The 56,204-nt window shown below is 63.0% G+C and carries 53 protein-coding genes, 1 tRNA gene, 1 other RNA gene and 1 pseudogene (2 of these 56 only partly in view); 36 read left to right on the forward strand and 20 right to left on the reverse strand.

The genetic code is table 11. The features are described from left to right. The 3 genes in view from ACYG97_RS27085 to ACYG97_RS27095 are tightly spaced (each overlapping or abutting the next) and all read left to right on the forward strand, a layout consistent with a single transcriptional unit that may run on beyond the window. A protein-coding gene (locus ACYG97_RS27085) for an ABC transporter permease subunit (RefSeq protein WP_050485757.1) crosses the window boundary here: on the forward strand, positions 1-66 show its 3' end. Its footprint begins 819 nt before the window's first position; 66 of the gene's 885 nt are visible here — the last part of the coding sequence; the start codon falls outside the window, past its left edge; its stop codon occupies positions 64-66. Continuing rightward, positions 66-911, forward strand: a complete 846-nt coding sequence (locus ACYG97_RS27090) for an ABC transporter ATP-binding protein (protein ID WP_023732471.1) — start codon at positions 66-68, stop codon at positions 909-911. The genes ACYG97_RS27085 and ACYG97_RS27090 overlap by 1 nt, the downstream gene beginning before the upstream one ends. Beyond that, positions 911-1,741, forward strand: coding sequence for a dipeptide ABC transporter ATP-binding protein (locus ACYG97_RS27095; protein WP_023682050.1), 831 nt, complete (start codon positions 911-913; stop codon positions 1,739-1,741). The genes ACYG97_RS27090 and ACYG97_RS27095 overlap by 1 nt, the downstream gene beginning before the upstream one ends. A 123-nt stretch (positions 1,742-1,864) precedes the next feature. Here ACYG97_RS27095 and ACYG97_RS27100 read toward each other — a convergent pair whose 3' ends face one another. The 6 genes from ACYG97_RS27100 to ACYG97_RS27125 form a co-directional block, all read right to left on the reverse strand. Continuing rightward, a complete protein-coding gene (locus ACYG97_RS27100) occupies positions 1,865-3,661 on the reverse strand; it encodes an ABC transporter ATP-binding protein (RefSeq protein WP_027049321.1) in 1,797 nt (598 codons plus the stop codon). Beyond that, positions 3,661-4,707 (reverse strand): glycosyltransferase family 2 protein, encoded by a 1,047-nt coding sequence (locus ACYG97_RS27105; RefSeq protein WP_023732470.1) that lies wholly within the window; start codon positions 4,705-4,707, stop codon positions 3,661-3,663. Before ACYG97_RS27105 ends, ACYG97_RS27100 begins: the two co-directional genes overlap by 1 nt. Further along, positions 4,704-5,816: a glycosyltransferase family 2 protein gene (locus ACYG97_RS27110; RefSeq protein WP_023682047.1), complete on the reverse strand. Its 1,113-nt coding sequence runs from the start codon at positions 5,814-5,816 to the stop codon at positions 4,704-4,706. The genes ACYG97_RS27105 and ACYG97_RS27110 overlap by 4 nt, the downstream gene beginning before the upstream one ends. Further along, positions 5,813-6,994 carry an acyltransferase family protein gene (locus ACYG97_RS27115; protein WP_023732469.1) on the reverse strand — a complete coding sequence of 394 codons (1,182 nt, stop codon included), beginning with the start codon at positions 6,992-6,994 and terminating at the stop codon, positions 5,813-5,815. Before ACYG97_RS27115 ends, ACYG97_RS27110 begins: the two co-directional genes overlap by 4 nt. Continuing rightward, positions 6,994-7,182 (reverse strand): hypothetical protein, encoded by a 189-nt coding sequence (locus tag ACYG97_RS27120; RefSeq protein ID WP_023732468.1) that lies wholly within the window; start codon positions 7,180-7,182, stop codon positions 6,994-6,996. The genes ACYG97_RS27115 and ACYG97_RS27120 overlap by 1 nt, the downstream gene beginning before the upstream one ends. 492 nt (positions 7,183-7,674) lie before the next feature. Next, positions 7,675-7,750, reverse strand: a tRNA-Thr gene (locus ACYG97_RS27125). A gap of 352 nt (positions 7,751-8,102) precedes the next feature. On the opposite strand from ACYG97_RS27125, the gene ACYG97_RS27130 reads away from it, so the two are divergent. Next, complete coding sequence (locus tag ACYG97_RS27130; protein WP_023732467.1) at positions 8,103-9,344, forward strand: hypothetical protein; 1,242 nt, start codon at positions 8,103-8,105, stop codon at positions 9,342-9,344. A gap of 7 nt (positions 9,345-9,351) precedes the next feature. On the opposite strand, the gene ACYG97_RS27135 is transcribed toward ACYG97_RS27130, so the two are convergent. Continuing rightward, positions 9,352-10,950, reverse strand: coding sequence for a cisplatin damage response ATP-dependent DNA ligase (locus ACYG97_RS27135; protein WP_023732466.1), 1,599 nt, complete (start codon positions 10,948-10,950; stop codon positions 9,352-9,354). Positions 10,951-11,194: 244 nt separating this feature from the next. Further along, positions 11,195-12,205 (reverse strand): ligase-associated DNA damage response exonuclease, encoded by a 1,011-nt coding sequence (locus ACYG97_RS27140; RefSeq protein WP_023732465.1) that lies wholly within the window; start codon positions 12,203-12,205, stop codon positions 11,195-11,197. 105 nt (positions 12,206-12,310) lie between these two features. Between ACYG97_RS27140 and ACYG97_RS27145 the strand changes: the two genes are divergently transcribed. Next, positions 12,311-13,243, forward strand: a complete 933-nt coding sequence (locus tag ACYG97_RS27145) for a class I SAM-dependent DNA methyltransferase (protein ID WP_023732464.1) — start codon at positions 12,311-12,313, stop codon at positions 13,241-13,243. Positions 13,244-13,347: 104 nt separating this feature from the next. Continuing rightward, positions 13,348-13,707, forward strand: coding sequence for a hypothetical protein (locus ACYG97_RS27150; RefSeq protein ID WP_023669505.1), 360 nt, complete (start codon positions 13,348-13,350; stop codon positions 13,705-13,707). A 12-nt stretch (positions 13,708-13,719) separates the two neighbouring features. Here the strand turns inward: ACYG97_RS27150 and ACYG97_RS27155 are convergent, their stop codons facing one another. The 7 genes from ACYG97_RS27155 to ACYG97_RS27185 all read right to left on the reverse strand — a co-directional run bounded on the left by ACYG97_RS27155 (position 13,720) and on the right by ACYG97_RS27185 (position 23,279). Beyond that, entirely contained in the window at positions 13,720-14,661 is a 942-nt protein-coding gene (locus tag ACYG97_RS27155; RefSeq protein WP_023732463.1) for a 2-hydroxyacid dehydrogenase, read from the reverse strand. A gap of 19 nt (positions 14,662-14,680) precedes the next feature. Continuing rightward, on the reverse strand, positions 14,681-16,309 hold the full coding sequence (locus tag ACYG97_RS27160) for an ABC transporter ATP-binding protein (protein WP_023732462.1): 1,629 nt from the start codon (positions 16,307-16,309) through the stop codon (positions 14,681-14,683). Next, positions 16,306-17,445, reverse strand: coding sequence for an ABC transporter permease (locus tag ACYG97_RS27165; RefSeq protein ID WP_023730907.1), 1,140 nt, complete (start codon positions 17,443-17,445; stop codon positions 16,306-16,308). The genes ACYG97_RS27160 and ACYG97_RS27165 overlap by 4 nt, the downstream gene beginning before the upstream one ends. Further along, entirely contained in the window at positions 17,445-18,542 is a 1,098-nt protein-coding gene (locus ACYG97_RS27170) for a microcin C ABC transporter permease YejB (RefSeq protein ID WP_023669509.1), read from the reverse strand. Before ACYG97_RS27170 ends, ACYG97_RS27165 begins: the two co-directional genes overlap by 1 nt. 174 nt (positions 18,543-18,716) lie before the next feature. Next, positions 18,717-20,585: an extracellular solute-binding protein gene (locus ACYG97_RS27175; RefSeq protein WP_023732461.1), complete on the reverse strand. Its 1,869-nt coding sequence runs from the start codon at positions 20,583-20,585 to the stop codon at positions 18,717-18,719. Continuing rightward, complete coding sequence (locus ACYG97_RS27180; protein WP_023732460.1) at positions 20,585-22,462, reverse strand: extracellular solute-binding protein; 1,878 nt, start codon at positions 22,460-22,462, stop codon at positions 20,585-20,587. The genes ACYG97_RS27175 and ACYG97_RS27180 overlap by 1 nt, the downstream gene beginning before the upstream one ends. 151 nt (positions 22,463-22,613) lie before the next feature. Beyond that, positions 22,614-23,279, reverse strand: a complete 666-nt coding sequence (locus ACYG97_RS27185) for a c-type cytochrome (protein WP_023688767.1) — start codon at positions 23,277-23,279, stop codon at positions 22,614-22,616. Between the two features lie 192 nt (positions 23,280-23,471). On the opposite strand from ACYG97_RS27185, the gene ACYG97_RS27190 reads away from it, so the two are divergent. Together ACYG97_RS27190 and ACYG97_RS27195 are read left to right on the forward strand one after the other, a co-directional pair. Continuing rightward, positions 23,472-24,197, forward strand: coding sequence for a 3-deoxy-manno-octulosonate cytidylyltransferase (locus ACYG97_RS27190; RefSeq protein ID WP_023712584.1), 726 nt, complete (start codon positions 23,472-23,474; stop codon positions 24,195-24,197). A 53-nt stretch (positions 24,198-24,250) separates the two neighbouring features. Beyond that, positions 24,251-25,114 (forward strand): prephenate dehydratase, encoded by an 864-nt coding sequence (locus tag ACYG97_RS27195; RefSeq protein ID WP_023682034.1) that lies wholly within the window; start codon positions 24,251-24,253, stop codon positions 25,112-25,114. A 7-nt stretch (positions 25,115-25,121) separates the two neighbouring features. Here the strand turns inward: ACYG97_RS27195 and ACYG97_RS27200 are convergent, their stop codons facing one another. From ACYG97_RS27200 to ACYG97_RS27210, 3 genes are all read right to left on the reverse strand, one after another. After that, a complete protein-coding gene (locus tag ACYG97_RS27200) occupies positions 25,122-25,427 on the reverse strand; it encodes a Dabb family protein (protein WP_023669515.1) in 306 nt (101 codons plus the stop codon). 74 nt (positions 25,428-25,501) lie between these two features. Next, positions 25,502-26,443, reverse strand: coding sequence for an NAD(+) diphosphatase (nudC, locus tag ACYG97_RS27205; RefSeq protein WP_023732459.1), 942 nt, complete (start codon positions 26,441-26,443; stop codon positions 25,502-25,504). Between the two features lie 37 nt (positions 26,444-26,480). After that, complete coding sequence (locus ACYG97_RS27210) at positions 26,481-26,900, reverse strand: HIT domain-containing protein (protein WP_023682032.1); 420 nt, start codon at positions 26,898-26,900, stop codon at positions 26,481-26,483. 156 nt (positions 26,901-27,056) lie between these two features. Between ACYG97_RS27210 and ffs the strand changes: the two genes are divergently transcribed. The 12 genes from ffs (at position 27,057) to ACYG97_RS27270 (ending at position 38,743) form a co-directional block, all read left to right on the forward strand. After that, an RNA gene (gene ffs, locus ACYG97_RS27215) (signal recognition particle sRNA small type) lies at positions 27,057-27,153 on the forward strand. Between the two features lie 204 nt (positions 27,154-27,357). Beyond that, positions 27,358-29,169, forward strand: coding sequence for a DNA polymerase III subunit gamma/tau (locus tag ACYG97_RS27220; protein WP_023732458.1), 1,812 nt, complete (start codon positions 27,358-27,360; stop codon positions 29,167-29,169). Positions 29,170-29,200: 31 nt separating this feature from the next. Next, the gene (locus tag ACYG97_RS27225; protein WP_023730911.1) at positions 29,201-29,524 is read left to right on the forward strand and encodes a YbaB/EbfC family nucleoid-associated protein; all 324 of its coding nucleotides are present in this window, start codon (positions 29,201-29,203) and stop codon (positions 29,522-29,524) included. 218 nt (positions 29,525-29,742) lie between these two features. Next, on the forward strand, positions 29,743-30,711 hold the full coding sequence (locus ACYG97_RS27230; RefSeq protein ID WP_023732457.1) for a cell wall hydrolase: 969 nt from the start codon (positions 29,743-29,745) through the stop codon (positions 30,709-30,711). A 96-nt stretch (positions 30,712-30,807) separates the two neighbouring features. Further along, complete coding sequence (recR, locus tag ACYG97_RS27235; protein ID WP_023696745.1) at positions 30,808-31,413, forward strand: recombination mediator RecR; 606 nt, start codon at positions 30,808-30,810, stop codon at positions 31,411-31,413. A 194-nt stretch (positions 31,414-31,607) separates the two neighbouring features. Next, on the forward strand, positions 31,608-32,885 hold the full coding sequence (locus ACYG97_RS27240) for a lytic murein transglycosylase (protein ID WP_023732456.1): 1,278 nt from the start codon (positions 31,608-31,610) through the stop codon (positions 32,883-32,885). A gap of 264 nt (positions 32,886-33,149) precedes the next feature. After that, a complete protein-coding gene (locus tag ACYG97_RS27245) occupies positions 33,150-34,793 on the forward strand; it encodes an ABC transporter substrate-binding protein (RefSeq protein WP_023725785.1) in 1,644 nt (547 codons plus the stop codon). Between the two features lie 19 nt (positions 34,794-34,812). Then, complete coding sequence (locus tag ACYG97_RS27250; protein ID WP_023732455.1) at positions 34,813-35,880, forward strand: ABC transporter permease; 1,068 nt, start codon at positions 34,813-34,815, stop codon at positions 35,878-35,880. Continuing rightward, on the forward strand, positions 35,877-36,797 hold the full coding sequence (nikC, locus tag ACYG97_RS27255; RefSeq protein WP_023682024.1) for a nickel transporter permease: 921 nt from the start codon (positions 35,877-35,879) through the stop codon (positions 36,795-36,797). Before ACYG97_RS27250 ends, nikC begins: the two co-directional genes overlap by 4 nt. Before the next feature lie 10 nt (positions 36,798-36,807). Continuing rightward, on the forward strand, positions 36,808-37,644 hold the full coding sequence (locus tag ACYG97_RS27260) for an ABC transporter ATP-binding protein (RefSeq protein WP_023682023.1): 837 nt from the start codon (positions 36,808-36,810) through the stop codon (positions 37,642-37,644). Beyond that, positions 37,641-38,390: an ABC transporter ATP-binding protein gene (locus tag ACYG97_RS27265; protein ID WP_023682022.1), complete on the forward strand. Its 750-nt coding sequence runs from the start codon at positions 37,641-37,643 to the stop codon at positions 38,388-38,390. The genes ACYG97_RS27260 and ACYG97_RS27265 overlap by 4 nt, the downstream gene beginning before the upstream one ends. A gap of 14 nt (positions 38,391-38,404) precedes the next feature. Continuing rightward, on the forward strand, positions 38,405-38,743 hold the full coding sequence (locus ACYG97_RS27270) for a hypothetical protein (protein WP_023732454.1): 339 nt from the start codon (positions 38,405-38,407) through the stop codon (positions 38,741-38,743). 10 nt (positions 38,744-38,753) lie between these two features. On the opposite strand, the pseudogene ACYG97_RS27275 reads toward ACYG97_RS27270, so the two are convergent. Then, positions 38,754-39,529, reverse strand: a pseudogene (locus ACYG97_RS27275) (efflux RND transporter permease subunit); the annotation flags it as partial. A 195-nt stretch (positions 39,530-39,724) separates the two neighbouring features. Between ACYG97_RS27275 and ACYG97_RS27280 the strand changes: the two are divergent. Beyond that, the gene (locus tag ACYG97_RS27280) at positions 39,725-41,002 is read left to right on the forward strand and encodes a 4-aminobutyrate--2-oxoglutarate transaminase (RefSeq protein ID WP_023669533.1); all 1,278 of its coding nucleotides are present in this window, start codon (positions 39,725-39,727) and stop codon (positions 41,000-41,002) included. A gap of 121 nt (positions 41,003-41,123) precedes the next feature. On the opposite strand, the gene ACYG97_RS27285 is transcribed toward ACYG97_RS27280, so the two are convergent. Further along, entirely contained in the window at positions 41,124-42,377 is a 1,254-nt protein-coding gene (locus ACYG97_RS27285) for an NAD(P)/FAD-dependent oxidoreductase (RefSeq protein WP_023732451.1), read from the reverse strand. Positions 42,378-42,867: 490 nt separating this feature from the next. On the opposite strand from ACYG97_RS27285, the gene ACYG97_RS27290 reads away from it, so the two are divergent. The 15 genes from ACYG97_RS27290 to lnt form a co-directional block, all read left to right on the forward strand. Beyond that, positions 42,868-44,160, forward strand: a complete 1,293-nt coding sequence (locus tag ACYG97_RS27290; RefSeq protein WP_023692591.1) for an imelysin family protein — start codon at positions 42,868-42,870, stop codon at positions 44,158-44,160. A gap of 59 nt (positions 44,161-44,219) precedes the next feature. Beyond that, the gene (locus ACYG97_RS27295) at positions 44,220-44,531 is read left to right on the forward strand and encodes a (2Fe-2S)-binding protein (RefSeq protein WP_023669536.1); all 312 of its coding nucleotides are present in this window, start codon (positions 44,220-44,222) and stop codon (positions 44,529-44,531) included. After that, positions 44,497-44,982, forward strand: coding sequence for a bacterioferritin (gene bfr, locus ACYG97_RS27300; RefSeq protein ID WP_023669537.1), 486 nt, complete (start codon positions 44,497-44,499; stop codon positions 44,980-44,982). The genes ACYG97_RS27295 and bfr overlap by 35 nt, the downstream gene beginning before the upstream one ends. A gap of 12 nt (positions 44,983-44,994) precedes the next feature. Then, positions 44,995-46,584: a di-heme oxidoreductase family protein gene (locus ACYG97_RS27305; protein WP_023732450.1), complete on the forward strand. Its 1,590-nt coding sequence runs from the start codon at positions 44,995-44,997 to the stop codon at positions 46,582-46,584. Continuing rightward, positions 46,584-47,663, forward strand: a complete 1,080-nt coding sequence (locus tag ACYG97_RS27310) for an imelysin family protein (protein WP_023732449.1) — start codon at positions 46,584-46,586, stop codon at positions 47,661-47,663. Before ACYG97_RS27305 ends, ACYG97_RS27310 begins: the two co-directional genes overlap by 1 nt. Before the next feature lie 3 nt (positions 47,664-47,666). After that, positions 47,667-48,782 (forward strand): DUF1513 domain-containing protein, encoded by a 1,116-nt coding sequence (locus ACYG97_RS27315; RefSeq protein ID WP_031242503.1) that lies wholly within the window; start codon positions 47,667-47,669, stop codon positions 48,780-48,782. Positions 48,783-48,889: 107 nt separating this feature from the next. Further along, a complete protein-coding gene (tsaB, locus tag ACYG97_RS27320) occupies positions 48,890-49,567 on the forward strand; it encodes a tRNA (adenosine(37)-N6)-threonylcarbamoyltransferase complex dimerization subunit type 1 TsaB (RefSeq protein ID WP_023732447.1) in 678 nt (225 codons plus the stop codon). Beyond that, positions 49,567-50,061 (forward strand): GNAT family N-acetyltransferase, encoded by a 495-nt coding sequence (locus tag ACYG97_RS27325; RefSeq protein ID WP_023732446.1) that lies wholly within the window; start codon positions 49,567-49,569, stop codon positions 50,059-50,061. The genes tsaB and ACYG97_RS27325 overlap by 1 nt, the downstream gene beginning before the upstream one ends. Positions 50,062-50,089: 28 nt before the next feature. Beyond that, a complete protein-coding gene (olsA, locus tag ACYG97_RS27330; RefSeq protein ID WP_023699454.1) occupies positions 50,090-50,890 on the forward strand; it encodes a lyso-ornithine lipid O-acyltransferase in 801 nt (266 codons plus the stop codon). Between the two features lie 76 nt (positions 50,891-50,966). Continuing rightward, the gene (miaB, locus tag ACYG97_RS27335; RefSeq protein ID WP_023732445.1) at positions 50,967-52,376 is read left to right on the forward strand and encodes a tRNA (N6-isopentenyl adenosine(37)-C2)-methylthiotransferase MiaB; all 1,410 of its coding nucleotides are present in this window, start codon (positions 50,967-50,969) and stop codon (positions 52,374-52,376) included. Positions 52,377-52,459: 83 nt separating this feature from the next. Next, positions 52,460-53,452: a PhoH family protein gene (locus ACYG97_RS27340; RefSeq protein ID WP_027049340.1), complete on the forward strand. Its 993-nt coding sequence runs from the start codon at positions 52,460-52,462 to the stop codon at positions 53,450-53,452. A 17-nt stretch (positions 53,453-53,469) separates the two neighbouring features. After that, positions 53,470-53,976, forward strand: coding sequence for an rRNA maturation RNase YbeY (gene ybeY, locus ACYG97_RS27345; protein WP_023732444.1), 507 nt, complete (start codon positions 53,470-53,472; stop codon positions 53,974-53,976). A 28-nt stretch (positions 53,977-54,004) separates the two neighbouring features. Further along, on the forward strand, positions 54,005-55,099 hold the full coding sequence (locus ACYG97_RS27350; RefSeq protein WP_023732443.1) for a hemolysin family protein: 1,095 nt from the start codon (positions 54,005-54,007) through the stop codon (positions 55,097-55,099). Between the two features lie 20 nt (positions 55,100-55,119). After that, positions 55,120-55,590, forward strand: a complete 471-nt coding sequence (locus tag ACYG97_RS27355) for a VOC family protein (protein ID WP_023732442.1) — start codon at positions 55,120-55,122, stop codon at positions 55,588-55,590. 77 nt (positions 55,591-55,667) lie between these two features. Continuing rightward, positions 55,668-56,204: the start of an apolipoprotein N-acyltransferase gene (gene lnt / locus ACYG97_RS27360; protein WP_023732441.1), read on the forward strand. 1,056 nt of this gene lie beyond the right edge of the window; only the first 537 of its 1,593 coding nucleotides appear in the window; the start codon lies at positions 55,668-55,670; its stop codon lies beyond the right edge, outside the window.

The following is a 56,204-nucleotide window of genomic DNA, read 5'->3' on the forward strand; positions in this document are numbered from 1 at the left end:
CTTGCCATCAACCTGATCGGCGACGGTCTGCGCGATGCGCTCGATCCGAAGCTGAGGAGGTCGTAATGGCGCTGCTCGACATCCGCAATCTCGTCGTCGAGTTCCAGACCGCATCCGGCCCGTTCCGCGCGGTCGATGGCGTCTCGCTCCATGTGAACGAACGTGAAGTGCTGGCCATCGTCGGCGAATCCGGCTCCGGCAAGTCGGTGTCGATGTTGGCTGTGATGGGGCTGTTGCCGTGGACGGCGACGGTCACTGCCGACGAGATGAGCTTCAACGGCCGCGATCTCCTGAAGATGAGCCCGGCCGACCGGCGAAAGATCGTCGGCAAGGACATGTCGATAATCTTCCAGGAGCCGATGGCCAGTCTCAATCCGTGCTTCACCGTCGGCTTTCAGATCGAGGAGGTGCTGCGCTTCCATATGGGCATGGACAAGGCCCAGCGTCGCGAGCGCGCCATCGAATTGCTGACGCAGGTCGGCATTGCCGAGCCGGCCGAACGGCTGAACTCGTTTCCGCACCAGATGTCGGGCGGCCAGTGCCAGCGCGTGATGATCGCCATCGCCATCGCCTGCAATCCGAAGCTTCTGATCGCCGACGAGCCGACCACCGCGCTCGACGTCACCATCCAGAAGCAGATCCTCGACCTCCTCGTGTCGCTGCAGGTCAAATACGGCATGGGCCTGATCATGATCACCCACAATATGGGCGTGGTCGCCGAGACGGCCGACCGCGTCATCGTCCAGTACAAGGGCCGCAAGATGGAAGAGGCCGACGTGCTGTCGCTGTTTGAATCGCCGAAGAGCAATTACACCCGCGCACTTTTGTCGGCGCTGCCGGATAATGCCGTCGGCGACCGGCTGCCGACCGTCTCGGACATGCTGTTCGAACCAGCTGCCGGGGGCTTCTGATGAGCATCAAGGTCGTCGAAGGCAAGGACATCGTGCGCGACTATCACGTCGGCGGCGGCCTGTTTCGCGGCGCGCGCACCGTGCATGCGGTCAAGGGCGTCTCGTTCAGCGTCGACAAGGGCAAGACGCTGGCCATCGTCGGTGAATCGGGCTGCGGCAAGTCAACGCTGGCGCGTATCATCACGCTGATCGATCCGGCAACGTCGGGCGAACTGTTCATCGACGGCAACAAGGTCGACATCGCAAGGAACGGCCTGACCAGGGAGATGCGCCGCAAGGTGCAGATCGTCTTCCAGAACCCTTACGGATCGCTCAATCCGCGCCAAAAGATCGGAGATGTGCTTGGCGAGCCGCTGCTCATCAACACCGACAAGCCGGCCGAAGAGCGGCGCGACCTCGCCATGAGGATGCTGAAGAAAGTCGGCCTCGGAACCGAGCACTACAATCGCTATCCTCACATGTTCTCGGGCGGCCAGCGCCAGCGCATCGCCATTGCCCGCGCGCTGATGCTGAACCCGAGCCTGCTGGTGCTTGACGAACCGGTCTCCGCGCTTGATCTTTCGGTGCAGGCGCAGGTGCTCAACCTGCTCGCCGACCTGCAGGACGAATTCCAGCTGACCTATGTCTTCATCAGCCACGATCTGTCGGTCGTGCGCTACATCGCCGACGATGTGATGGTGATGTATTTCGGCGAAGCCGTCGAATACGGCTCGCGCGAGGAGGTCTTCGCCGACCCCAAGCACAACTACACCAGAACGCTGTTCGCCGCGACGCCGCGCGCCGACGTCGCCTCGATCAAGGCGCGGTTGGCGAAGAAGAAGGCCGCCTGACCTCTCACCGAGAATTGTTTTTGAACAATCGGAAATGCGTCGCGGCGGTGGTTTGCCGGCAGGATTGATCGCGATCTGCGAGCTGCCGGGCGCAAGCCGCGTCGCAGGTTGGGGTGCGCCCCATCACTCACCCGCTCCGTGCTGGTAAAGCTCGTCCATGCTGAGCATTGCCAGGGTTGCGAAGGGGGCCTGTTTTTTCACCCGACCGCGGCTCAAGATCACCACGTCGTCGCAGAACGATATGGTGCTGTAATGATGACTGATGACAATGGTGGTGCGGCGGCCGGCCCGCGATTTCAGCGTCTCGACAATAGCGGCTTCTGACAACCCATCCACCGCACTGGTGGCTTCGTCGAGGATGAGAATATCGGGATCGCGCACCAGCGCCCGCGCCAGGGCGATCCTTTGCCTTTGTCCGGCTGACAGGTTGATGCCCCGGTATCCGACCAGCGTCGCGTAACCCTGCGGCAGGTGCTCGATGAATTGATGTGCCTCGGCCAGCCTTGCGGCGCGCATGGCGTCGCTGGCCGAGGCCGTGTCGTAGCCGTAGATAATGTTTTCAAAAATGGTGCCATCGACCAGTTCCAGCTCCTGACTGGCCAGGGCAATGTTCCGCCGCCACTGGCTTGGGTCGACTTCATCGAGCGGTGCCCCATCGACGAGGATCCTGCCGCTGTCGGGTTTGACGAAGCGGCACAGGAGATTGACGATCGTCGTCTTGCCGGCGCCCGAGCGGCCGATCAGCGCAGTCGAGCGGCCGCTGCGGATGTCGAACACCGCCTTATGCAGCACCGCCTCGCGCGCGTCGGGGCCTGACAGGGGACCGGAATAGGCGAAGCTCACATCATCGAAGCTGATCCCTTGGCGCAAGCCGTCGAACGGCAGGCTGCCCTGCGGCGCCTCGGGCTTGTCGGAAGGATCGAGCAGCCATTGTACCTCCTCCAGCGAGCCGCTCATCCCTTGCAACTGACTCCAGGACATCTGCAAGGCGCGCATATGCGGCTGCAGTCGGTAGAGCAGGATGAGGAAGGCGACGGTCAGCGGGAAGCTTACATTCGCCAGCCAGGCTCCGATCACCACCGCCAGGAACAGCATTGCGTGCAATACCTCGGTCAGTGGCGGCAAGACGCCCTGGCGGATTGAAAGCACGAAAGCCGCCCGCCGCACCCCGTCGGACGCTTTGGCGAAGACCGCCTTTTCGCGGTTCTCCTGCCCGAAGATGCGAATCAGGCGCCCGGCATGCACCAGATGCAGCATCTGCGACGCCAGTGCGCTGTTGCGCGAGACGACGCTGCGGCTCGGCGCCTTCAGATTGGACGACAAAACCCCGTGCGCCAGCTGGACAAGCGCCAGCCCTAGAGTCACCAGCAGCGTCATCTGCCAAGAGAGGAGCAGGAGGAAGGCGAGCAGGATGACGGCGGCCGAGGCACTGACGATCGCGCCGAGCAGGGCCTGGATAGCGTCGGATGCTCGCCAGGATTCGTTGGAGATGATGTTGAGCAGCCGCCCGGGGCTTTGCTGCAGGAAAAAGGGGTAGCCGACCCTGAGCAACTGCTCCGACAGTGCGCTACGGATCGAATAACCTGCCTTGCCGTAGATGTAGCTGGTCAGCAGAGTGTTGGCGAAGGCAAAGACATTTTTCAGTACGATCGAACCGAGGATCGCGGCCGAAATGGCGATCAGCCGCTGGCGCTCGCCGAGGTCCGCTCCAACCTGCTGGAGGAGGGCGGAGAAACCGGCCATGCCTGATGTTTCGCCACGTCCCATAATGATGCCGAGCAGCGGAATGATGAGACCGATGCCGAGGCCTTCCAGCGCGGCGCCTGCAAGCCCGAGCCCCACCACGACGGGAACGAGCCGCAACAGCCTGCCACCAAGTGCGCGGCGCAGCATTGGCAGGGCTGACGGAATCAGTGACATTATCGCGCTCTGGCCTCCGCATTGGCTTCGCTGGCTTCTCGGTCGTGGCGCAGCGGCAGCCGTTTTGGCCATCCCATCATGACGAGCAGCGCAAATCTGGCGGCACCTGCCAGATTCATAACGACAATAGGCCAGTGCGACAGATCGAGGTCGCGGTCAAAGCGAGGACGGCCCGCCAGTTCCCTGAACGCGGCCCGCGCGGACCAATAGACATGGCGAAGCAGCCAAGGGGCGTGGCGGACATGTTTCAGGCACAGCGCACCATTACCGAGGCTATAGTCGCGGTGCAGCCTGTCGATCGATTTGCGGTCTCGCCGGCCGTGATGATGCAAGACCGTCATGTCGGGCACATACTCGACCGGCATGCCGAGCAGCATCGCCCGCACGAGATAATCAGTATCTTCAGCCGAGCGTAGCGGGCCGCCAGCGCCGAAGCGTTCGTCGAACGACCCGATGCGGGCCGCGACGTCGCGGTGCATGGTCATGTTGCAGCCGAGCACGAAGCCGCCGGGGTGGACCGCCGGGGTCAGCCGCTCGCTTGCCTCGTAGAGCTTTATGGTGAAGGGCAGGTCCCGGGCATCACCGAGCTCGACCCGGCCGCCGCGGATCAGCCACTTCTCGCCACTCCGGTAGTGCCGCTCCAGGTCGCGGAGATAGTCGCGGTCGAGCTTGCAGTCGTCGTCGACGAAGACCAGCACGCGGCCTCGCGCTCGCGCCAATCCGGCATTGCGGGCAGCGGCTAATCCGGGGCGAGTCTCCGAGACGGCTGTGACTGGGATGTCGGAAGTTTCGGCGATAGCGGCCAGCCGCTTTGACGTGCCGTCCCGTGAACCATTATCGACCACCACCAACTCTGCCGCGAAGGTGGCGTGCACCCGGCATGCCGCCTGGATCGAGGCTATGCAAGCCTCCAGCACAGCGGCGCGGTCGCGCGTGCAGACGATGAAACTGACCTCGAGCGACGGCCGCTCCGATCGGGGAGATGTCGGGACAGGCGCACTCGCAAACTGGTGATCGCGCAGGAGCGGGTGGGGCCTGTCGGTCATACCAGTCCCCGCTGATAACGCGCAAGCACCGCTTCGGCCGGCGTGGTTTTGAAGAAGTAGGCCACCGCGTCCGCCCGCTTTCCGGCCCTTATCGAGAGCAGGCTCAGCCAAGGCGCCCAGACGCCGGGACGCAGCGCATATTGTTCGCGGCGCCGGATGAAATTCCATCTCGCCGTCCGCGTGAGCAATTCGTGGGTCAGCGGCGGTTCTCCTTCGTCGCCGACGAGTTGGTAGAGGAAATAGAACAGGTTCAGCGCGCCTGCCTCGAAGCTTGGCCGTGTGTCGGTCGGCAGCTCGGAAATCCGCTCTTCAAGCGCACGGATGAAATCGGCTGCGCGCGAAACCGTGTCGAAAGAGACGGCCTCGCCGATGTCGCGCAGATCCGCTGTGGTTTCCGCAAGCCCCTCACGCTCGAGATTTTCGGCCACGATCCGCAAATGCGTCCTGCGCATTTCCTTGGCATGCCGCATGGTCACGCTTCCCGCATGGATGCGATAGACGAGCAGGCTATCGGGCAATATGGTCGCCGGGAAACGGCCGGCAAGCCGTCTGAAGAGATCGAAATCCTCGGCATGCCTATATTTTGGATCGTAATAGAGATCGTTGTTCCCAATAACCTTCCTGTTATAGATCACCGTCGGATGTAAGAATATCGTAAAGAACATCGACAATATGTCGAGCCGGCCGAGCCGGAACACCGGGTCTAGCCTGCCTTTGGCGATACGGCCGTGAAGCAAGGTATCGACGCAGGCGCCGCAGAAGCCGAGATCGGGCCGCCGCTCGAACAGTGCGACCTGGCGCGAGAGGCGCCGGGGATAGGCGACATCGTCCGCATCCATTCGCGCAACAAGCTCGCCCTGGGCCAGTCGTAGCCCTTCATTGAGGGTGGCGACGAGGCCGCGGTTCTCACGCGAGATGACAGAAACGCGATTGTCTGCCCGGCGGTATCGTTCGAGAATCTCGAGCGAGTTGTCAGTCGATCCGTCATCGATAGCGATGACCTCCAGGCGATCGTAGTCTTGCCGCAGAATGCTCTCCAGCGCAGCGGTGAGATAAGGCCCGGCATTGTAGACCGGCAGCAGGACGGAGACGAGCGGCGCGGTGGTCATCTCTGTGCATCCGTTCGCCGGAGTTCGAGTGCGGCGCGGCCATCGGGGGATCCGCCGGGATAGGCGTCCGCCGCCCTGCCGAGCCAGCCGGCATCGCCAGAGCGTGCCTGGGAGCGGCGGCGCGCTACATAGGGGAAGCGGCGCTTGAGGCCGTTGAGCGGCTTTTCGAAAGCCGTCCACGAGATCGAAGCGACGGCGATCGTGGCGGCGCTCGCGACCAGGAAACGCCCTGGCCCCTGCTCCGAGACATTGAGCGGGATCCAGGGCTGTGACTTGACGGCGAGCGACAGAAGGATCGGATGGTAAAGATAGACGCCGTAGCTGATGCGGCCCAGTGACAGCAGCGGTGGCAGTTCGAAAACCCTGCCGAGGACGCCGCCAAGGCCGGCTGAACAGGCGGCCACAACGGCCACCAGCGGCACTAGGGGCAGGATCTGCAGCAACGCCCAGCGGGCCCATTCCAGCATAGGATCGGCCGGCGCAGGGATAAGCCACTCAATCGCCAGGAAGACAGCCGCAAGGGCTGGCCAGCCTAGCCGCATCCATTGCGGCAGGCCGGCGCCTCTGGTCCGCCGGCAGGCAAGCAAAGCACCAAACGCCAGCGCGTCCATCGATGCTGGCGGCAGCAGGTCGCGCGCTAGCGCCGGGGTGGCGGTGATCGGCCAGTAGAAGCGATAGGCCAGCGACAACAGGATGACGCCGATAGTGATCGCTTCCACCCGCCGGCGGGGTGCGAGAAGCACGACCAGCGGCCAGGCGATATAGAACTGCTCCTCGATGCTCAGGCTCCAGAAATGGCAGAGTAGCCAGGGCGTCCATTCGTTGCGCAGCGCGTACCAAAAATTCGACAGGTAAAGCGCATGCCAGACGAGCGATCCACTGGACTGCTCCAGATCGGTCAGCCAGACGAACCCAAGCACGGCGAAATAGGGCGGGAATATGCGCAGCGCGCGCCTGATGTAGAAGGAACTCAATGCAGGGCCGGCTTTGAATTCGGCCGCGGCGCGCGCTTCGAGCAGCAGTCGTGTGATCAGGAAGCCGCTCAGCACAAAAAAAAGCCGCACCCCGATGTGGCCCCAAAAGGAGGACCCGTTGGGTGCAAGGAAATGGGAATAGAGAACCATCGTGACAGCGATGGCGCGCACAGCGTCCAACTGATTGTCACGCGCGACCGCCATCAGTCATTTCCGCCGGTCTGAAATCTCCGATGAAGCCAGCGGCCCTGCATTCCGGGCCTCAGGTCGAGGCCTGCCAGCGTCGAGAGTGCGCCGACAACATCAAACCCGCGCCTTTTGCGCGGGGCAGCCTCGAAATCGGTGCTGGCCAGCGAAAAATTCAAGCTGATCAACTTGGCGGAATCCTCCACGGCGCACTTCCCGGTACCAGATCCCCCAAGAAATGGTGCAACCGGGCAATGGTGCAGTGCAACACAAAATATCTATCGAGCCGTAATATTTGTGTGAGTTAGTGCTAAAAATGGGTATGATTTGCGAGTGCGTTGCGTCACCGAGGGTTTTTCACGTCCGCAATGCTGTACGAGAAGTGGTACCATGTCAGAAAAGACACGGTTTAATTACACAACTATAATCCGGAGTGTCTGATATAGGTCAAAATTGACGAAGATTATTCTAAGGTAGTGGTTTTGTATCTTATAAATTATGCTTGTAGTGTCGGGTTCTCTAGGTTGTCGATCTTGCGCGATGCAGCATAGTCGATGGTCAAGCGTCTGACGACGCAATCCTGTGGCGGCGGCCATATGGCGCATGTCGACGAGGCAGACAGGAAGTGCCGGTGTTGGCGTAGGGAGTGACGTGCATTAGCCTTGCACCTGCCGTCACGCTTGCGTCGGATGGAGAACTGGTGCCGCTTAGGTGACTCGAACACCTGACCCCATCATTACGAATGATGTGCTCTACCAACTGAGCTAAAGCGGCCCGGGAAGCGCGAGGTTCCAGGATCGGCTGGGTGATAGACTCAACCGGCCGCTAATTCAAGATGGGCAACCGCGATTTCGAGCCGGCATCCGGCAATTCGTCCCGGCATTTTCCATTGGCGCGCAATGAGCCACCGCCTCATTTGCTTTTTCGGCTACGCGGAGACGTCGCGGTGGACTGCGCACAAACTGCCCGGCAAGGCGGCAAAACCGACTGATTTTATTGCCAAAACGCATCGAAATGGGCCTTGAACAGGCCTGTAAGGCAGAATGCGGGCGCTCGCCCGTTGATTGATTGGTCTCCTGCGGCTAACGATCATGGCAATGTAAGCGAACGGACAGGGGAAATTCGCTTGGACGCGATCGAAAAAGCGATCCGCAACGCCTTCGAGAAAGGCAACGCCGAGGACCGGGCATTTCGCGAGAGGGTCTATCGGTCGGCTTTCGCGGCGCTCGACCGCGTGCTCCAGGCCAATCCCGGCGTGACGGTGGAAGCCGCCATCAAGCGCCGCAAGGGGGTCCAGGAAAAGATCGCCGAGATCGAATCCGAATTCCTGCCCGCGGTCCCCGATGTCGCCGCGCCGACGCAGAGCGCCGCGCCGACGCAGAGCGCTGCGCAGACACAAGATACCGCGCTGACGCAACGCGTTGCGCAGCCGCAAGACGCCGTACAGGGCGCCGCCGAAGCGCCCGCGGTCGATGCCCCGACAGGTGTCGCGGCCGGACCGTCGCCTGCGATCGTCGTTGATGAACCGGTTCAGCCCGAGGCATCCGACGCGCCGCGTTCGCGCGTGCTGCCGGTCGTCCCCGACATCATGCCTGACGCCACGCTGCCCGGCGCCCCGGCGATCGATATGGCCGATTCCGCGCCGGCCGAGGCCGCGGCGGAAGTGGCGCCTGACCGTGATGAAAGGCGGATAAGGGGCCGCCGCCTGCCGCTGACGGCGATCTTCTTTGGCGTGACGTTGCTCGCCGCCGCCGGCATCGGCCTCTATTTCGCCGTGCAGACCGGGGTCTTCAAGACGCCGGCGCAGCTCGACACGGCGCCGCCCGAAGCGCCGCCGACCGTCGACGATGACGACTTCACGCCGCCTGCCGATACAACTGAGCCGCAGCAGCCTGGCGCGCCGCAGCAGCCTGGTGTCGCCGAACAGACGCGCGACTGGATCAACGTGTTTACACCCACCGATCCAACGCATGTGGCGACCCCGTCCGACGCCAAGGCCGATGTCGTGCAGGACGACACCGGCTCCTTCCTGCGCATCCGCTCCGGTGCTTCCGGCTCGGCCATCAGCTTCGATGTCGGGCAGGGCGTGCTGGAGAAGCTTGCCGGCAAACATGCCGTGTTCGACATCGTCGCCCGCGCCGAGGACGGCAAGGACACGCAGATCTCCGTCGACTGCAATTTCGGCGATCTCGGCGACTGCGGCCGCAAGCGCTATGCGGTCGGCCAGCAGCGTAACGAATATCTGTTCGACGTGAAATTCCCCGACAAGCCCCCGGGCGCGGCCGGCAGCATCGCCATCAACTCCGACTTCGACAAGCAGGGCAAGGCGGTCGACATCTACGAGATCCGCGTTTCGATCGAACCGTAAGCGCCGCCTAGCGATCAAGCAGCGCCTGCAGCGTCTCGATGCGGTCGGCTTCGGCGGTCGGCTTGTCCCAGCGCAGCCGTGAGATGCGGGGAAATCGCATCGCAACGCCGGATTTGTGGCGGGTCGAACGGTTGAGACCTTCGAACGCCACCTCCAGCACCAGGCCTTGGCTGCGGTCGGCGCGCACCGAGCGCACCGGGCCGAAACGCTCGACCGTATTGTCGCGGACAAATTTGTCGATCTGCTTCAACTCCTCGTCGGTGAAGCCGAAATAGGCCTTGCCGACCGGCACCAGTTCCTCCGCGCCTTCCGGCCCCGACCAGACGCCGAACGTATAGTCGGAATAAAAGCTCGACCGCTTGCCATGGCCGCGCTGCGCATACATCAGCACAGCATCGACCGTGTGCGGATCGCGCTTCCACTTGAACCACGGCCCTTTCGGCCGTCCCGCGAGATAGGGCGAATCCCAGCGCTTCAGCATCACGCCTTCGATGATCGGGTGCGGCGGCGCGCGGCGCAGTTCCTCCAGCGTTTGCCAATCCGGGAATTCGACGAATGGCGACAGATCGAAACGGTGCGGGTCCAGCGTTGTGATGAAGGCCTCAAGACGGGCCCGCCGCTCGCGGAAAGGTAGCGCGCGCAAATCTTCGCCGTTGATCTGCAGCGCATCGTAGCAGCGCATGAAGGCCGGGTATTGCTGCTGTATCTTCGGGGCCACGCTCTTGCGATTGAGCCGCTGTTGCAGGTCCGAAAACGTGCCGGTCGCCGCGGGCTCGCCGACCAGCAATTCGCCGTCGAGCGCGGCGGAAAAATTCATCGCCTGGGCGAGATCGGGGAATGCGCCGGACACATCGTCGCCGGTGCGCGAATAGAGCCGGCGCACGCCGCCCTCGCACACCGCCTGAACGCGGATGCCGTCCCATTTCCATTCCGCGGCATAGTCGGCCGGATCGAGCTTTTCGAGGTCGCCGTCGCCGACCGGGTTCGACAGCATCACCGGATTGAACAGGGCAAGTGCGGTCCGCTTCGGCTTCTCGGCCTTGCCTTCCAGCCACGCGAACAGCGAGATATAGGGCGGCGTCAGCCCGTGCCACAGCTCCTCGATCTCGGCGACATCGACCTTGCCGAAATCGGCCAGCGCCTGTTTGGCCAGCCGCGCCGAAACGCCGATGCGCAAGCCGCCGGTGACCAGCTTGATGATGGCAAAGCGCGCTGAAATGCCGGCGCTGTCGAGCAGCCCGGCCAGCACCTTGGGTCCGTCCGAGCGGCTCGCCGCCTGCAGCTTCGCCACGACGTCGCCAAGCGTCGGCTCCCGGTTGGGGATATGTCCCGGCGTTTGCGGCCAGACCAGCGACACGGTTTCAGCGAGGTCGCCGACATAGTCGTAGGAATAGCCGAACAGCACCGGATCCATGCGCTCGGTGACCAGCGTGCGCAGCATCGCCGGCTTGACCGCCGCAATGTTGAGGTCGCCGGTGATAGCCGCCAGCGCCAGCCCGCGGTCGGGGTCCTCGACGCTACGGAAATAATCGACGAGCAGCGTCAGCTTGCCATTGCGCGACGGCGTCAGCACCAAGCGGTCGAGGAGTTCGGCAAAGCGGTTCATGGATGCAAGGACCGCGTTGACGGCAGAGGTTTGCGTTCTGGCGCACCCCCCTCTGTCCTGCTGGACATCTCCCCTGCAAGGGGGGAGATTGGCAGCCTTGATCTTGCCGCCCATCTTGCGAGGTTGGCGATTGGCGAAAGCGGAGGTGACATCTGATCTCCCCCCTTGCGGGGGAGATGGCCGGCAGGCCAGAGGGGGGTGGTAAGGATCGCCGCGCCGGCGATTTCTGGATCAAAAATCACCATCAATCGCCCTCGTCCTCATATCCCACCAGGTGCAGTGGCCTGGCGGCGATGCCTTCCAGCTCGCACCAGCGCACCAGCGCTTCCTCGCGGCCATGCGTCACCCAGATTTCGCCGGCGCCCGTCTCCTTGACGGTGGCGGTCAGTTCATCCCAGTCGGCATGGTCGGAAATGATCAGCGGCAGTTCGACGCCGCCTTGCTTGGCGCGCTGGCGGATGCGCATCCAGCCCGAGGCGAAGCACGAGATCGGGTCGGGAAAGCGCCGCGCCCAGCGGTCGGCGAAGGCCGATGGAGGGCCGACAACGATGGCCCCGGTGAAATCCTGCTTGCCGCCGCTGTCGACGGTTGCCGGCTCCAGCGTGCCGAGGTCGATGCCCTGGCTCTGGTAATATTCGCTGAGCTTGGCCAGCGCGCCGTGGATATAGATCGGTCTGTCATAACCGGCATCGCGCAGCAGCCGCATCACCCGCTGTGCCTTGCCCAGCGCATAGGCGCCGACCAGATGCGATCGCTCGGGAAACTGCGCCGCCGATTTGAGCAGCCGGGCGATCTCCTCCGTGTCGGGCGGATGGTGAAACACCGGCAGGCCGAAGGTCGCCTCGGTGATGAACACATCGCATTGGACCGGTTCGAACGGTGCGCAGGTCGCGTCCTTCTGGCGCTTGTAGTCGCCGGAGGCGACGATGCGCCTGCCCTTGTTCTCGACCGCGATCTGCGCCGAGCCCAGCACATGGCCGGCCGGATGGAAGGTGACGCTGACATCGTTCAGCGCCATCGCTTCGCCAAGCACGGCCGCTTGCGTTGTCCCGGCAAAATCCTCGCCATAACGCAACCCCATAATGTCGAGCGTCTGCTGCGTCGCCAGCACCGAACGATGGCCGGATCGGGCATGGTCGGAATGGCCATGCGTGATCAACGCCCGGTTGACTGGCCGCACCGGGTCGATGAAGAAATCGCCGCATGGGCAATAAAGGCCTTCAGGCCGGGGATGGAGCAGGTCGCTGGCGCGCATCCAGTCAAGATAGTGGCTAATTCCAGCGCGGGAAGCCTGTTGCAAGAGACTGCTGACTCGGCCTACAGCCAGCCACCGGCCGCATCAGCCGGCGGGGCCATCGCCATGCAACCGCTGAAAATCTCGTCCGGCGACCTGACCGCCGACCGTCGCGCCGACTATGCCGAGATGCTTTTCGGCTCGGGCGAGCACGCGGCAGCGGCGGAGCTGCTGCTCGGCGCGCTGGAACTGGCGCCGCAATGGGCGGCGGGCTGGTTCCGTCTTGGCGAGATGCAGGAGACGGCCGAGCGGCTCGACGTGGCGGCTCAAGCATGGGCGACGGCGCTGAAACTCGACCCGGCGGATCGCCTTGGCGCTGCGCTGAAGCTGCAACTCATCGGCAAGGCGCCGGCTGCCGCGGCGCCACCCAGCGCCTTCGTCGAAACGCTGTTCGACCACTATGCCGAAACTTTCGAAGATTCGCTGGTCGGCAAGCTCGGCTACCGGCTGCCGGAGTTTCTCGATCGCGCCATTCGAGCGGCAAGGGCGGGCCGCTTTTCGCTGGCGCTCGACCTTGGTTGCGGCACCGGTCTGATGGGCGAGAAACTGCGGCCGGTCGCCGAACGGCTGGAGGGCTACGACATCTCCGCCGCCATGCTGAAAAAGGCCCGCGCCAAAGGCGTCTACGATCTGCTCGCCAAGGCCGATCTGCAGGATTTCGCCTATGCCGGACCGAAAGCCGATCTGGTGGTGGCGGCCGACGTGTTCATCTACGTCGGCGCGCTCGATCGCGTGATGAAGACCGTCGCGGGCATTCTGGCCACCAATGGCCTGTTTGCCTTTTCCGTCGAAAAGCCAGCCAAGGGCGGGGCGGGCGGCGACGCCGGTTTCGCGCTGCAGCCGTCTCGTCGCTACGCCCATTCTCAAGCCTATGTCGAGCGGGTGCTTGCCGCAAACGGCCTGTCGGTGCTGTCGATGCAGCCGACCGTCATCCGCTGGGATCGCCGCCAGCCGGTCGACGGGCTTGCCGCGCTGGCGGTGCCCTCGTCCAAGGGTTGATGTCTCGTCTTGTTCGAAAACGTGAATAGGATTTTTGCGGCTGGCGCGGCATCAGGTAGGATACAAGCCGGGAAAAGCCCTCGGCAGGCATTGAGGAGGAACACATGCGCTGGAACATGATGGTCTTGGTGTCTTGCCTGGCAATGACCGGCTGCATGGGCAGTTCGATGTCGGAGCGGCAGGACCAGGACGTGCAATCGTCGCTGCAATATGACAACGTGCCTTGCGACCAGTTGCTGGCGCAGCGCAACGAACTGGCGCAGCAATACCATCTGTCGACGGACGCCAAGCCGAGCTTCTCCAATCCGGCGATGGGCTTCGGCCCGTTCACGCCGGATATGCGCTCCAAAAGCAAGCGCGATACTGATCTGGCAAGTGGCAAGATCGACGCCATGAACCGCTCGATCGTCCGCCGCGACTGCGGCAAGCCCAACAAACAGAAGAAGTTCACCCTGCCGAGCTGAACCTGAACTTCCTCAGTACCCCGCCTTGCGGTCGACCACGTTATCAAGCTTTTCGCCGCGCTCGAAGGCATCCATCTGCCGCAACATGCTCGGCGCCAGGTGGACAGGGTCGGAGGTCGCCGCCGCGTGCGGCGTCACGAACACTTTCGGGTGACTCCATAGCGGACTGGTCTTCGGCAGCGGCTCGACCTCGAACACGTCGAGGCTCGCCTCCTTCAGCGTGCCGTCGTCCAGCGCGCGCAATATGTCGGCGTCCTTCTGCAGCCGGCCGCGCCCGGCATTGATCAGCACCGAGCCGCCGAGGCCGTTGCGCTTGCGTAATTCCTTCAGCACGCCGTAATTGATGATGCCGTGCGTATCCGGCGTCAGCGGCAACAGCACCACCAGTATGTCGGTGGCGTTGAGGAAGGGGATCAGCCCGGCCTCTCCGGCGTAGGTCGCAACGCCTTTCATGGCCTTGTCGCTGCGCGACCAGCCATTGACGGCAAAGCCGAGCGACAACAGCACCGATGCCGCCGCGCGGCCGAGATTGCCGAGCCCCATAATGCCGACCGAGATGTCACCGGCCGGCCGCTGCGGCGGTTCGTGCCAGGTCTTCTTCGGCTGCTGCGCACGATAGAGCATGCCCTGGCGGTGATGGTCGAGCACGCGCCAGACGACATATTCGGTCATGTACTGCGTCAGGTTGTCAGCGACCACTTTGACGATCGGCACATCGGGCAGGCCGGGATCGGCGAAGATATGGTCGACGCCGGCGCCGATCGAGAAGATTGCGCGTAGATTCGGCAGCCATTTCAAGAGGTTCGGCTTCTGCTTCCACACCACCGCATAGGTGATCGACGGGTCAGAGGCGCCGTCCGGCTCCAGCACCACTTCGCGCTCGGCCGACAGCAGCTCGCGCCAGCGCTGCGGATGAAAGCCGGTGACGGCAAGCAGGATTTTGCCTTTTTCCATTTGCGGATTGTATTCCCTGTTATTCGCTGACGATACCGACTGGCGCCGTCTCGATCTTGAACGCGGCCGAGATCAGCGCCTTCGTATAGTCGGTCTGCGGGCGCTCGAAAATCTGTTCGGAAGGGCCGGCTTCGACGATCTTGCCATTGCGCATGACGATGACGTCATTGGCAAGGGCGCGAATGACTTTCAGATCGTGGCTGATGAACAGATAGGCAAGGTCGTGCCTGGCCTGCAGATTGCGCAAGAGGTCGACCACTTGCGCCTGCACGCTCATGTCGAGCGCCGAGGTCGGTTCGTCCAGCATGACGAAGCGCGGATTGAGCACCATGGCGCGCGCAATGGCGACGCGCTGGCGCTGGCCGCCGGAGAATTCATGCGGATAGCGGTTCCTGGTCACCGGATCGAGCCCGACCTCCTTCAGCACGGCGACGACCTTGTCGTCGCGTTGGTCGGGCGACAGCTTCGGCTCATGGATCTTCAAGCCTTCCTCGATGATCTCCGAGACCGACATGCGCGGGCTGAGCGAGCCGAACGGGTCCTGGAAAACGATCTGCAACTCGCGGCGCAGCGGCCGCATGGCGTTGAAGGAAAGCTGGTTGATGTCGCTGCCATTGAACTGGATGGTGCCGGTCGATGAGATCATCCGCGCCAGCGCCAGCCCGAGCGTCGTCTTGCCGGAGCCGGATTCGCCGACGACGCCGAGGGTCTGGCCGGCGCGCACGGTGACGTCGATGCCGTCCACCGCCTTCACATTGTCGACGGTGGTGCGAAAGAAACCCTTTTTGATCGGGAACCAAACCTTGATGTCCTTGCCGGTCATAACCGGCTTGGCGGCGTCGTTGGCGGCCGGCGGCTTGCCTTTCGGCTCGGCGGCGAGCAGGTGCTTGGTATAAGCGTGCTGCGGGTTGGCGAAGATGTCCTTGGTCGGCCCGGTCTCGACGATCTTGCCTTTGGTCATCACGCAGACGCGGTCGGCGATCTTTCTGACAATGCCGAGATCATGGGTGATGAACAGCATCGACATGCCCTTACGGCTCTTCAACTCCGCCAGCAATTCGAGGATCTGCGCCTGCACGGTGACGTCGAGCGCCGTTGTCGGTTCGTCGGCGATCAGCAGTTCCGGTTCGTTGGCCAGCGCCATGGCGATCATGACGCGCTGGCGCTGGCCGCCGGACAATTGGTGCGGATAGGCGTCGAGCCGCTTTTCCGGTTCGCGAATGCCCACCTCGTGGAGCAGCGCCAGCGTGCGCGCCTTGGCCTGGCGGTCGCCCATGCCCTGATGCAGCGCCAGGATCTCGACGATCTGCTGCTCGATCGTGTGCAGCGGATTGAGCGAAGTCATCGGCTCCTGGAAGATCATGGTGATCTTGTTGCCGCGCACGCTGCGCAACTGCTTTTCGTTCATCGCCAAAAGGTCGGCGCCCTGGAACAGGACCTTGCCCGAGGGATGGCTGGCCGTCGGGTAGGGCAGCAGCTTCAGCACCGAAAGCGCGGAGACCGACTTGCCGGAGCCCGATTCGCCGACCAGCGCCACCGTCTCGCCCTTGGCGAGGTCGAAGGAGATGTGGTCGACGGCTATCGACTGGTTGCCGCCTTGCGTGAAGGCAACGCTGAGATCGCGGACCGAGAGCAGGGGCTCGCTCATCGGAACGCCTTGCGCGGATCGAACGCATCGCGCGTCGCCTCGCCGATGAACACCAGCAGCGACAGCATCAGCGAGATGACCACGAAGCCGGATATACCAAGCCAGGGAGCGTTGAGATTGCTCTGCGCCTGTTTAAGCAGTTCGCCAAGCGAAGCGGTGCCTGGCGGCAGGCCGAAACCGAGATAGTCGAGCGAGGTCAGCGTCGAGATCGAGGCGCTGACCAGGAAAGGCATGAAGGTCAGCGTCGCGACCATGGCGTTGGGCAGAAGATGGCGCAGCATGATGGTGCGGTTGGACACGCCAAGGGCGCGGGCAGCGTTGACATATTCGAAGTTGCGAGCGCGCAGGAATTCGGCGCGCACCACGCTGACAAGCGACGTCCAGGAGAACAGCAGCATCAGCCCGAGCAGGATGAAGAAGCCCGGCGGCAGGATGGCGGCGACGATCAGCAGCAGATACAGCAGCGGTATCGCCGACCAGATTTCTATGAAGCGTTGAAAGAGAAGGTCGGTCCAGCCGCCGAAATACCCTTGCAGCGCGCCGGCGGCGACGCCGATAACCGACGAACCCGCAGTCAGGATCAACCCGAACAGCACGGAAATCCTGAACCCGTAGATGATGCGCGCCAGCACGTCGCGCGCCTGGTCATCGGTACCCAGCCAGTTCCAGTTGCCGACAATGCAGTCAGGATCGGCAGCGCCTTGCGGATATTGGCTGCATCGCCTCTGCGCGTCGTATTCCCATGACGGTTTTGCGGGAGCGGCGTCGGGGATCGCATTGTTGACGGTGCGGTAGGAATAGCGGATTGGCGGCCAGATCATCCAGCCATTGGCGTTGATCTCGTCGCGGATGACCGGGTCGCGATAGTCGGTGACGGCGTAGAAGCCGCCGAATTTTTCCTCGGGGTAGGCGACCGCCACCGGGAACAGGATCTCGCCTTTGTAGTAGGCGACGATCGGCCTGTCGTTGGCGATCAGTTCGGCAAACAGCGACAGCACGAACAGAGCGAGGAATATCCACAACGACCAGTAGCCGCGCCGGTTGGCCTTGAAGTTCTGCCAGCGCCGCTTGTTGAGCGGCGACAGCCAGGGGCGGGCGATCCTTGTCGGTGTGATCTCGGCTGCAGCCTGCGTCATCAGACGTCTCTCCGCTCGAAATCGATGCGCGGATCGACCCATGTGTAGATCAGGTCGGACAACAGCGTCACGAACAAACCAAGCAGCGAAAATATATAGAGGTTGGCGAACACGACCGGATAGTCGCGCGCCAACACGGACCTGAAACCGAGCAGCCCGAGACCGTCGAGGGAAAAGATGTTCTCGATCAAAAGCGAGCCGGTGAAGAAGGCCGAGATGAAGGCCGCTGGAAAGCCGGCAATGACGATCAGCATTGCGTTGCGGAACACATGTCCGTAAAGCACCCGCCGCTCCGACAGGCCCTTGGCACGGGCCGTCACCACATACTGTTTGCGTATCTCTTCCAGGAAGGAGTTCTTGGTCAGCAGCGTCGTCGTCGCGAAGGCCGACAGCACCAGCGCCGTCAGCGGCAAGGTCATGTGCCAGAAATAATCGACGATCTTGTCGGGCCACGACAATTGGTCCCAATTGTCGGAGACGATGCCGCGCAGTGGGAACCAGTCCCAGAAGGAGCCGCCCGCGAACAGCACCATCAGCAATATGCCGAACAGGAAGGCCGGTATGGCATAGCCGACGATGATCACGCCGCTGGTCCAGACGTCGAAGGCGGAGCCGTCCTTGACCGCTTTGCGGATGCCAAGGGGGATCGAGATCAGATAGGACAACAGCGTGATCCACAGCCCAAGCGAGATCGACACCGGCATCTTCTCCAGGATCAGGTCAAGAACCGAGATGTCACGGAAATAGCTGTCGCCGAAATCGAAGCGGGCATAGTTCCACAGCATCATGCCGAAGCGTTCGAGCGGTGGTTTGTCGAAGCCGAATTGCTTTTCCAGCTTCTTGATGAATTCCGGATCGAGCCCTTGCGCGCCGCGATACTTCGAGCCGACGTCACCGGCCACATCGAAATTGCCGCCGCCTCCTGCATCGCCGCCGCCGCTGCCGAGGCGGTCGCTGCCGCCCTGGTTGGTCAGGCTGGCGATGACCTGCTCGACCGGTCCACCCGGTGCGAATTGAGTGACGACGAAAGCAACCGCCATGATGCCGAACAGGGTCGGTATCATCAGCAGGATACGGCGCAGTATGTAGGCGCCCATCAGCTTTCACCCTCCCCCTTGTGGGGAGGGTCGATCCGCGAAGCGGAGCGGGGTGGGGGTAGTCTCGATCCGGCGTACGCCGTCACACCCCCACCCCGGTTCGCCATTCGCGCTGCGCACGAAGTGCTCACCGACCCTCCCCACGAGGGGGAGGGTAAAGTGCCGCGCAACAGCCTACCCTTTGCCAATTTTTGCCGCCTTGCCCTTGTCGACCCACCACAGCGCTTCGACCGGAAAGTCGAAATCGGGTTTCCGCTCGGGAAAACCGAACATGTCCCAATAGGCGCTTCGATGATTCGCCAAGAACCAACTTGGAATCCAATCCCGCCGTGCACGCAAGACCCGGTCGAGCGCGCGCATGGCAATTGTCAGGCCTTCGCGATCCTTGGCGGCGCCCGCGGCGTCAACCAGGGCGTCGATGGCCGGGCTCGACGTTCCCGGCAGATTGCGAGAGCCCGATACGGTAGCTGCTCGCGAATGGAAAATGGTTTCGAGGTCGTCACGGGTTGGCGTCGCCGGAAACGAGGCCGCGACCGAGACGAGGTCGTAGTCGAACGAATTCTGCCGTAGCTGATATTGCGCGGCATCCACCAGCCGGATCGAGGCATCGATGCCGACCGCCTTCATGTTTTCGACCCAGGGCGAGTAGACCTGTTCGAAGACTTCGTCGTCGACAAGAAAATCTGCGGACAACCGACCACCCTTGTCGTTCACGACGAAATTGCCGGACCGTTTCCAGCCGGCCTCGGCCAGAAGCTTGGCCGCCTTGCCAAGCAACTGCCGGTCGCGGCCGGAGCCGTTCGACGCGTCCTGGATCACGGCTTCGCCAAAAGCCTCGGCGGGAATCTGCTCACGCAGCGGCTCAAGAAGAGCCAATTCTTGTGGCGACGGTCTGCCCTCGGCGCGAAATTCGGATTTCTCGAAGCAGGATTGCGAGCGCTCATAGGAACCGTAGAAGAAATTGCGCCGCGTCCATTCGAAGTCGAAGCAGAGCCCGATCGCCTGCCGCACGCGCGAGTCGCGAAACTGCTCGCGCCGCTGGTTGACGGCGGTGCCCTGCATCGAAGGCACCGTTTCGGCCGGGAATTCGTGCTTCACCACCTTGCCGGCAGTGAAGGCTGGGAAGTCGTAGCCGGTCGCCCAGACGCGCGAGGTGAATTCCTCCCTGTAGAGGATTTCTCCCTTCTTGAACGCTTCGAAGGCAACGCTACGGTCCTGATAGAACTCAACGCGGATCCGCTGAAAATTGTTCTGGCCGCGATTGACCGGCAGGTCGTTGCCCCAATAATCAGCCACACGCTCATATTCGATCCAGGCCCCTGCCGACCAGCGACCGACCTTGTAGGCGGCTGACCCCAACGGCGGGTTCATCTGCGAGGAATCGAACGGGTTGGTCGTGTAGAAAGCCTTCGACAGGACCGGGAACTCGACGACGTTGAGGATGGTGCGGCTTGTCTGCTTGCCGGAAAACCTAAGCTGCAGCGTGTGGGCATCCACGGCAATCGCGTCATCCAGATGCGTTAGCGGCAGGGAATAGTACGGGTGCCCCTTGTCCTTGAGCAGCTTGAAGGTGAAGGCGGCATCCTCTGCCGTCAATGGCGTGCTGTCATGGAAGCGGGCCTGCGGGCGCAGCGAGAAGGTGAAGTCGTTGCGGTCGTCGGAAATCGTCACGCCGTCAGCGATCAGCCCGTAAACGGCGTCAGGTTCGTCGTACGCTCTCACCATCAGTGAATCGAAGCACATCTCCGTGCGCTGGGGCGAATCGCCTTTGGGAACGAACGAATTCAGCGTGTTGAAGGTCAGCGGCGTCTGGTTGGCAAGCCAGTTGCGCGGCAGGAAGTTGAAGACGCCACCTTGCGGCGCATCGACATTGACATAGTCGAAATGAGTGAAGTCCGGCTTGTATTTGAGGTCGCCGAAAGCCGACAGTCCATGCAGTTTCACGCCGGTTGGGCTGGCGGCGAAAGCCTTGCCCGGCAGCAGCGCAGCAACGGCTGCGGCGCCACTGAGGGCCAGGAAATCGCGGCGAGGGAGCCCCGCCATCAATTGCTGCCCTTGTACTTGGCGGCCAGGGCCTTTTCCTTGTCCGCATCGATCCACCAGGAATCGATATCGGCGCCACGGTAGCCGGGCTGCTTTTCCGGGATGCCGAACTTGTTCCAGTAAGCCAGCCACACAACGGCACGATAGTATTGCGGCACCACATAGTAATTCCACAGCAGCACGCGATCGAGCGCATGGGTGGTGGCGACGAGGTCATCGCGATCCATGGCAAAAATGATGCGGTCGACAAGGGCGTTAACGACCGGGTTCTTGATGCCGGAATAATTGCGCGATGCCGGTGTGTCGGCGGCCTTGGAGCTCCAGAAATCGCGCTGCTCGTTGCCGGGCGATTCCGACTGTTGGAGCTGTCCTGTGATGACGTCGTAATCGAAATTTCTGACGCGGTTGGTGTACTGGCTCGGGTCGACGATGCGCAGTGTCGCATCGACGCCGATCTTGCGCAGATTGGCGATCCAGGGGCTGGAAATGACCTGGTCGGTTTCATTCGAGCCTAGGATTTCAAACTTGAATGGCTCGCCGGTCTTGGCGTTGACCATCTTGCCGCCCTTGATCACCCAGCCGGCCTGGGCGAACAGGTCGACCGCCTGCTTCAGATATTTGCGCTCCGCCTGCGGCGAATCGTAGACCGGCAACTTGAATTCCCGGGTGAATACTTCCGGCGGCAGCTTGTCGCGGTACTTCTCCAGGATCTCCAATTCCTTGCCTTGCGGCAAGCCGCTGGAGGCTAGGTCCGTGCCCTGGAAATAACTGTGGGTGCGAGTGTTGAAACCGAAGAACAGCGTGCGGTTCATCGATTCGAAATCGAACGGGTAGGTGAGCGCGGCCCTGACCAGACGATCGGCAAACAACCTATGTCTCTGGTTGAGCATGAAAGCCTGCATCGGCTCGGGCGAGGTGGTCTTGAACTCCTGCTTGATCACATCGCCGGCCTTGATCGCCGCGAAATCATAAAACGTCGCCCAGCGCTTCGAGCTGTTTTCCGGCTTGATATCGTCGAGGCCACCTTTCTTGAACGCCTCCCAGGAGGCGTTGTCGTCAAGAATGTAGGTAAAGTGCTGCGTGTCGAAATTCTCCCGACCGATTTTCACAGCCAGCTTGGCGCCCCAATAGTCGGGGACGCGCTGCCAGACGATTTCCGACCCCGCCTTGAAGCTGGCGATCTTGTATGCAGCCGAGCCCAGCGGCGGCTCCAGCGTCCCCTTGGTGATGTCGCGCTTCTTGCCATTGGCGTCGGTGCCTTCCCACCAATGCTTGGGCAGCACGACAAGGTCGCCGAGGATCTTGGGCAGTTCGCGATTGCCCTTCTGGTCGAAGTGGAACTCGACCTCACGGTCCGAGACAGCGACTGCGTCGGTGACGTTTTCGAAATAGCGGCTGTACATCGGGCTGTTGGCCTTCAGCACCTGGAACGACCAGATCACGTCGTCAGTGGTGATCGGCTGTCCGTCATGCCATTTCGCCCGTGGGTCGAGCCGGTAGGTGGCCGAGGAATAGTCGGTCGGGTACTTGTAGGCATCGGCGATGAGCGGGTGGCTGACGCTGCCTTCGTCAGTCGCCTGATCCATCAGCGTGTCGTAGAGCAGGCCGCCGCCAAATGGCTGCAGGCCGGCTGCCGGCGATCCCTGAACGATATAGGGATTGAAGCTGTCGAACGTGCCGGAGACGACCGAATTGTAGGTACCGCCCTTCGGTGCATCCGGATTCACATAATCGTAGCGCTGGAAATTCTCGCCATATTTGGAGGGGCCGATCAGCGAAGAGGTGGTGTGCCATTCCTGGGGGAAGGCTGCCTGCAGGCCGCCTGCGAGGGCGCCCACAACCAGAAAGGACCTCAGAAGCGTTCGGCCAACCGTCATGCGTTCTCCTCTTCGCGATGCCCGGCGATCCTAAATGATTTGACGCCGGTGAAAACCGCCACGCGGCGGCTTTGTCGCCGCATATGCGATTTTCCTAACAAAAAGCCGGGCTGAACCCGGCTTTTTTGAGATCATGGAGATGACAATTCGGTTATTTGGCGGGCGCCGGTGCCGGCGTCGCAGGGGCTGGAGCTGCACCTTCAGCCGGCTTGGCCGGAGCAGCACCCTCGGCCGGCTTGCCCGGCGCGGTTGCATCAGCGGCGGCACCTGGCGTCGGCAGCGGCTTTGGGCTGTCCGACAGCGTTCGCAGATAGGCGATGACGTTGGCGCGGTCCTCGTCCTTTGGCAGGCCGGCAAAGCCCATCGCCGTGCCCTTCACGAATTTCTTCGGCGAGGTGATGAAGTGGTTGAGGTTGTCATAGGTCCACTTCTCGGCGCCGCCCTTGGAAAACTCCTTCATGCCGGCCGAATAGGCAAAGCCCTCATGCTCGGCGACGGGGCGGTCGACGATGTCCCAGAGATCCGGGCCGACCTTGTTGGGGCCGCCTTTTTCGCCGGAATGGCAGGCCTGGCATTTCTTGAAGACGGCCGCACCTTGCTCGACATTGGCGGTGGCTAAAAGGTCGGCGATCGGCTTGGCCTCTGCCGCGGGGCCGGCGGCGCCGCCTTCGGCAGGCTCCGTCGCCTCGATGGCGAAGCCGGGCTTTTCCGGCGCCGGCGAGGCAAACAGGGCGTCGGACACCAAACCGACCGAGAAGACGACGAAACAGGTTCCAAGCAACCCGGCGAGCAGTTTGTTGACTTCGTTGGAATCCATACGCCCCAGGGCTCCCTTTTCCGGCGGACCTCTCCGTCCACTCCGTCCGTCGGTATCGTGACCCACCCCGTCGAGCCGGCCAAATCGGGCGGAAACTAGGTCTTTTGCTTGGGCGTTGCAACACCTATAAGGGCGCTTCCAGTGAGACCTTTTGCCACTTTCCCCATCCTCTTTCGAACGCGTTGCACCTCGATGTCCACGCTCATCCTGATCCCGGCCCGCATGGCCTCGACGCGCCTGCCGGGCAAGCCGCTGGCCGACATAGCCGGCGCGCCGATGATCGTCCATGTCGCCCGCCGCGCCGCTGAGGCTGGGCTTGGTCGGGTGGTGGTGGCAACCGACACGCGCAACGTGGCCGAAGCGGTGCGCGCGCACGGTTTCGAGGCGGTGATGACGCGCACCGACCATGAATCCGGCTCCGACCGTATCTTCGAGGCGCTGACCGCGCTCGACCCCGATCGCAAGGTCGAAACCATCGTCAATGTGCAGGGCGACCTGCCGACCATCGATCCCAAGATCATTGGTGCGGCGCTGAAACCGTTCGAGGACGCTGCGGTCGACATCGCCACGCTCGGCGTCGAGATCGTCCGCGACGAGGAAAAGGCCAACCCCAACGTCGTCAAGATCGTCGGTTCGCCGTTGTCGGCGACGCGGCTGAAGGCGCTCTATTTCACCCGCGCCACCGCGCCCTGGGGCGAGGGGCCGCTCTATCACCATGTCGGCCTCTACGCCTATCGGCGCTCAGCCCTCGAACGCTTCGTCGCGCTAAAACCGTCGCCGCTGGAACGGCGCGAGCGGCTGGAGCAGTTGCGGGCGGTGGAGGCCGGTATGCGCATCGATGCCGAGATCGTGCAATCGCTGCCGCTCGGCGTCGACACGCCGGAAGACCTCGAACGCGCCAGACAAATTCTTTGCTGAGAAGATAAATTCTTTCCTGACACCGCAGATCCTTTCAAACCTGAGATATCGGCATGCCTGACAAGACCAACAGAATAGCCTTCCAGGGCGAACCGGGCGCCAATTCCGACACCGCCAGCCGCAACATGTTCCCTTCGATGGAGCCGTTGCCGTGCCCCACCTTCGAGGATGCCTTCAACGCGGTCGAGACCAACAAGGCCGACCTCGCCATGATCCCGATCGAAAACACCATCGCCGGCCGCGTCGCCGACATCCATCATCTGTTGCCGGAATCGAAACTCCACATCGTCGGCGAATATTTCCTGCCGATCCATTTCCAACTGATGGTGCTGCCAGGCGTCAAACGCGAAGAGATCAAGACCGTGCACAGCCATATCCATGCGCTGGGACAGTGCCGCAAATACATCCGCAAGAATGGTTGGAAGCCGGTGATTGCCGGCGACACGGCGGGTTCGGCGAAGCTGGTTTCCGAGCTCAAGGACCGCACCATGGCCTCGCTGGCGCCTGCGCTCGCCGCAGAACTCTATGGCCTCGACATCATCGAGAAGAATGTCGAGGACACGGACTCGAATGTCACCCGCTTCGTCGTCCTGACCAAAGACAAGCGATTGGCCGAACGGCCCTCGGCCGACACCAAGATGATGACGACCTTCATGTTCCGTGTCCGCAACGTGCCGGCTGCGCTCTACAAGGCAATGGGCGGTTTCGCCACCAACGGCGTCAACATGACGAAGCTGGAGAGCTATCAACTGGGCGCTTTCACCGCGACGCTGTTCTACGCCGATATCGAGGGCCATCCCGACGATCCGCTGGTCAAGCTGGCGCTGGACGAACTGCGCTTCTTCTCGCGCGAAGTGCGCATTCTGGGCGTCTATCCCGCCAGTGAGTCGCGCGAGCAGTGGAAGGTCGCGGACTAAGGTTCCCCTAAACCAGCAGGGTCAGCGGCACGTAGTCGATTTCCATGAAGGTTTCGACTTCCGGGATCCAGCGGTCACGCACGAAGGCGACGTGGTCCGGGTGCTCATTGTATCTGGTGTAGGCGGCCTGATCGACGAACTCCATCGAGAAGCCGAAGTGATAGTCGTTCTTCGGGCTGACTTGCCGCAGCGGCTCGAAATGGGTGACGCCCTTGATTGCGCTGAGGATGCGCTTGGCATCGGAGAGGAACCGCTTTTCCTCCAGCGAGTACTGCGGGTGCTTCAGGGTGAAAACCACGGTGTGACGGATCATTTTTTGCTCCCGTTAAGTATTCCAGGAAAAGTGTGAAGCGGTTTTCCGTCCGGAATTGCGTAAAATAACAACTCTTATTCGCTGTCGACCCAGGCGCGGATCAGATGATGCGCGATCGCGCCTTTCGGCGGCGTGACCAGATTGTCCTTGTGCGTCCTCTCCAGCATGGAACGCACCTCGTCGCGAAAAAACCAGCGGCAATCTTCCAACTCGTTGAGATCGGCCTGGATGTCGTCATTGAGCGGTTCGCCGAAACAGCCGATCATCAGCGAATAGGGGAACGGCCAGGGTTGGCTGGCATGGTACACGACGCGGCCGAGCCGGATGCCGGCTTCCTCCAGCGTTTCGCGGCGCACCGCCGCCTCGATCGTCTCGCCCGGCTCGATGAAGCCGGCAAGCGCCGAGTACATGCCGGGCCCGAAATGTCGGCCGCGGCCGAGCAGGCATTTTTCCCGCGTCGCCGTCAGCATAATCGCCACCGGATCGGTGCGTGGAAAGTGCTCGGTGCCGCAATTTGGGCAATGGCGCTTGTAGCCGCCGGCCCGCATTTGCGATTCATGGCCGCATTTGCTGCAGAAGCGATGGGTGGCATGCCAGGCAAGCAGGGCGGCGCCTTGCGCCAGCGCGCCCGCTGCCGCCTCGTCGATCAGCCCCTGAATATAGACCGAGCGATAATCGATCGCCTTCATGGTCTCCGGTAGCTGTTCGGGATCGAGGCCGACCGGCACGGCAAGTACCGGGCCGCTCTCGGCAAAGCCAAGCAGCACGCCTTGTGCGAGTGATGGCTGCAGCTTCTGGCTCTCAGCCAGATCGAACCAAGGGTCGAAGCTGCCATCGTGCAACTTCAGATACAGCCGTCCGCCATGCATCGGCAAAAGACGTGCCGAGGGATCGGCCAACGCCTTTTCGACGGAATCGTCGGCGCGGTTCTCGGATTGCCGATCAATCGTGTTTCCGGCGAAGCCGACGAACTGGCTCGGTTCGCGCAAGGGCGCGTCAAAAAGGCGAAAGGTCATGGAAGCTCGAACGTCTAGGAATGGACACAGGCGGCGCTTATAGCGCCGCCTTGATCTGTTGCGCAAACTGGCGGATGCCTGAACGCTCATAGGGCTCGCGCATGCCGTGCCCCCACACCGGCCCCGGCCAGCCCGGATCGCCTTCCGAGCGGGCGATGACATGGACATGCAATTGCCGAACGATGTTGCCGAGCGCGCCGGTGTTGATCTTGGTGCAGCCCGTGGTTCTTTTCAGCGCCTGCGCCACCATGTTGGTTTCGAAGGTCAACATCGCCTGGTCGAGCGGCGTCATGTCGTGGATTTCTTCGGCCCCCGGCCGCTGCGGCACCAGGACCAGCCATGGCCAGCGGCTATCGTTCATCACCCTGAGCTCGCACAGGCCGAGCCACATCAGCTGCTCGCTATCCGCCTCCAGCCTGGAGTCGAGCGTGAATCCGGCCTTGAGGCCCGGTAGCATTGGCGTTTCCCTTGCGCTTCTCGCATATTCCCAAACTCATGACGCTAGAGCGGCTGCACGGGGGCTGCAAGCGATTCATTGAGCGGCGGAGTTCAAGGGCATCCGATTCTCAATGCACCCTTGCATTTGATCGCTGAATTGCCGATATGGAACGCGGGAGGTTGGTGGTGGACGATCCACTCGCCAACCGGGTCAGGTCCGGAAGGAAGCAGCCCTAACGAGCCCGGAACGGGTCATTGTTCCAGCCTCCCACCTCATCGGCCCCTCTCGCGACATTGACGACGCATTGCAGCGCGGGCGAGACTATTGGAGCAATTCCAGGGAAAGTGTGAGCGGTTTCCCGTCCGGAATTGCGTTAAAGCAAAGGGTAGAGCGGTTTGCCGTTTCAGAAAACGGTGAAACGATCTAGCAGGAATCGGCTACGCTGAGACGCGGCCTTTTGGAGCTTTACGGGCGAATGAGCGAAGCCGGAAATTCGGACCCCGAACACCTGGAGAAGCAAAAGGCCGTCGCCTATCGCGTGCTGGCGCGCAAATATCGTCCGTCGAATTTCTCCGAACTGATCGGCCAGGAGCCGATGGTCCGCACTTTGACCAACGCTTTCTCCACAGGCCGCATCGCCCAGGCCTGGATGCTGACCGGCGTGCGCGGCGTCGGTAAGACCACGACGGCGCGCATCCTGGCGCGGGCGCTCAACTACAAGACGCCGACGGTCGACCATCCCTCGGTCGACCTCGCCCTCCTGGGCGAGCACTGCCAGGCGATCATGGAAGGCCGCCATGTCGACGTTATCGAGATGGACGCCGCGTCGCATACCGGCATCGACGACATCAGGGACATTATCGAGCGCGTGCGCTATGCCCCGGTGTCGGCGCGCTACAAAGTCTACATCATCGACGAAGTGCACATGCTCTCCACCCAGGCCTTCAACGGCCTGTTGAAGACGCTGGAAGAGCCGCCGCCGCACGTCAAATTCATCTTTGCCACCACCGAAATCCGCAAAGTGCCGATCACCGTGCTGTCGCGCTGCCAGCGTTTCGACCTGAGACGCATCGATGCTGGCGCACTGGTCGCGCACCTCTCCTCGATTGCCGGCAAGGAAGGCATATCGGTCGACGACAACGCGCTGGCGATGATCGCGCGCGCCGCCGAAGGCTCGGCCCGCGATTCGCTCTCCATCCTCGACCAGGCGATCGCCCATGGCGGCGGCGCCGTCAGCGCCGAAGCGGTGCGCGCCATGCTGGGTCTCGCCGACCGCGCCCGCATCGTCGACCTGTTCGAACATGTCATGAAGGGCGATGTGGCGGCCGCCCTTGCCGAATTCCGCAACCAGTACGACACCGGCGCCGATCCGGCTGCCGTGCTGACCGATCTGGCCGAATTCAACCACCTCGTCACCCGGCTGCGCTTCGTGCCGACTGCTGCCGACGACGCTTCCCTGTCCGATGATGAGCGCCGCCGCGGCGCCGACTTCGCCAGCACGCTGTCGGTCAAGGTTCTGTCGCGAACCTGGCAGATGCTCTTGAAAGGCATTCCCGAGGTGCAGTCGTCCAACCGACCGGTCAGCGCCGGCGAGATGGTGCTGATCCGGCTGGCGCATGCCGCCGACCTGCCGACGCTGGACGAGGCGCTGAAATCTCTGGAGAGCGGCGCTCCGGCGTCCGGTGGTGCGTCACGCCCGAATGGTGCGCCGGTAAATGCCGGCAATGGCGGCGGCGCCAGCGCGGTAGCGCAGACCCGGGTGCCGTCCGGGCCAGCCGGTGCGCAAACCATGCGATTGGTCGACGCGCCCCCGGTCGCCTTTGTCGCGCCTCCGCAGCCGGTCGTCGAGCCGCAATCGCCGCCGCTGAAATCGCTGGCCGATATTGTCGCTCTTGCCGACGCGCAGCGTGACATCGCCTTCAAGGTGCTGGTCAAGAGCTGTATTCGCCTGGTGCGCATCGAGCCCGGCCGTATCGACGTCGGCCTGACCGCCGATGCGCCCAAGATGCTGCTCAACGACTTGACGACGAAGCTGCGCGCCTGGACCGGCCGCAACTGGCTGGTGTCATTGTCGAAGGAAGAGGGCGGCCAAACGCTGGCCGAGATGGAATCGACCAGGCGCGAGACTGCTTTCTCCGACGCGAAAAGCGATCCGGCTGTGGCCGCCATCCTGGCGCGCTTTCCCGGCGCCAAGATCATCGACGTGCGCATTCCCGACGCGCCGGAAGTCGACACCGACAAGGCCGAAGCGCCGGTCGAGCCCCCATCCGACGACGACGAAACCTGACCATAGCCACGAATCCGCAAAGGACCCGACCATGAAAGATCTTCTCGGCCTGATGGGCAAGGCGAAGGAAATGCAGGCCAAGTTCCAGGCCATGCAGGACGAGATCGCGACGATTGAAGCAAGCGGGCAGGCCGGCGGCGGCCTGGTCAGCGTCACGCTGACCGGCAAGTTCGAGATGAAGTCGCTGAAGATCGATCCCTCGCTGTTCAAGGAGGACGAGGTCGAGATTCTCGAAGACCTGCTGCTGGCCGCTCACAATGACGCCAAAAATAAGGTCGAGCAGATTATGCAGGAGAAGACCAAGGCGCTGACGGCAGGCTTGCCGATCCCGCCCGGAATGAAATTGCCGTTCTGAGCCGGCTCCAAGCAGTTAATTGATTATGAAGGGAAATCGGCTGCGGAGGCTGTCGTTAAGACTTTCTCCGGCTTTGCTCACGCGGACATATCCGGGCATTTATAAAGTTTTACCTATGCTGCACGAAAGCTAATCCTTTAGCCATCTTTTTGCCTTTAAGAGTCTCATTCTTGCCACATCTCGGGGCGGGCTGGCATCTGGACAATGAGGCATTTTTGTTGATCGCGACGCGATGGAAGACGCCGCTTCTGCTCGGCATCATCTTCTCCCCTATGTTCCTGGCCGGTTGCAGCCAGACCACGTCTTCGCACGGCCTGTCGGTCGCCAGCCTGACCGACGCCATCACGCCCAGCTTCCTTTCGACGCGCGCCTACCGCAACACGCCGAAGGAGAAGGAATGCCTGGAGCGGGCGATGTTCTTCGAGTCCAACCGCTCGAGCCGTGACGGCATGATCGCCGTCGGCACGGTGGTGATGAACCGGCTGCGCTCCGGCAATCATGGCAGCACCATTTGCCAAGTGGTTGGCGAACCGGGCCAGTTCGCGCCCGGCGTGATGACGCGGGCGATGAATTCGAAAGCGATGCCCGATGTCGAGGAGGCCGCCGATGCGGTGCTCAAGGGCGAGCGCAAGGCCAAGCTGAAGAACACGATGTACTTCCACACCGCCGGCCTGAGGTTCCCCTACAAGAACATGCATTACACCATGGTTGCCGGCGGCAACGCCTTCTACGAGAAGCGCGGTCGCAACTGGCAGCCGCTGCCGGATGAATCCACGACCATGGTTGCCTCGGCGCAGCCGCGCGCGCCTGTGCCTGAAGCGCCGTTGCAGGTTGCCTACGCCGAGCCGGTGGTGAAGACCATTGTCCGTCCAGATCCGGCCAAGCAGGCCGCGGCGGTTCGCGCAGCCAAGACGACACGTGCCCCGGCCGAGCAGACCTATGTGACGGCTTCCGCGGCGCCCGCCAAGAGCGCCCGCATCGCCGCCAAGCAGACGGAGGTGGCGATGCAGGAGCCGATGGCCGAGCCCGATGCCTCGCGTTTCGGCGGCACGCTGAACGCCCGCTACATCACCTCGGTTCCATCGGCAACGCAGGAAGCGTCGATGGGCTTCCAGTCAACGCCTGAGAATACCGACGCTATCGGCGCGATGATTATCGACCAGACCCGGCCAGCGTCAGCTTACTGACGCCTAAAACAGTTTCCGAGCCCGCCATGGCAGCATGGCGGGCTCGGTGCGTATGCGCATGTTTCAAAGCGCGCGGAAAAATCCTAGATCAGTGCGATGTCGAAGCGAATCGCCGGTCCCGAGATCGAACGCCTGATCCAACTCCTGGCCAAGGTGCCGGGGCTAGGGCCTCGTTCGGCCAGGCGTGCGGCACTGCACCTCATCAAGAAGAAGGAGCAGCTTTTGTCGCCGCTCGCCGCCGCCATGGCTGAAGCCGCCGACAAGGTGCGCATCTGCACGACCTGCGGCAACGTCGATACCTCCGACCCTTGCATGATCTGCACCGATCCGCGCCGCGATGCCTCGACGCTGATCGTCGTCGAGGATGTCTCCGACCTCTGGGCGCTGGAGCGGGCGGCGGCCATGAATGTGCGCTACCACGTGCTCGGCGGCACGCTGTCGCCGCTCGACGGCATCGGCCCCGACCAGCTCAATGTCCGCTCGCTGGTCGACCGCGTCGCCGGCGGCGAGGTGAAGGAGGTGATCCTCGCCGTCAACGCCACGGTCGAGGGCCAGACGACGGCGCATTATCTCACCGACCAGCTCTCGGGTTTCGAGATCAAGGTCACCAGGCTTGCGCATGGCGTGCCGGTCGGCGGCGAACTCGACTATCTGGATGAGGGGACGCTGGCGGCGGCCTTGCGCTCGCGGACGGCGTTTTGACGCAGTTGGCGGGCAGGATGTGCGACATGAAAGCTTCGCATTCTTCGAGGTTTGCGCCAAACACCCCCCTCTGTCCTGCCGGACATCTCCCCCTCAAGGGGGGAGATCAGCAGCTTCTCGGGCGGCATTCTTCTTTCAACGCTGGTGGTTGGCGAAAACCGAAGCGACAGCCAATCTCCCCCCTTGAGGGGGAGATGTCCGGCAGGACAGAGGGGGGCGCGACAGAACGCGGATCTTTTGGATTGGCGCTCGTTGCGCTTCTCGCATCCCTCGTTGCCCTGCTTTTTGTAGCCCCCGCCTCCGCCGCCAAAATCGACGACCAGTTCCGCGCCTGGCTGAAAACCGATCTCTGGCCGGAAGCCCAGACCAAAGGCATCTCCAAATCCACTTTCGACGCCGCTTTCGACGGCGTGAAGCCGAACCTCAAATTGCCCGACCTCGTCCTGCCCGGCGAGAAACCCAAAACCCCGCAAAAACAGCATCAGGCCGAGTTCGGTTCGCCCGGCGCCTATTTCGCCGAAAAGACGGTGCGCGCCGTCACGTCAGGTGGGCGCACGCGCGAGGCGGCCAACGCCAGGACGCTGGCTGCGATCGAAAAGCGCTACGGTGTCCCGGGCGAGATACTGTTGGCGATCTGGGGCCGCGAGACCGGTTTCGGCGCGGCGAAAATGCCCTACGACGCCTTCGAGGTTCTCGGCACCAAGGCGTTCATGTCGACCAAGAAGGACTTCTTCCGCACCGAGGTACTGGCGGCGCTCGAGATCGTCGAGCATGGGTTGGCGCCGGTCGGCGCCATGAAATCGTCCTGGGCCGGCGCGCTCGGCCAGCCGCAATTCATGCCGACCTCGTTCCTGAAGCACGCCGTCGACTACGACGGTGATGGGCACCCGGACATCTGGAATTCGACGCCGGACGTGCTGGCCTCGATCGCCAACTATCTCGTCCACTATGGCTGGGTGAAGGGGCGTGGCTGGGGTTTCGAGGTGACGGTTCCGGAAAGCGTTTCCTGCTCGCTCGAAGGTCCCGACCAAGGCAAGAAGATCTCAGCCTGGGCGGCGATGGGAATCAGCCGCGTCGGCGGCAAAGCCTTTCCGGCCAACGAACTGAAGGCGGAAGGGTTCCTTTTGATGCCGGCCGGACGCAGCGGTCCGGCCTTCATCGCCACGACAAATTTCTTCGTGCTGAAGCAATACAACACCAGCGACCTCTACGCCCTGTTCATCGGCCATGGCGCTGACCGCATCGCCCATGGCGATGCTGATTTCGTCGGCAGCTGGGGTGCGGTCGGCGGCCTGCATCGTTCCGACATCGCCGCGCTGCAACGGGCGCTGGAGGCCAAGGGCTACGATGTCGGCAGCGCCGACGGTCTGCCCGGCTTCAAGACCCGCCGCTCGATCGGCTCCTGGCAGGAAAAGAACGGCCGCCCCGCCACCTGCTTCCCCGACGCCGATCTGGTCGCTGCCATCAAGTAACACCGAAAAGAGCAGATTTTTCCCCATCGGCGGCTGCAATTGGCTCGCCCATGCTTCGACGCGCACAGCATATTCCGGTCCAGTATGCCGGCTCGCAAAAATGCCCGTTGCCGGTTGGAGGGCTGCCGGATAGGGTGTTGACCAACTGGAAAAAAATCAACACGGTATGGGGTCTAACGGTCGTCCTCCGGCCGCGAAAAAGATTACTGCAGCCCTGAGCCGGGAACTCGGGGTCAACAATCAACAAAACAGGGAACAATCATCATGATGATGGAAAAGTTTGCTCTACGTTCGCGCGTCTGGCTCGCAGGTGCTGCCATGTCCGCTCTGCTCATTGGCGTCGCGCCGGCCTTTGCCGTGACCCCCGCCGACACGCTGGTCGAAGGTTTTGCCATCGACGACATCATCTCCATGGATCCGGGCGAGGCGTTCGAACTGTCGACCGCCGAAGTCACCGGCAACACCTATGATCTGCTGGTCCGCCTCGACCTCAGCGACACCTCCAAGGTCAAGGGCGACCTTGCCGAGAGCTGGACCGTCTCCGACGACGGCCTGGTCTATACGTTCAAGCTCAAGCCCGGCCTAAAGTTCGCTTCGGGCAATCCACTGACGGCCGCCGATGTCGCCTATTCCTTCGAGCGCGCCATCAAGCTGGACAAGCCGCCGGCATTCATCATCAACCAGTTCGGCATCAGCGGCGACAATGTTGCCGACAAGGCCAAGGCCGTCGACGATACCACCTTCCAGTTCACCGTCGACAAGGCCTATGCGCCGAGCTTCGTGTTAAACTGCCTGTCGGCAACGGTCGCTTCGGTCGTCGACGCAAAGCTGGTCAAGGAACATGTCGCCGCGGTGACGCCGAGTGCCGACTACAAATGGGACAACGATTTCGGCAACGCCTTCCTGAAGACCGGTTATGCCGGCTCCGGCGCCTACAAGCTGCGCGAATGGCGGGCCAATGAGGTCGTCGTGCTGGAGCGCAACGACAATTACAATGGCGAGAAGGCCAAGCTCGCCCGCGTCATCTACCGCAACATGAAGGAAAGCTCGGCGCAGCGCCTGGCGCTCGAAGCAGGCGACATCGACGTTGCCCGCAACCTCGAGCCGAACGATCTCGACGCCATCGCCAAGAATGCCGATCTCACCACGACCAGCGCGCCGAAGGGCACGGTCTATTACATCAGTCTCAACCAGAAGAATCCGAACCTCGCCAAGCCCGAGGTTCGCCAGGCGTTCAAATATCTGGTCGACTACGATGCGCTGAGCACGACCATCCTCAAGGGCATTGGCGAGATTCACCAGACCTTCCTGCCCAAGGGCGTGCTGGGCGAACTGGACGAAAATCCGTTCAAGTTCGACGTCGCCAAGGCCAAGGAACTGCTGACCAAGGCCGGCCTGGCCGACGGCTTCAGCGTAACCATGGATGTACGCACGGGACAGCCGACCACCGGCATGGCGGAATCGATCCAGCAGACGCTTGGCCAGGCCGGCATCAAGCTGGAAATTATCCCCGGCGACGGCAAGCAGACGCTGACCAAATATCGCGCCCGCAATCATGACATCTATATCGGCCAGTGGGGCCAGGACTATTTCGATCCGAACTCCAACGCCCAGACCTTTGCCTCAAACCCGGACAATTCGGATGAAGGCAAGACCAAGACGCTGGCCTGGCGCAATGCCTGGGACATCCCGGACCTGACAAAGCAGACCGAAGCAGCCTTGCTGGAGAAGGATGCCGGCAAGCGCGCCGATATGTACAAGAGCCTTGAAAAGACGATCCTCGACACCAGCCCCTTCGTCATCATCCACCAGCAATTGGAAGTGGCAGGCCTGCGCAAAAACCTGAAAGGCTTTGCCCTCGGTCCGAGCTTCGACACCAACTTCGTCGGCCCGGTCTCCAAGGAATAGCGCCGGCGGACGCGCCCTGATGAGCGCGATTGAAAACCAGGCGACGGCGGGGCAGGGAAGCGCCCGCGCCGTCGCTATCTTGTTGGCGATCGGCCGCTTCCTGGTCATCGCCGTCACCACCTATCTCGGCCTGCTCGCGGTGACCTTTTTCATCGGCCGCGTCATCCCGATCGATCCGGTGCTGGCGGTGCTCGGCGACCGCGCACCGGCCAATGTCGTCGAGCGCACCCGCCGCGAGATGGGGCTCGATCTTCCGTTGATCGAGCAATTCTATATCTATCTCAAGCATGCGCTGAACGGTGATTTCGGCACCTCCGTGCTGACCACCAATCCTGTGATGACCGACATCCGCCGTGCCTTTCCGGCAACGATCGAACTGGCGACTTTGGGCACTCTGATAGGCTCGTTGATCGGCGTGCCGCTCGGCGTGCTGGCAGCGGTAAAACGCGGCAGTCTCATCGACCAGATCGTTCGCATTGTCGGCCTGATCGGCTATTCCGTGCCTATCTTCTGGATCGGGCTTTTGGGGCTTGTCCTGTTCTACGCCAAGCTCCAATGGGTGGCTTTTCCCGGCCGCCTCGACATCGTCTACGAGTACACATTCACACCGATCACCGGCTTCTACCTGCTCGACGCCGCGCTGCAGGGCCAGTGGGATGTCTTCTACGACGCTTACCGCCACATCATCCTGCCGGCAGGGCTGCTGGGCTATTTCTCGCTCGCCTATATCAGCCGAATGACGCGCTCCTTCATGCTGAATGAGCTGTCGCAGGAATACATCGTCGCCGCGCGCGCCAAGGGCCTGTCTGAAACGCGAATCATCTGGGGCCATGCGCTGCGCAACGCCGCGGTGCCGATGGTCACGGTGATCGCCCTGTCCTATGCCGGGCTGCTCGAAGGTTCGGTGCTGACCGAGACGGTGTTCTCCTGGCCCGGCATCGGCCTCTACATCACCAATTCGCTGCAGAACGCCGACATGAACGCCGTGCTCGGCGGCACCATCGTCATCGGTTCGGTGTTCATCGGCCTCAATCTCCTGTCCGATGTTCTCTACAAGGTGCTCGATCCGAGGACGAAGACAGGATGAGCGCCGAAGCAATCCAAACGCGCCGCGATTGGCTGCTCAGCGATCGGCCGGCCTCGCGCATGCAGGCAAGGCTCGGCCGCGCCTATGTCGCCTGGCGGCGCTTTTCCGCCAACCGGCTGGCGTTTCTCGGCCTGCTCATCATCATCGCGCTGCTGCTGGTCGCCGCCTTTGCCGATGTGCTGGCGCCCTATTCGCCGACCATCGGCGATCTCAAGAATGCCCGGCTTTTGGCGCCGAGTGCGGCGCATTGGTTCGGCACCGACGATCTCGGCCGCGATATCTATTCGCGCATTCTTTTCGGCTCGCGCTGGACCCTCTACGTCGTCATTCTTGTCGCCGTCATCGCAGCCCCCATCGGCCTTTTGGTCGGCACCGTCGCCGGCTATGCCGGCGGCTGGACCGATGCCATTCTGATGCGCATTACCGACATCTTCCTCGCCTTTCCCAAGCTGATCCTGGCACTGGCCTTTGTCGCCGCCCTTGGTCCCGGGATCGAAAACGCGGTGCTGGCCATCGCCATCACCTCGTGGCCGCCTTACGCGCGAATTGCGCGGGCCGAGACGATGACCGTGCGCAATTCGGATTACATCAAGGCGGTGCAATTGATGGGCGCCTCTCCGTTCCGCATCGTGCTGCGCCACATCATGCCGCTCTGCATCTCTTCGCTCATCATCCGGGTGACGCTCGATATGGCCGGCATCATCCTCACCGCCGCCGGCCTCGGCTTCCTCGGCCTGGGCGCCCAGCCGCCGCTGCCGGAATGGGGCACCATGATCGCGTCCGGCCGCCGCTTCGTGCTCGACCAATGGTGGGTGGCCGGCGCGCCGGGCTTCGCCATCCTCATCGTCAGCCTCGGCTTCAACCTGCTTGGCGACGGCCTGCGCGATGCGCTCGATCCCCGGAGTGGCGACCAATGAGTGGTGACCAATGAGCGGTGCACTTCTCGATGTCGACGACCTGCGCGTCACCTTCCCGACTCGGACCGGCCTCATCCAGGCGGTGCGCGGCGTCACTTTTTCGCTTGGCCGAGAGCGGCTGGGCATTGTCGGTGAAAGCGGCTCCGGCAAGTCGCAGACCGGCCGCGCCATCATGGGCCTGACGCCGCCGCAGGCTCTGGTGTCGGCCAAGAAGCTCGCCCTCGACGGCATCGACCTTCTGGCCATACCGGCCCGTCAGCGCCGGGCGCTGCGCGGCAAACGCATCGCCATGATCCTGCAGGATCCGAAATATTCGCTCGACCCTGTGATGAGCATCGGCCGCCAGATCGTCGAGACGCTGCGCACGCATGAAAAGGTCTCCAAGGCCGAAGCGCGCGAGCGGGCGCTGGCCATGCTGGAAGCTGTGCAGATCCGCGATCCCTCGCGTGTCTTCGACCTGCATCCGCACGAGGTGTCCGGCGGGATGGGCCAGCGCGCCATGATCGCAATGATGCTGATCGCCGGACCGGAACTGATGATCGCCGACGAGCCGACCTCGGCGCTCGACGTCACCGTGCAGCTCGATGTGCTCGGCATCCTCGACCGCTTGGTCAGTGAGCGCGGCATGGGCCTGATCTTCATCTCGCACGACCTGCGGCTGGTCGCCTCCTTCTGCGACCGCGTCATCGTCATGTATGCCGGCAAGGTGGTCGAGCAGCTCAAGGCGTCGGAGCTGCGCGACGCCCAGCATCCCTACACGCGCGGCCTGCTCAACTGCATGCCCAGGATCGGTTACGAACGCCACCCGCTGCCGGTGCTCGACCGCAAGCCGGAGTGGGCGGCATGACGCCAGCCATTTCGATTGAAGGGCTGGAGGTGGTGTTCGACCGTTTTCGCGCGCTGAAAGGCGCGAACCTCGAGGTGAAGTCCGGCGAATCCTTCGGCCTGGTCGGCGAGAGCGGTTCCGGCAAGTCGACGCTGCTCAAAGCCATTGCCGGCCTGGTGCCTGTCGCATCCGGTACTATCACGGTCAATGGCAAGACGCTGGGAGCGCGCCGCGACAAGGCTTTTTATCGCGAAGTGCAGATGGTCTTCCAGGACCCCTATGGTTCGCTGCACCCGCGTCAGACCGTCGACCGCCTGCTACAGGAACCGCTCGCCATTCACGGCTTTGCCGATGGCGAGCAACGCATCCAGCGCGCCCTCGACGAGGTCGGATTAGGCAACGGTTTCCGTTTCCGCTACGCGCACCAGCTCTCCGGCGGTCAGCGTCAGCGCGTGGCGATCGCGCGGGCGCTCATCCTCGAACCGTCGATCCTGCTGCTCGACGAACCAACCTCGGCGCTCGACGCTTCGGTGCAGGCGGAAGTGCTCAACCTGCTGGAAGAGGTTCGCCGTCGGCGCAAGCTGACCTTCCTGATGGTCAGCCACGACCTCGCCATCATCACCCATATGTGCGAGCGCCTAATGGTGATGCAGAACGGCGAAGCGGTGGAAAATCTCACCGCGAGCCAGCTGATCGGGCATCGCGTAGAGAAGGATTATACGCGCAATCTGTTGAGGGCGAGCGAGGGGTTTGTGCGGACCGCTTGAATCTGGGGTTTCCTATGGCGGAATGGACGTTCGAAGACCCACCCAATGTCGCGGTGTTGTCGGACAGAAGCATATTTAAACGTGGTGACTGGATCGCATACGTTGTGCACGAAGGTGATGACGACGATAACCACAACGATGAGGGTGGCAGTTGGCAATTTCATAGCAACGACAAGCAAAATCGAGATGAACCCGAGATAATGCTCGTCAGCCTCCAGAATGTGGTTCAGCGGGATGAGAGCATCCTGGAATTGGCCGATTTGCCAAAAGGCTGGCATGCTTGGCGCAGTTCAAAATTGTCGCCCTGGCAGCGCGCTAAATCACTCCCTGTACCCTCCAACGACAACGAGTGATGCAGGAGGGCTAAGTCGAGCTTTGCGCCAGTTCGCCGTTCTCTGGAACAGATGGTTCGTCCCCCTGCTTAGGCTCCTTGATCCTGAACCACGTCACATAAAGCGCCGGCAGGAACAGCAGCGTGATCGCCGGCGATGATGCCGCCCATCATGGCGTATGCCATCGGGCCCCAGAACACTTCGCGCGCGATCGGGATCAGCGCCAGGCTGGCGGCCGCGGCCGTCAGCGCGATCGGCCGCATGCGGTGCTCGGTCGCTTCGCTACGGCTTCCCAGCGGTCTTGGCCCTCGGCCACCAGATCCTCGATCTGCACTATCAGGATCATCGAGTTGCGGATCAGGATGCCGATCAGCGTCAGGACGCCCAGAATGGCGACGAAGCCGAGCGGTGCGCCGCTCGGCACCAGGGCCGCGACCACGCCGATCAGGCCGAGCGGCGCCACCGCCACGACCAGGAACAGGCGCTGAAAACTTTGCAACTGGATCATCAGGATGGTCGCCATCACGAACAGCATCAGCGGCACCACCGCTGCGATCGGTCCCTGGCTTTTGGCGCTTTCCTCGACCGAGCCGGCTGTTGCAACGGAATAGCCGGGCGGCAGTTTGGCGATGAAGGCGTCGACCGACGGCTTCAATTCGTTGACGACGGTGGCCGGCAGCACGTCGCCAACGAGGCCTGCGCGAACGGTGATCGTCGGGATGCGGTTGCGCCGCCACACCGTCGGCTGTTCGAGGTCGTAGCGGAAGTCGCCACTGCCGCGAGCGGGATCGCTTCGCCGTTCCCGGTGACGGGTGAGCTGTCACGGACTGCCCCGTACGTGTATCGGTCGGCTGGTTAAGACCGGTCTGTCGAAGTGGCCCGCATCGATGACAGGCCCAATCGCCCGGCGGCGGTGCCGACTTGAGGAAAACGTGAAATAAGGTCAGAAGAGGCCTTGGCATTCATCTAACGAGAACGGGCGTCGGCCCGATGAGGGACGAAATGAAGAACGCAGCCATTTCCGAGCGCAAGAACCAGTCGATCTCGCGCGGCGTCGGCATGACGACGCAGATCTATGCCGACCGCGCCGAGAATTCGGAGATCTGGGATGTAGAAGGCCGCCGATACATCGATTTCTCCTCCGGTATCGCCGTCGTCAACACTGGCCACCGCCATCCCAGGGTGATCGAGGCGGTCAAGGCACAGCTCGACCGCTTCACCCATACCTGCCACCAGGTCGTGCCCTATGAGAGCTATGTGCGGCTGGCCGAACGGCTGAACGGCATGCTGCCCGGCAAGTTCGAGAAGAAGACCATCTTCGTCACCACGGGCGCTGAAGCCGTCGAGAACGCCATCAAGATCGCCCGCAACGCCACTGGCCGCCAAGCCGTCATCGCCTTTGCCGGCGGCTTCCACGGCCGCACCTTCATGGGCATGGCGCTGACCGGCAAGGTCGTGCCCTACAAGGTCGGCTTCGGCGCCATGCCGGGCGACGTCTACCACGCGCCCTTCCCGGTGCCGCTGCATGGCGTGTCTACAGCCGATTCGCTGGCCGCACTCGACAAACTGTTCAAGGCCGATGTCGATCCGGCTCGCGTTGCCGCCATCATCATCGAGCCGGTCCAGGGCGAGGGCGGCTTCTACGACGCGCCGCGCGAATTCCTGACGGCGCTGCGCAAGCTCTGCGACCAGCACGGCATGCTGCTGATCGCCGATGAGGTGCAGACCGGCTTTGCCCGCACCGGCAAGATGTTCGCCATGGATCATCATGAGGTCGCGGCCGACATTACCACCATGGCGAAGAGCCTGGCCGGCGGCTTCCCGCTGGCGGCGGTCACCGGCCGCGCCGAGATCATGGATGCGCCCGGTCCTGGCGGGCTCGGCGGCACCTATGGCGGCAGCCCGATCGGTGTCGCCGCAGCACACGCCGTGCTCGACGTAATCGAGGACGAAAAGCTGTGCGACCGCGCCAATACGCTGGGCGCCCGGCTGAAACAGCGGCTGCAGTCGATCCGCGACGATGTGCCCGAGATTGTCGACATCAGGGGTCTCGGCTTCATGAACGCGGTCGAGTTCAACGACGTCAAGAAGGGCCTGCCGTCGGCCGAGATCGCCAATGCGATCCGGCTGAAGGCGCTCGACAAGGGGCTGATCCTGCTGACCTGCGGCGTCTACGGCAACGTCATCCGTTTCCTGGCTCCGATCACCATCCAGGACAATGTCATGAACGAGGCGCTCGACATTCTGGAAAGCTCGATCCGCGAAGTCTGCGCTGCCTAGCGCAAACCCTACCTCCCCCTTGTGGGGAGGTCGGACCGCAGGTCCGGGTGGGGGGCCTCGCGCCGACCCCAACCCCGCTGCTTCGTAGCGACCCTCCCCACAAGGGGGAGGGTAAGTGCGTCTAGCCCGCAGCCCGTGCCGGCTCATCCTGCTGGAACGCTGCCAGTGCAGCCTTCAGCCCGTCAGGTCCCTCAGCAATCGTCTGCGCCATCGGCGAAAACCCGGCCCCGAGCATCTTGCGGCCCAGCATATGGTCGCCCGGCCTGTTGACGGATTCGATGCCGAGCAGCCGGCTTCCAGCATAGTGGTAGATCGAGAACTTGTTCTCAGCGAGGTCGCCCAGCACGACATGGCTGTCGCCGCCCGAGGTCAGCCCGACCATCTGCAGTTTCATGTCGCCGATGTCAGACCAGAACCACGGCACCGCCGCATAGGCGTCCGTATGGCCGGTGATCGTGCGTGCGGCAAGCCGCGCCTGGTCGGTGGCGTTCTGCACCGATTCCAGCCGCACGTCGCCGCCGGTCGACCAGTGGCGGTAGGAAGCGGCGTCGCCGATGGCCAGAATATCAGGCACTGAGGTGCGCATCTGTTGGTCGACGCGGATGCCATTGGCGACAGTCAGTCCGGCAGCCTGCGCAAGTTCGACATTCGGCACGGCGCCGATGCCGACGATGACCATGCGCGCGGGCAGCCTTTCGCCGGTGGAGGTGATGGCGGCGCAGACATGGCCGTTTTCGCCTTCCAACCTGGCAATGGTGGTGCCGGTGAGGATACGCACGCCAATCGCCTCCAGCCGCTGGCGGACATGGCTCGCCACCACCGGCGCTACCGCCCGGCCAAGCAGCCGGTCGACGGCCTCGACCACGATGACGTTGCGGCCGGCGGCCCTCAGCGTTGCCGCGATCTCCAGCCCGATGAAGCCGCCGCCGAGGATGACCACGTCTTCGCTTTGGGCGCTGAGCTGGCGGATCAGCCGCGCATCGGCGATCGAGCGCAGCGACAGCACGCCCGAGAGGTCGGCGCCCGGCAGCGGCAGGAGCCGCGGCCGCGAACCGGTGGCCAGGATGAGCCGGTCGAACGGCAGCACGCCGCCGCCCGCTATGTCCAGCTTGCGGCCTGCCGTATCGATGCTGTCGATTCGGACGCCCGGCCTGAAGTCGATGGCGCTGCCGGTGTAAAAGGCCTCGCCGCGCAAGGGTTGCGGCTTGGCATCGGCGTCCTTGATGAAGGTCTTCGACAGCGGCGGCTTGTGATAGGGCAGATCGGTTTCGTCGCCGATCAGTATGACAGGCCCGTCATAGCCTTCCTCGCGCAGGCTGGCGGCCGCTTGCACGCCCGCATGACCCGCACCGACAATGACGACCCCGTTCTTCATCGCAACCCGAATTCCTGTTTCAAATCTGGAGCATGATGCCGAAAAGTGTGAAGCGGTTTTCGGACGACATCATGCTTTGATTGTGAGCCGTTCCGCCAGATGGCGATTGTCTGCCGCCGTCGCAAGAGCCCCGGTCCGGGTCGCACCCGGAACGGTCGCTTGTCAATCGCGGCGTCTCTCACCTTGGCTGCTGGCTACGATTTAAAGTTGATAGTGCTAGTTTAGAATAATTCTAAACTGTTGTTTCAATTGAATTTTCTAGGGTTCACCAGTTGACTTCCGGCCTCGCCATCGTTTTATGGAGGCTCGCGCGTCAGCGCATCCCTTTGATGTTTGGGCCTTGAACCCGTTCGATTGGAGGCATTTGGTGTCTTTCTCCCGTGAGCCGCAGAGCGGCGCGGCATCTGTGGTGTCCTACGGCATGCCTATGTCCCGGCACCGTTTGGCACGCGCGCCTTTTACCGAATCCCCTTTGAACTGGAGACTGATGATGACAGCGCGATATGGCGGCAGACTGGCTGCGATCGGTGCCACGGCTATGTTGACGGCGGCGGTTTTCATCCTGCCGGCCAAGGCGGCGGAGATCGATGCCAAGGCGGTCATCAAGACCTATTCCGACATCGCGCTGGCCAAGTACGAGGATTCGCTGACCACGGCGCAGGCGCTCGACAAGGCTGTCGACGCGCTGCTTGCCAACCCGTCGGCGGACACGCTGAATGCCGCCCGCGATGCCTGGAAGGCGTCGCGCGTGCCCTACCAGCAGACCGAGGTCTACCGCTTCGGCAACAAGATCGTCGACGACTGGGAAGGCAAGGTGAACTCCTGGCCGCTCGACGAAGGCCTGATCGACTACGTCGCCAAGAGCTACGGCACCGAGTCCGACGCCAACGCGCTCTACACCGCCAATGTCATCGCCAACAAGGACATCGAGATCGACGGCAAGAAGGTCGACGCCTCGAAGCTTTCGCCGGAGTTCCTCGCCGGCACGCTGCAGGAGGCCGGCGGCATCGAGGCCAATGTCGCCACCGGTTATCACGCCATCGAATTCCTGCTCTGGGGCCAGGATTTGCACGGCACCGGCCCGGGCGCCGGCGAGCGTCCGTACACCGACTACGACCTCAAGAACTGCACCGGCGGCAATTGCGATCGCCGGGCCGAGTATCTGAAGTCGGCCAGCGATCTTCTGGTCTCCGACCTGCAGGAGATGGTCGGCAACTGGAAGGAAGACGGCGCCGCCCGCAAGAACCTCGTCGATGGCCAGCCGAACACCGCTATCTCGGTGATCTTCAACGGCATGGGCTCGCTGTCCTACGGCGAACTGGCCGGGGAGCGCATGAAACTCGGCCTGCTGCTGCACGATCCCGAAGAGGAGCACGACTGCTTCTCGGATAATACCTACAACTCGCATCTCTATGACGCCATCGGCATCCGCGCCGCCTATCTCGCCAGCTACACGCGCATCGACGGCACCGTCGTTTCAGGCCCGTCGGTGCACGATATGGTCAAGGCGGCCGATCCGGCGATCGACAAGGAACTGTCCGACAAGCTCGATGTCTCGGTCGCCAAGATGGAGGCGATCAAGGCGCGGGAAGTGGCCGGCGAGGCCTACGACCAGCAGATCGCCGAGGGCAACACCGAAGGCAATGCTACCGTGCAGGCGGCAATCGACGCGCTGGTCGACCAGACCAAGTCGATCGAACGCGCCGTCGGCGCGCTGAACCTGAACAACATAGCCTTCGAGGGGTCCGACAGCCTCGACGCACCGGACAAGGTGTTCAAGTAGCACCCCAACCAACTACCAGCCAAACGGCGCGGAGGGGCGCCGTCAGCCAGAGCCAATCCATGCTGATCTGCCATTGCAACATCATCACCGAAAAGGAGATTGAGCAGACGATCGTCGATCTGCTGGATCAGGACCCCTGGCAACTGATCGTGCCGGCGAAGGTCTATCACACGATGCAAAAGCGCGGTCGCTGTTGCGGCTGCTTCCCAAATGTGGTCGAAACGATCATTCGGGTCACCGAAAATTACCACACCCGTTCGGAGGCGAGCGGCGTGGACATCGTTTCACACCTGGATCGCGTCAGAGGCCTGCGCGTCCAATATGGGAGCAGAATCCATGAAAGGCGAACCGCAGATCATCGAGCGGCTTAACGAGGCTCTGTTCCTGGAGCTTGGCGCCGTCAATCAATACTGGGTGCATTTCCGCCTGCTCGAAGATTGGGGATATGCCAAGCTGGCAAAGAAGGAACGCGCCGAATCGATCGAGGAGATGCACCATGCCGACCGGCTGGTGGCCCGTATCATCTTCCTCGAAGGGCATCCCAATTTGCAGTCCGTGGCGCCGTTGCGCATCGGCCAGAACGTCAAGGAAGTGCTCGAATCCGATCTCGCCGGCGAATATGACGCACGCACCGCCTACAAGCGTTCGCGCGAGATCTGCAACGAAGCCGGCGACTACGTGACGATGAAGCTGTTCGAGGAATTGCTGGCGGATGAGGAAGGTCACATCGACTTCCTCGAGACGCAGCTCGACCTCCTTGCCTCGATCGGCGAGGAAAAATACGGCCAGCTCAACGCCGCATCGGCGGACGAGGCGGAATAGGACCATGCAGGAATGCGGCGCCCCATAGATATTCTGCGCCGCTTGCGGCGGGCCGCCGGCCCGCTGCTCCTCAAAAACCCGCGATATCAGGCCTTTCGCGGGCTTTCGGTTGTAACCCTGGCGGCAATTTTGGCCCCGGCCCTGGCCGGATCGTCGGAACCGGTCGGCCTCGCCACGAGCCGCACCGACCTGACGCCGAAGGACCGGTCCCGCGTCCTTGCCGTTACCAGGCCAACCCAGGATTTCTCCAAGCCCGAATCCTTCGAAACGATGCAAGGCGGCGCCGGCACGTCGCGCAAGCAGGTCAACCGCGACGCCTTCTCGCAACCCTCTGAAAACATCACCTTCGAGGAACAGGGCAATTTCAAGCTCGGCAATGCGCTTTTCCGCAAGAACTGGGTGTCGTCGCCATCCTCGACCCAGGCCTCGGATGGTCTCGGACCGCTGTTCAACGAGCGCGCCTGCCAGAATTGCCATTTGAAGGATGGCCGCGGCCGACCGCCGGCCGCCGACCGCCGCACCACGTCGATGTTCCTGCGGCTGGCGCGCGATGCGAGCACGGCCGAGGAAAAAGCCGAGATTGCCGTGCACAAGGTGCTGAACTTCCCCGATCCGGTCTACGGCGCGCAGTTGCAGGAACTGGCGGTGCCCGGCCTCAAGGGCGAAGGCCGCATGTATGTCGATTATCGCGAGGAAAAGGTCACGCTCGGCGACGGTAGCATCGTTTCGCTGCGCAAGCCGAGCTATTCGCTCGACGGGCTTGGCTACGGCCCGCTTGACCCGCGCACCACGCTGTCGCCACGTCTGACCCCGCCCATGATCGGCCTTGGCCTGATCGAACAGATCGCGCCGGCCGACATCCTTGCCCATGCCGATCCCGACGACCGCGACGGCATTTCCGGCAAGCCCAACATGGTGCGTGACCTCAGCAGCGGGCAACTGACGCTTGGCCGCTTCGGTTGGAAGGCGCAGACCGCATCGATCCGCCAGCAGGCGGCGGACGCCTTTGCCGGCGATATCGGCATTTCGACGCCGGAAGAGCCCAGCCACTGGGGCGATTGCACCGCAGCCGAAGAGGCCTGCTTAGCCATGCCCAATGGCGTGCAGAAGCGGCTCGGCCCGGTCGAGGCGCCACCACCGGTGATGGACCTCGTCACCTTCTATTCACAGAACCTTGCGGTGCCGGCGCGGCGCGATGTCGGCGCACCCGCCGTGCTCGCCGGCAAGAAGCTGTTCTACGAGATGGGCTGCATTGCCTGCCATACGCCGAAATTCGTCACCATGCGCGGGAACAAGGCGCAGGCGTTCCAACTGATCTGGCCCTATTCCGACTTTCTGCTGCACGACATGGGGCCTGGCCTTGCCGACGGCCAGGCGGTGGGCGATGCCACGGGCAGTGAATGGCGCACCCCGCCGCTATGGGGCATCGGCCTGACAAAGACCGTCAACGGCAACGCTTTCTTCCTGCATGACGGGCGTGCGCGCACGCTTACCGAAGCGATCCTGTGGCATGGCGGCGAGGGGCAGAAGGCGCGCGATCGCTTTGCCGCCGCCAATACGGCCGACCGCGATGCTCTCATCAAATTCCTGGAGTCATTCTGATGCTCAAGCGGGTTTTGCCTGTTCTACTCCTCCCATTGGCTCTGTTCGGTGCGTCCCCGGCATCGGCCTCGGTGAAAGCCTCCGATGTCATTCAAAGAGCGATCGACGGATTTGTCCGCCCCGCCTATGCCAGCCTGCATGGCCATGCCGGCACCTTGGCGAAGGCCATGGACGCGCTCTGCCAGGCGCCGTCGCAGGGCAACCTCGATGCCGCGCATGCCGGATTCTCGGCCACGGTCGCAGCCTGGTCGTCGGCTGAAATCATCGGCTTCGGGCCAATCAAGGAGAACAACCGGCTGGAGCGCATGCTCTACTGGCCGGACCGAAAGAGCATCGGCCTGAAGCAGGTGCAGGCGGCGCTGGCCGGCAAGGATCCGACCGCCACCGATCCGGCGCAGCTGGCGGGCAAGAGTGTCGCGATGCAGGGATTAGGGGCGCTTGAGTTCGTGCTTTACGGCGACGGCGCCGAGACGCTCGTCGGCAAGGACGAGCCCTATCGCTGCGCCTATGGCGCGGCAGTCGCCAAGAACATCGAGACCATGGCGGCCGATGTCGACGCGGCCTGGAAAAAACCGGACGGTTTTGCAGCCTCGTGGGCTAATCCCGGACCCGACAATGCGCTTTACCGCGACGGCACCGAAGCGGTGACCGAACTGGTCGGCGTCTTCATCAACGAGCTGGAAATGGTCCGCGACGTGCGCCTCAAAGGTTTTTTCGGCGCCAAGCCGGAGGCTGACAAGCCAAGGCAAGCGATCTACTGGCGGTCGCAAAACACCGGCCTGTCATTAGCCGGCAACCTCTCCGGCATTGATGCGCTGTTCCAGGCCTCGAAGCTCGGCGACGCGCTGCCCGAGGATAGCAGATGGATGGCGGAATCCATCCATATCCAGCTCATCAATGGCGTTGCCACTGCCAAATCCATCCAGGGTCGGATCGACAAGACGCTGGCCGATCCCGCGGAGCGCGGAAAACTCGAACATTTCGCGCTGATCACCTCCAGCCTGTCGGGCTTGATCGGCACCCGGCTAACCGCCGAGTTCGGCCTGACCGCCGGCTTTTCGTCACTGGACGGGGACTGACCAATGGTTGCGACACGCAAGCCGCTGATGGACCGCCGCGATTTTCTCAGAGCTGCCGGCGCCGGCTTCGTCGCGTCAATGGCGCCGCGGGCCTGGGCGGACACGCTTGCCGCCGATGCCGTCTTTGCCACCGCCTTCGTCAAGCGCGACGGCAGCTTTGGCGCCGCTGTGTTGTCCGAAGCCGGAAAAGTATTGCATGCGATCGACCTGCCCGACCGTGGCCACGACGTCACCTTCGATCCGGTCTCGAAGCGCTCCGTGGTCTTCGCCCGGCAACCCGGCACCTTCGCCGTGGTCTTCGACCATGCCGGCCGCGAGCCGCCGCTGACCATCGCCAGCATCACCGGTCGGCATTTCTTCGGCCACGGTGTGTTTTCCACCGACGGCGCGCTGCTTTACGCCACCGAAAACAATTTCGACAATGCCGCCGGCGTCGTCGGGATCTACGACGCACGGGCCAAGTTCAGCCGCATCGGCGAGTTTCCGACCTATGGCATGGGGCCGCATGAGCTCTTGCTGCTCGGAGACGGCCGGTCGATCGCCATCGCCAATGGCGGCATCGAGACCCATCCCGACTATGGCCGCGCCGAGCTCAACATCGCCACCATGAAGCCGTCCTATGTGCTGGTCGATCGCACAACCGGCTATCTCATCGAAAAGCACGAACTGCCGCCGGCTCTGCACCAGCTGTCGATTCGCCACATGGATGCCGACCCCACAGGCACCATCTGGTTCGGCTGCCAGTACCGCGGGCCGGGCACCGAGCGGCCTCCGCTGGTCGGCCGCGCCACGCGCGGCAAGGGGCTGCAGCTGCTCGACATGCGGCAGGACGTGCTATCCGGCTTCCGGAATTACATCGGCTCGGTCGCCGCCAACCCGATTGCCGGCACGGTCGCGGTGTCTTCGCCGGAAGGCAATTCGCTGGCCGTCATCGACGCCGCCAGCGGCAAGATCGTCGCCACCAAGGCGCTGGTCGAGGTCTGCGGCCTGGCGCCCGACGGCCCGGGCTTCATGGCAACCACGGGTGCCGGCGAAATCATCGAAGGCAGCGGCGCGACGCGCTCCGAGCCCGACTATGTCTGGGACAACCACATGCTGCGCATCGCGCCGGCGGCGTAAGCCGTCCGGCCTGCACCGAAGCGAAGCCGCTTAACAATTTACGCGCTGGCTCTTGCGGCGGCGCGCCGTGGCGGGCAGAGGGAGACTGTTTTTCGAACCGGTCGCCCATGAAACTGCTCGCCATCGACTGTGCCGCCAATCTCTGCGCCGCTTGCGTCTATGACGCATCGGGCGACAGAGAGCTCGGCCGCTCGGTACTCGATCTCGGCAAAGGCCACGCCGAACACCTGATGGCTGTCATTGACGAAGCGTTGAAAGCGGACGGCACCGATTATACCGGCCTTGGCGCCGTTGCGGTCTCCATCGGTCCGGGTTCCTTCACCGGCCTGCGGGTGGGCGTCTCGGCGGCGCGCGGCCTGGCGCTGGCGCTGAAGATCCCGGCGATCGGGGTAACGACACTGGAGGCGCTGGCGGCCGAGGCGAGGGCGGCATTTCCCGGCCGCCCGATCCTGGCCGCTCTCGATGCAGGCCGCGAGGAGATCCATGCCGCGTTTTACGATGCGGAAGCGATTTTGCGCTATGGTCCGGCTGTGACCACACTTGCCCAAGCCGCGGGAATGGCGGCGGACAATCGTCCGGTGCTTGCCGGCACGGCCGCCGTGCAGATCGCAGCCGCGGCCGGTCGCGATTTCGATATCGGCCCGACGGCTGCCACCGCCGACATTGCCGTCTACGCCCGGCTCGCCGCTGCAAAAGGTGAGGGCGACAGGCCGAAGCCACTCTATCTGCGCGGCGCCGATGCCAAGGCGCAGGCCGGGTTCATCCTGTTGAGACAGGAAAAGTGATGCGCATCCCTTTCCTCCAGCCGCGCCGCAGGGACTATGCGCTCGAGCCGCTGACCATCGCCGACAGCCCGGCAGCGTCGGTGCTGCATCGCGAGGATTTCGTCCGGTCCTGGACCGATGGCGAGTTCGCCGCGTTGCTCGAACAGGAAACCGTGTTCGGCTATGCCGCGCGCGAAATCGGCCAGGGCGCCAAGCCGCCGGTCGGCTTCGTGCTGGCCAGGCTTGCAGCCGGCGAGGGCGAGATTCTGACCGTGGCGGTGGCGCGCTCGCATCGCCGCCAGGGGCTCGGCTGGCAATTGATGGACGCCGTGCTGCGCGAACTGCATGCGCAGCGCGCCGAGGCGCTGTTCCTTGAGGTCGACGAGACCAATGTCGCTGCCATCGCCCTCTACCGGCGGCTGGGCTTCCGCCAGGTCGGCCACCGCGCCAATTATTACCGCTCGACCGAACATGGTCCTACCGGCGCGCTTGTCATGCGCCGCGATCTTCGCTAGCCAAAGTTTTGGGGCAGGGCCAAGCTGCATGATCGGAAAAATCAGGATTTTCCTGGCGCTGAGCCTCGTTGTCGTCGGTTCGCTGGTCCTTGTGCCTTTGCAGCTGCTGTCGATGAAGACCGGAATCTGGCGCGAGACGGTCATTCTGAAGGTCTGGCACAGCCTCATCGTCCGGACGCTCGGCCTGCGCATCCATGTCAAAGGCGCACTGTCCAGCCAGCGCCCGCTGCTGGTCGCCTCGAACCATATCTCCTGGACCGACATCATGGTGCTGGGCTCCTTTGCCGATGTGACATTCATCGCCCGGGCGGACATGGAGGGATGGCCGCTGATCGGCTGGCTGTCGAAACTGCAGCGTACGGTCTTCATCGAACGCGAGCGCAAGCGGACAGCTGGCGACCAGGCCAGCGAGATCGCCAGCCGCATGGCCAAGGGCGACGCCATGGTGCTGTTTGCCGAGGGCTCTACCGGCGACGGCAACACCATCCTGCCGTTCAAGAGCACCTTGTTCGGCGCCGCCTCGATGGCGATTTCGGAAGGCGCGGCCGAGCAGGTCTTCATCCAGCCGCTGGCGATTGCCTACACGCGGGTGCACGGCGTGCCTCTCGGCCGTCGCCACCGGCCGCTCGCTGCCTGGATCGGCGATCAGGACCTGATGCCGCATCTGAAGGTGCTGATGGCCGAAGGCGCCATTGACGTCGAGGTGCATTTCGGCGAGCCCATCGCCTTTTCCAAGGGCTCGAACCGCAAGGAAACGTCGAGGATGATGGAAAGCAAGGTGCGCGCCATGATGCAGGCCGCGCTCGCCGATCCCCGACCGAGCCGCTAGCGCAGGCCGAGCGCCTACAGGCCGATGCCCGAGAATCGTCTGTTTTTTGTCACGGAAAGGCGTTAGAAGCCGCCGGATGGATTTGAACACGATAGAACGGAACGAAACCGACAGCGCCTCGCAAAGCGCTGCTGCGGCGTCCGCCCCGGCCAAAAAGGTCTTCGTCAAGACCTATGGCTGCCAGATGAATGTCTATGACTCACAGCGCATGACCGATGCGCTGGCCGCCGACGGCTACACCGCGACCGATGTCATCGCCGACGCGGATCTGGTGCTGCTCAACACCTGCCATATCAGGGAGAAGGCGGCGGAAAAGGTCTATTCCGAGCTCGGCCGCATCCGCGACATGAAGGCTGAACGCGCAGCAGTTGGGCGCGAAATGCTGATCGGCGTCGCCGGTTGCGTCGCGCAGGCCGAAGGCGCGGAAATCATCCGCCGTTCGCCTGCTGTCGATCTGGTCATCGGCCCGCAGACCTATCACCGGCTGCCCGATGTGCTGGCCCGGGTGCGTGGCGGCGAGAAGATCGTCGAGACCGAATACGCCATCGAGGACAAGTTCGAGCATCTGCCGCAGCCGAAGCGCGCCGAAATGATCAAGCGCGGCGTCACCGCCTTCCTCACGGTGCAGGAAGGCTGCGACAAATTCTGCACCTTCTGCGTCGTGCCCTATACCAGGGGCTCGGAAGTGTCGCGGCCGGTGGCGCAGATCGTCGCCGAAGCCGAGCGGCTGGCCGATGCCGGTGTGCGCGAGGTGACGCTGCTGGGGCAGAACGTCAATGCATGGCACGGCAAGGGTGAGGATGGCATGGAATGGGGGCTTGGTCGCCTGCTGTTCCGGCTGGCCGAAATTCCTGGCCTGGCGCGGCTGCGCTACACCACCAGCCATCCGCGCGACATGGACGACGAATTGATCGCTGCCCATCGCGATCTCCCGGCTTTGATGCCTTATCTGCACCTGCCGGTGCAATCCGGGTCAGACCGCATCCTCAAGGCGATGAACCGCAGGCACACGGCCAAGGACTATCTGGCGCTGCTCGAGCGCATCCGCGCTGCACGCGGCGACATCGCGCTGTCCGGTGACTTCATCGTCGGCTTCCCCGGTGAAACCGAGGCGGATTTCGAGGCCACGATGGGTCTGGTGCGCCAGGTGAACTACGCCTCGGCCTTCTCGTTCAAATATTCGCCGCGTCCCGGCACGCCGGGCGCCGATATGCCCGATCACGTGCCGGAAGCGGTCAAGGATGAACGTTTGCAACAGCTGCAGGCATTGTTGCTCAAGCAGCAGCAGGATTTCGGCTTGGGCCTGGTCGGCAGCACCATCGACACGCTGATCGAGAAACCCGGCCGTCAGGCCGGCCAGAAGGTCGGCCGCTCGCCCTGGCTGCAGCCGGTTATTGTTGATGAAAAGGCCGGGGAAATCGGTGACATTATCCGGGTGCGAATCACGAAGACGGGCTACAATAGCCTGTTCGCCGAGTTGGTTTGATGGCCTCGGCAGATGAGGAGAGACGGTTGAGCGCTGCTGAAGTGAAGACTCTGCCCCAGAACCAGACATCCGGGGCCTCTGACATGGCGCACATCGTTCTGACTTTCGACAACAACAAGCTTGCCAGCGCCCTGTACGGCCAGTTCGACGAGAACCTGGCCCGGCTCGAGCAGAAGCTCGGCGTCGACATCCGCTCGCGCGGCAACCAGTTGACCATCAAGGGCTCGGCCTCGGCGGCCGAACAGGCGCGCCGCGCACTCGACAATCTCTACGGCATTCTCCAGAAGGGCACCGATATCGGCCAGTCCGACGTCGATGGCGCCGTGCGCATGGCGATTGCCGCCGACGACCAGCTGACGCTGCCGACGCTGGAACGCAAGGGCAAGGTTTCGGCCGCCCAGATCTCCACCCGCAAGAAGACGATCTATGCCCGTTCGCTCAACCAGGACGCCTATATGCGGGCGCTGGAGCGTTCGGAACTTGTCTTCGGCATTGGCCCCGCCGGCACCGGCAAGACCTATCTGGCGGTGGCGCATGCGGCGATGCTGCTCGAGCGCGGCATGGTCGAGCGCATCATCCTGTCACGGCCGGCGGTCGAGGCCGGCGAGCGGCTGGGTTTTCTGCCCGGCGATATGAAGGAAAAGGTCGATCCGTACCTGCGGCCGCTCTATGACGCGCTTTACGACATGATGCCGGCCGACAAGGTCGAGCGCGCCATTGCCGCCGAGGTCATCGAGATCGCGCCGCTGGCCTTCATGCGCGGCCGCACGCTGGCGCATGCCGCCGTCATCCTCGACGAGGCGCAGAACACCACGCCGATGCAGATGAAGATGTTTTTGACCCGCCTCGGCGAGAATTCGCGCATGATCGTCACCGGCGATCCGACGCAGATCGATCTGCCTCCAAGCACCAAGTCGGGCCTCGTCGAAGCCTTGCGTGTCCTTGACGGCGTGGCGGGCGCGGTAACCGTGCGCTTCAACGATGTCGACGTTGTGCGCCACCCGCTGGTGGCCGAAATCGTCAGGGCCTATGACCGCGACGCCAAGCTGGCGCGCGGCCTCGGCGCCGAGAGCTGATGTGACGATGCGGGCTCATGCCTGAAGACATAAGACCTGGCGGCGGGGATAGTTCGGTTCCCGTCGAGATCGATATGTCGGTCGAGGCCGGCGACTGGCCCGATGAGGCGGCGCTGACGCGTCTGGTCGATCGCGCCGTGTCGGCTGCCTTTGCCGAAACCGCTGCTGCCGGTCCTTCCGAACTCAGCATCGTCTTTTCCGACGATGCCCATATCCGTACCCTCAATGCCGGCTGGCGCGGCAAGGACAAGGCGACCAACGTCTTGTCTTTCCCGGGTTTTCCGTTCCCCAGGGGTGGCAAGCTGCCGCCGATGCTGGGTGACATCGTGCTCGCCGCCGAAACGGTGGCGCGCGAAGCAGCCCTGGAAGACAAGCCCTTCGAGAACCATATCACCCATCTCGTCATCCACGGCCTGCTGCATTTGCTGGGCTACGATCACGAGACCGATGCAGAGGCCGAGGAGATGGAAGCCATCGAGCGCTCAGCGCTCGCAAGGCTTGCCATTCCCGATCCCTACACGTAATGACAAAAGACCAATTGACCGGACGACGATGAACGACAAACCAGAAACTGCCGCCCGCCCCGAGGCTGGCAGTGCGACAAAGCCTTCCGATACGGCGGAAGAGGGATCGAGTCCGAGTCCCAGTTCCGGCAGCCCCGCTTCTGGTAGTATTGCCAGCGAGCCATCGCCTGCCGGTCCGTCCCTGTTCGACCGCGTCTTGGGCCTTTTCAGGCAGCGGAACGGCACCAGCCTGCGCGAGGAAATCGCCGGCGCGCTTGCCGAAACGACCAGCGATGCCGGGTCTTTCTCGCCCGGCGAACGCGCCATGCTCAACAACATATTGCGCCTGCGCGAGGTACGCGTCGAGGACGTCATGGTGCCGCGCGCCGATATTGAGGCCGTCGAGATCACCACGACGTTGGGCGATCTGCTCGGTCTGTTCGAGCAGTCCGGCCATTCCCGCATGCCGGTCTATTCCGAGACGCTCGACGATCCGCGCGGCATGGTTCACATCCGCGACGTGCTGGCCCACATCACCAAGGTCGCCCGGGTCAAGAAGGGCAGAACATCCAGGAAGACGCCGGCAACGACGCTTCTCGACCTCGCCCAGGTCGATCTCGGCCGCACCATCGGCGACCTCAATCTGATCCGCCCGGTGCTTTTCGTGCCGCCCTCGATGCTTGCCTCCGACCTGATGGGCCATATGCAGACGACGCGAACCCAGATGGCGCTGGTCATCGACGAATATGGCGGCACCGATGGTCTCGCCTCGCTGGAAGACATCGTCGAGATGGTCGTCGGCGATATCGAGGACGAGCATGACGAGGACGAGCCGCTGATCACCCAGACCGGCGAGGGCGTGTTCGTCGTCGACGGCAAGGCCGAGATCGACGAGGTCGCCAAGATGATCGGCGAGGACTTTACCGCCGGTGAGCATGGTGAATATGTCGACACGATCGGCGGCATGATTTTCAACACGCTCGGCCGCGTGCCCGCGCGTGGTGAGGTTGTGCAAGCCATCCCCGGCTTCGAATTCCACGTGCTCGACGCCGATCCGCGCCGCGTCAAGCGGGTGCGCATCGTCCAGAACCAGAAGGGCGAGCGTCGCCGCCGCGTGACCGCCCCCCGCACCGAGCAGGCCTAGGACAGAACGTCGCCCGGCCGATGACGATCGACGATCCCTTCAAGCCCTCAACCTTTGGCTCGGGTGTGTTCTACAAGGACCCGCGAGCCGCATTGAAATGGCTCGAAACGGCCTTCGGCTTCGAGCCGAGCATGGTGGTCAGCGACGCCGACGGACGGCTGGTCCATGCCGAAATGCGTTTTGGCGACGGCTACATCATCGTCGATTCCGAATGGGCCGATCATATTGCCAGTCCGGTAAGCGTCGGCGGCAAGAACACTCAGTCGGTCTGTGTGCATCTGAAAGACGGCCTGGACGTGCATTGTGAGCGGGCAATGGCGGCTGGAGCCCAAATCGTCGAGGAGCCTGCCGCCCATTTCTACGGCGAACGGCAGTATCGGGCGCGCGACCCCGAAGGCCATGTCTGGACCTTCACCCAGACCGTGCGCACCGTGCCGCGCGAGGAGGCCGAGCACCTGAGCGGGCTCACCATCGAGGGATGGCACCGATAGCGCAGCGATCGGCCGGTTCGCGTTTCAATAAATCTGATAAATCTTGGCTCCTGATTCGCGCGACTTGGGAAGTCTGTATGGAGCGCCTTGCCGGCCGGATAATTCTGCTTTGGGGCTGGCGACGCGCGCTGGTGGCGTTTCTTGCCGGGGCGCTGGCGGTGCTCGCCCAGGCGCCTTACGATTTCTTCGCCGTCTGTTTCGTCTCGTTTCCACTGCTGGTCTGGCTGCTCGACGGCGCCACCGGCGAGGCTTCCGACGGCTGGCTCAGGCGCCTGCGGCCGACTTTTGCCATCGGCTGGTGGTTCGGTTTCGGCTATTTCCTCGCCGGCCTGTGGTGGATCGGCGAGGCGCTTCTGGTCGAGGCCGACAGTTTCGCCTGGGCCTTACCCTTCGCGGTCGTCGGCATTCCTTTGGCGCTGGCATTTTTCTACGGCTTCGCCGCCGTCGTCGCGCGGCTGTTATGGACCAACGATATTGGCCGCGTTGCCGCCCTTGCCTTTGCTTTTGGCCTGACGGAATGGCTGCGCGGCTTCCTGTTCACCGGCTTTCCCTGGAATGCCGTCGGCTATGCGGCGATGCCCGTGCCGCTGTTGATGCAAAGCGTGTCGGTGACC

This window comes from Mesorhizobium sp. W067 (assembly GCF_054719525.1).

Excerpts from the sequence above, each read along its gene's own strand:
- ACYG97_RS27115 (WP_023732469.1), bottom strand. The coding sequence starts at position 6,994 with ATGGCGGTCGCGCGTGACAATCAGTTGGACGCTGTGCGCGCCATCGCT.
- ACYG97_RS27260 (WP_023682023.1), top strand. The coding sequence starts at position 36,808 with ATGAGCGGTGCACTTCTCGATGTCGACGACCTGCGCGTCACCTTCCCG.
- miaB (WP_023732445.1), top strand. The coding sequence starts at position 50,967 with ATGGATTTGAACACGATAGAACGGAACGAAACCGACAGCGCCTCGCAA.
- ACYG97_RS27245 (WP_023725785.1), top strand. The coding sequence starts at position 33,150 with ATGATGATGGAAAAGTTTGCTCTACGTTCGCGCGTCTGGCTCGCAGGT.
- nikC (WP_023682024.1), top strand. The coding sequence starts at position 35,877 with ATGAGCGCCGAAGCAATCCAAACGCGCCGCGATTGGCTGCTCAGCGAT.
- ACYG97_RS27140 (WP_023732465.1), bottom strand. The coding sequence starts at position 12,205 with ATGCGCGCCAGCGACCTGCTCCATCCCCGGCCTGAAGGCCTTTATTGC.
- ACYG97_RS27350 (WP_023732443.1), top strand. The coding sequence starts at position 54,005 with ATGAACGACAAACCAGAAACTGCCGCCCGCCCCGAGGCTGGCAGTGCG.
- recR (WP_023696745.1), top strand. The coding sequence starts at position 30,808 with ATGTCGAAGCGAATCGCCGGTCCCGAGATCGAACGCCTGATCCAACTC.
- ACYG97_RS27185 (WP_023688767.1), bottom strand. The coding sequence starts at position 23,279 with ATGGATTCCAACGAAGTCAACAAACTGCTCGCCGGGTTGCTTGGAACC.
- ACYG97_RS27250 (WP_023732455.1), top strand. The coding sequence starts at position 34,813 with ATGAGCGCGATTGAAAACCAGGCGACGGCGGGGCAGGGAAGCGCCCGC.
- ACYG97_RS27105 (WP_023732470.1), bottom strand. The coding sequence starts at position 4,707 with ATGACCGACAGGCCCCACCCGCTCCTGCGCGATCACCAGTTTGCGAGT.
- ACYG97_RS27325 (WP_023732446.1), top strand. The coding sequence starts at position 49,567 with ATGCGCATCCCTTTCCTCCAGCCGCGCCGCAGGGACTATGCGCTCGAG.
- ACYG97_RS27265 (WP_023682022.1), top strand. The coding sequence starts at position 37,641 with ATGACGCCAGCCATTTCGATTGAAGGGCTGGAGGTGGTGTTCGACCGT.
- tsaB (WP_023732447.1), top strand. The coding sequence starts at position 48,890 with ATGAAACTGCTCGCCATCGACTGTGCCGCCAATCTCTGCGCCGCTTGC.
- nudC (WP_023732459.1), bottom strand. The coding sequence starts at position 26,443 with ATGACCTTTCGCCTTTTTGACGCGCCCTTGCGCGAACCGAGCCAGTTC.
- ACYG97_RS27165 (WP_023730907.1), bottom strand. The coding sequence starts at position 17,445 with ATGACGCAGGCTGCAGCCGAGATCACACCGACAAGGATCGCCCGCCCC.
- ACYG97_RS27180 (WP_023732460.1), bottom strand. The coding sequence starts at position 22,462 with ATGACGGTTGGCCGAACGCTTCTGAGGTCCTTTCTGGTTGTGGGCGCC.
- ACYG97_RS27315 (WP_031242503.1), top strand. The coding sequence starts at position 47,667 with ATGGTTGCGACACGCAAGCCGCTGATGGACCGCCGCGATTTTCTCAGA.
- ACYG97_RS27110 (WP_023682047.1), bottom strand. The coding sequence starts at position 5,816 with ATGACCACCGCGCCGCTCGTCTCCGTCCTGCTGCCGGTCTACAATGCC.
- ACYG97_RS27285 (WP_023732451.1), bottom strand. The coding sequence starts at position 42,377 with ATGAAGAACGGGGTCGTCATTGTCGGTGCGGGTCATGCGGGCGTGCAA.
- ACYG97_RS27200 (WP_023669515.1), bottom strand. The coding sequence starts at position 25,427 with ATGATCCGTCACACCGTGGTTTTCACCCTGAAGCACCCGCAGTACTCG.
- ACYG97_RS27295 (WP_023669536.1), top strand. The coding sequence starts at position 44,220 with ATGCTGATCTGCCATTGCAACATCATCACCGAAAAGGAGATTGAGCAG.
- ACYG97_RS27160 (WP_023732462.1), bottom strand. The coding sequence starts at position 16,309 with ATGAGCGAGCCCCTGCTCTCGGTCCGCGATCTCAGCGTTGCCTTCACG.
- ACYG97_RS27220 (WP_023732458.1), top strand. The coding sequence starts at position 27,358 with ATGAGCGAAGCCGGAAATTCGGACCCCGAACACCTGGAGAAGCAAAAG.
- bfr (WP_023669537.1), top strand. The coding sequence starts at position 44,497 with ATGAAAGGCGAACCGCAGATCATCGAGCGGCTTAACGAGGCTCTGTTC.
- ACYG97_RS27290 (WP_023692591.1), top strand. The coding sequence starts at position 42,868 with ATGACAGCGCGATATGGCGGCAGACTGGCTGCGATCGGTGCCACGGCT.
- ACYG97_RS27240 (WP_023732456.1), top strand. The coding sequence starts at position 31,608 with ATGTCCGGCAGGACAGAGGGGGGCGCGACAGAACGCGGATCTTTTGGA.
- ACYG97_RS27340 (WP_027049340.1), top strand. The coding sequence starts at position 52,460 with ATGGCGCACATCGTTCTGACTTTCGACAACAACAAGCTTGCCAGCGCC.
- ACYG97_RS27145 (WP_023732464.1), top strand. The coding sequence starts at position 12,311 with ATGCAACCGCTGAAAATCTCGTCCGGCGACCTGACCGCCGACCGTCGC.
- olsA (WP_023699454.1), top strand. The coding sequence starts at position 50,090 with ATGATCGGAAAAATCAGGATTTTCCTGGCGCTGAGCCTCGTTGTCGTC.
- ACYG97_RS27305 (WP_023732450.1), top strand. The coding sequence starts at position 44,995 with ATGCGGCGCCCCATAGATATTCTGCGCCGCTTGCGGCGGGCCGCCGGC.
- ACYG97_RS27155 (WP_023732463.1), bottom strand. The coding sequence starts at position 14,661 with ATGGAAAAAGGCAAAATCCTGCTTGCCGTCACCGGCTTTCATCCGCAG.
- ACYG97_RS27135 (WP_023732466.1), bottom strand. The coding sequence starts at position 10,950 with ATGAACCGCTTTGCCGAACTCCTCGACCGCTTGGTGCTGACGCCGTCG.
- ACYG97_RS27095 (WP_023682050.1), top strand. The coding sequence starts at position 911 with ATGAGCATCAAGGTCGTCGAAGGCAAGGACATCGTGCGCGACTATCAC.
- ACYG97_RS27175 (WP_023732461.1), bottom strand. The coding sequence starts at position 20,585 with ATGGCGGGGCTCCCTCGCCGCGATTTCCTGGCCCTCAGTGGCGCCGCA.
- ybeY (WP_023732444.1), top strand. The coding sequence starts at position 53,470 with ATGCCTGAAGACATAAGACCTGGCGGCGGGGATAGTTCGGTTCCCGTC.
- ACYG97_RS27150 (WP_023669505.1), top strand. The coding sequence starts at position 13,348 with ATGCGCTGGAACATGATGGTCTTGGTGTCTTGCCTGGCAATGACCGGC.
- ACYG97_RS27355 (WP_023732442.1), top strand. The coding sequence starts at position 55,120 with ATGACGATCGACGATCCCTTCAAGCCCTCAACCTTTGGCTCGGGTGTG.
- ACYG97_RS27270 (WP_023732454.1), top strand. The coding sequence starts at position 38,405 with ATGGCGGAATGGACGTTCGAAGACCCACCCAATGTCGCGGTGTTGTCG.
- ACYG97_RS27225 (WP_023730911.1), top strand. The coding sequence starts at position 29,201 with ATGAAAGATCTTCTCGGCCTGATGGGCAAGGCGAAGGAAATGCAGGCC.
- ACYG97_RS27195 (WP_023682034.1), top strand. The coding sequence starts at position 24,251 with ATGCCTGACAAGACCAACAGAATAGCCTTCCAGGGCGAACCGGGCGCC.
- ACYG97_RS27310 (WP_023732449.1), top strand. The coding sequence starts at position 46,584 with ATGCTCAAGCGGGTTTTGCCTGTTCTACTCCTCCCATTGGCTCTGTTC.
- ACYG97_RS27170 (WP_023669509.1), bottom strand. The coding sequence starts at position 18,542 with ATGGGCGCCTACATACTGCGCCGTATCCTGCTGATGATACCGACCCTG.
- ACYG97_RS27190 (WP_023712584.1), top strand. The coding sequence starts at position 23,472 with ATGTCCACGCTCATCCTGATCCCGGCCCGCATGGCCTCGACGCGCCTG.
- ACYG97_RS27280 (WP_023669533.1), top strand. The coding sequence starts at position 39,725 with ATGAAGAACGCAGCCATTTCCGAGCGCAAGAACCAGTCGATCTCGCGC.
- ACYG97_RS27100 (WP_027049321.1), bottom strand. The coding sequence starts at position 3,661 with ATGTCACTGATTCCGTCAGCCCTGCCAATGCTGCGCCGCGCACTTGGT.
- ACYG97_RS27210 (WP_023682032.1), bottom strand. The coding sequence starts at position 26,900 with ATGCTACCGGGCCTCAAGGCCGGATTCACGCTCGACTCCAGGCTGGAG.
- ACYG97_RS27090 (WP_023732471.1), top strand. The coding sequence starts at position 66 with ATGGCGCTGCTCGACATCCGCAATCTCGTCGTCGAGTTCCAGACCGCA.